This window comes from Pseudomonas sp. Q2-TVG4-2 (assembly GCF_013620795.1).
In the GTDB taxonomy this organism is placed as follows: domain Bacteria; phylum Pseudomonadota; class Gammaproteobacteria; order Pseudomonadales; family Pseudomonadaceae; genus Stutzerimonas.
In genome coordinates, this window is record NZ_LGLW01000015.1 from 1 (window position 1) to 47,630 (window position 47,630).

Sequence of the window (47,630 nt, forward strand, 5' to 3'; positions counted from 1 at the left end):
TCGAGTGTTCGAATCACTCCGTCCCGACCAACAAATCAACGACTTAGGCCGGTAGCGAAAGCTCCGGCCTTTTTCGTGTGGGGACTTTTGGGGGGACTTTTTTTCATCCTGCTTTTCTCCTCAATATGGTGAGCGCCGGACCTCGGGAATCCGTTGCAGATATCTTGTTTGCTTCATTGATCAGATGGCCGAGCTCGGCAGCTGAGTAGTGGCTTGTGACGCTGCCGTTCTTGTGTCCCAAAAGGACCTTTCTGTCTTCCTCTGTCACTCCGGCCGCCCGCAACCTCCTGCCGAACGTGTGCTTGAGGTCATGCACCCTGATCGAGGCGAAACCGGCTGGAGCCGGCCGCAGGATTTTCTCCTGATACCGCTTTGCTGCTCTGGCTCTGGCTTTCTTCCATGCTGAGTCGTTCATCCGGTGCATCGATGTCGGATTGCCGTTTTCGTCGGGTTGTCCGTACGGAAACACCCAGGTCGGATGCAGCCCCCGTTGACCTTCGATCACCGATTTGGCCACCGTATTCATTACCACCAGGCGCTCATCGCCATTCTTTACGCCCCTGCCCTCATGACGACCGCCAAAATCGGCGGGAATCAGGAAGACGCTGGTCTCGAGCTCCGGTACCGGTATCTCCCAATCCCAGCGCAGCTTGACCACTTCCTGTTCCCTGCAGCCGCTGTTGGCCTTGTATAGGGCCATTCTGCGCAAATGGTCCGGCAACTCCGCGAAAAGCAGGCTTTGCTCCTCCCAGGACAGCGGGTGTGGCTTACGCGTTGTTTTACGTATATCCAGCCGGGTGATCATCGGTACGGTATCGAGCCATGGCCGTCTCGACTCATCGCGCCATTTCCGGGCGCAGAGGTTGAGAATGCGAATGACGCGCTCAAGCGCGATGTTAATCGTCCTCGGCGCTACTGGACCCGAAGCTCGCGGTGAAGGGCCTCTCAACCTGCCAGCCAATCGGTCCCGAACATAGGGAGTGAGCGAGTCGTCATCGACATGGTCGACGGGCAAATCGCCAATGTAGGGATCGAGCTGCTCCAGATACAACGCGGTCAGTCCGATTGAGGGCTGATCTTTGAACTCGACGAGGTATCTCGTTGCCGCCTCCCTCCAGGAGCGCGTGCGACGCACGCCATAGATCCGTTGCTCGCGCAGCTTTTCCAGGCGGTGGATCAGGTACTGCTCCGCTTCCTTCCGGTCACTTGACCCAGTGCTTTCTCGAATGCGCTGACCTCGATAGACCTTGTCGACGTACCAGATCCCATTCCGTAGGTGCAGGCCCGCGATCGTTTTTCTTGCCATGGTTGTCCTCCATGGCGCTCGCTGCAGGGTCGATCTTCTCCCCACGCGCCGCGCTTATCAATGCTGGCTTTTTCGATATAGGCATCGGCCCAAGCGTCCAGATCATGGCGATCGAAGCCTATGCCCTGGGCCCCGATCGGAAATTCTCGAACATGGGGTCGGACTGATTTGTTGAACTCGTCGCGGCACATGCCCAGGTAGGCAGGGGCCGCCGCCGCTCGCAGGATGCGCGGCGGACAACAGGCTGCGACGCGCAATGGCGAGGCTGTTGGCATTTTTTTCACCTCCGGAAGACTCGACAGCTGCGACCTGAACGCAGCGGATGTGCTGACTTGATGCTGCAGGGCTCGATCATTAGTCTCAACCTGCCTGAGCTCAGTCAGGCGAGGCCGGTAGAACAGTTAAGCGAGAAGGAGCGAGAAGGTGGCGGAGCAGGAGAGGGCTGAACGGGTTTCGCGAGAGGAACTGTACGACCTGGTCTGGCGAAAACCCATGTTGCACGTAGCGGATCGTTACGGAGTGTCCTCGAGCTTCATGGCGCGGGTCTGCCAGAGCCTGGATGTCCCCAGACCGCCGAGGGGCCATTGGGCCAAGCTGAGTCATGGAAAGCCCAGTCCAAAACCTTCGCTGCCAGATGCGGGACCCGGCGTAGGGCTAACATGGAGACGAGGCGAGAAGATTGCCCCGCATGGGCCGTTGCCCAGGCCGCCGGCGAGTCGGCCGCGGCGCGTCCCGCCACGACGCACAGGCGATCTGCTCCATCCGGTGCTTGTCGGGGCGGCCGAGGCGTTTGGGAGCGGACGCAAGATCGAACAGGACTTCCTAAAGCCAGGTCAGCGTCGGCTAGCCGACGTCGTCGTCAGCGAGGGCATGCTCAAGGACGCCCTGGCCATGTTCAACGATCTGCTCCATGGGCTTGAGCAGGCGGGCGGTACGGTAATGCTGGCTCCCAGGGACTGGATCTACATGCCCAGGGCTATCGACGAGCGTGAGGTTCCGGCAAGCTTGTAAACAAGCGGTATCCATCGCTCTGGGCACCGTCGCGTCCGACCGTGGTGTTCTTCGGTACGGTGGCAATCGGCCTGATCCTGTTCGAGCTTACGGAGGCCAAGGAAGCCCGTTACGTGAACGGCGTTTACCTGCCTCTGGGCCAGGCGGAGAGGCATCGTCCTCGCGGTGGCTGGTCACAGTGGGCATGGACGACACAACATGCCTTTGTGACGGGACGTCTTTGCCTGCAGTTTTACTCGCCTTATCCGCTTGCGGATTGGAGTCAGCGCTGGATGGAGCGCAAGCCCGGCGAGATGCGCCTCCGAATGACCTCGATCATTGGCGACATTGCCAAGGCGGCACCGACTATCGCGACTTTAGTGGAAGCGGGCCAGCGCGCGGAGGAAAGCCGAAGGCGTGAATGGGAACAGGAGCGACAGCGGCTGGAGGAGCAGGAAGAGGTAAGGGGTCGGGAGAAAGCCAGGCTGGAGGCCCGGCAGCAAATGCTCGAGATCATCGATCGCTGGAATGAGTCCCAGCGCGTTCTAGCATTTTTCGAGGAGGCCGAGCGCCAGGCGGCTCTCCGAGGAGAAGATGAGAAGGCGCGCCTGCTCGACAGGCTAGACCAGGCCAGGGCACTCATCGCGGATGCCGATGCCTTGGAAGCGTTGTCAGAATGGAAGACTCCCGGCGAGCGCAGGCCGTTGCGTCGTTTGTAGACTCGACGACAAACCGAGCTTTCCCGCTCTTCGTAAGCCCGTGCGTAAAGCTTGTCGTCGCTTCAGATATAAGCTCAGTGAAATACGACTAGTCCGGTGACTGGATAGGACCCAGCGCCAAATCCCGATTCACGACGATGCGAAGGGGTAAGCCGGGGCGCAGGGTTAGGGTGGGCTTGATGTCAAGGTTGCGGCGGGTCATTTCCTGGCCGACCTGGTTCACCGTGTCCTGCAGACTGTCGCGTCCGGCAATGATGATTCGGTCGCCATCGGTGCGGCTGGACGGCGAAGCCAGTTCGGCTCCGACACCCAGCAGGCTGGTCATGGCGGCTCCGGCGACAAGGCGATCCCAGTGCCAGTCAACCCCATCCTCAAGCCCTGCATAGCCCGCCGCATCGCTCCCGACCAGATTATCCAGCTGGAATGATGACGTGTCGGGGAAGATGACGCGCTGCCAGACTATCTGCACTCGGCGTTGGCCGTAGCTGACCTGACTGTCGTAGCGGCCAAGCAGGCGCGAGCCCTGAGGAATCAGTACGTGCCGGCCAGTCGCACTGTCGTAGACCGGCTCGGTTACCGTGGCGATGACATCGCCGGGCAGGTCCGATTTGACACCCGTAACGAGTGCGGCTGCGATCACGGTGCCAGCCATTACGTGGAAGGGCGAATTTGGAAATTGCAGAAATCCGGAATTACATGTTTGTGGATCTGCGGATTTACTTGGAAGCGCTTGTCGCTTGTTAAAGGTGACTGTGCTGTACGTAGGCCTGCCCGCGTCCGCTGCGGCTCCCGCAACCACAGCAGCTGCCGGTTGCGAATGTTCAGACGGACCGCGAGCTAGGGTATTGGCGTTCACGGTTCGGCCTGTGCTCGAGCTAAAAAATATCGAGGACGTTGCTGCCTCCTCGGCCTCGACTGCATTGGGCCCTGCGCGATACCCCTGGTCTGAGGTCCTGGCACTGAGTATGGGACCGCCGAGATCGCCGGGCAGGGGTGGTCCTAACTCGGGCACCCTGGGTGATACCTGACGTGGCAGCTGAGAGTAGTCGACTGGCAATTGCTCCAGCCCTTCGGAGCGGGCCACGCGATCGACGTTGTACAGCTCGCTCTGCTCCGTGCCATTACGGCCCTTTTGGGGCTGCAGCGACCACAGCATGGCGCCGAGCACCGTGGTGGCCAACCCACCGGCGAGTACGGCTAGCGTCCTTGGATTGAGGCGGGTGACAGGGCGTGGTTGCGCACGCAGTTCGAGGGCTTCCGGTGCTACCTTGGGCGGCAGGTTCGAGGACTGGGTGACCTGGCTGGTGTCTATAGCGCTCATGCTCAGGGCTTCCGCAGCTTGCCATCGGTGCGTTCGATCCGCACCACGTCGCCCTTGGCTGCGCCGAGGCGCAGCTCGGCGGCACCGAACAGCCGATCCACGATGTAGTAGGGCGAGTGGAAGCGATAATTGACCAGTTGGCCGTCGCCCTCCGGGCCGATCACGAACAGCGGCGGTAGCTCCCCTGTCGCGATGGCGGCGGGAAACTGGATATACACCTTCCGGCCATCGTCGAAGGCACGCAACGGCTTCCAGGGCGGACTGCTGCCGCTGATGGCATAACGGAAGCGCAGCCGATCCAGATCCAGGCCGGCATCGATCGGTGCGGCGGCCTGTGCCGATTCTGCGCGGCGTTGCAGGGCGAGCATTCGGTCCCTGGGGTAGTCCCATGACACCGAGGCCATCCACGCCTGCTCAGTGGAGGTCAGCTCAATCAGGTAAGTGCGCCGTGTGGTAGAGATGACCAGGTTGGTTTTGAGGTCAGTACGAGTCGGCTTGAGCAGAATACTGACCCGCAGCTTGTCCCCGCTGCCGCTGGAGGTGTCGCCGAGGATCCAGCGCACGGTGTCCCCTGCGGCTACGGAGATCATTTGCTCGCCGGCCTGCAGGTTAATTGCCGTTACCCGGCCCGGGCTGGTGTACACCTGGTACAGCGCACCATCCGAGAAGGGCCAAATCTGGACGGCATTTATGTAGCCCTCTCGGGTCGGCGCTACTCGGGCTTCGCGGTTTGCACGAGAGACCCGTATACGCTCATCGGCGGGCTCCGCGGGTGATTCGGCGGCCTTGGCGCCCAAAAGCGGTTTCAGCTGCGCGGGCAAAGCCAGCGGTTGCGGCACCGCCACCACCTCAATGGGCTTGGGTGGCTCGGATAGGCGCTGGGCTTCCATTGGCTCGTCCAGAGCAATGACTGGCGGCGGCTCGCCCTGACTGGCACAGCCAGTCAGTAGGGTAAGCAAGATAGGACAGACGCAAAGATGTGCGGTGGTCTTCATGGCTTCTTGGCTTCTTCCGTAGTGTCCAGTTCACGGCTCCAGGAGAGGCCGTTGACGTAGATGCCCAGCGGGTTGCGCCGCAGCTTTTCCTCGGTACGGGGCGGCTGCAGCACTACCGAAATTACCGCCGTCCAGCGCTCCTGGCCGGCGGTAGTGCCGTTGACGTAACGGCGCTCGTTCCAGCGCACCTGAAAAGAGCGGTCACTGGCACGCACGACACTGGTCAGTTCAACCGTCACAGACTCCTTTCCAACACGGGTAAAGGGATCGTTCTCGCGGGCGTAGTCGTTTAGGCGGGCGGCGCCTCTATCGGTCGTGAACTGGTAGGCCTCTAGCCAGTTCTGACGTACCACTACCGGGTCGATGGACAGGGAACGCACCAAGTCGATGAAGCGCGCCAGGTGATGGGCGATCTGTGCGTCCTGAGGTTGGTACGCACTGGCCGCCTCACCGACTGCCCTCACTTGGCCGGCGCTGTCGACTTCCACCACGTAGGGCGTAACCAGAGACTGGGCTGAGCGCCAGACCAGCCCCGCAGCCATCAGCAGGGCCAGACTCAAACAGCCGAACGCCATCAGACGCCAGTTTTTTGCCTGAACCCGGCTGCTGCCCAAACGCTCGTCCCATGCCTGAGCGGCGGCCTGATATGGCGTGATGGGTTGCGGCGTCTCTGAATAGCGAACCCTGGCTCGCTTGAATCGCATGCTGGTCTCCTTAAGAGTCGGATGGGTCGCGAAATTGAGGCCCCGGGGCGGATCCACCGCCGTCACCGCCGCGTAGGGTATGGGCGACGGTCGAAGCCGCTTGCGCTAGCTGTTGCCGGCGCTGAAGCCGCTTGGCCCAGCCTGGCTGCGTCGAGGAAGTGTTGGGCGAGATGCTTTTAGAGGCGTCGTTGGATGAGGTGCTGAAAGCAGCGGCGTGCTGGGCCGTGTTCGATATAGATGTCGAAAGGCCCGAGCGAGCCAGGCCTGCAACCTGGGGCGCCATTCGCGCCCCGGCCACTGCGGCGCCGCCCGCGCCCGTGGCCAGGGCTGCGGCACCCGCGGCCATGCCGGCGACGCCCAGCGCTGTCCCGGCCGCGGCGCCCGCGCCCAGCTGCGGCGCGCCGGACACCAGCCCGGTGGCGATACCGGGGCCGAAGATACCCAGTCCGAGCATCGCGAGCGATGCAAGCATTGTGGCCAGGGCATGGTCGATCGATGGTTCCTCCGGTGCGGTTAGAAACTCACTGAACAGCCCGCTGCCTATGCCAACGATCACGGCGAGCACGAGGATCTTGATTCCGGACGACACCACGTTCCCGAGGACCTTCTCGGCGAGGAAGGCGGTTTTGTTCCAGAGCGCGAAGGGAACGAGAACAAAGCCGGCGAGGGTCGTTAGCTTGAATTCAATGAGCGTGACGAACAGTTGGATCGACAGGATGAAGAAACTGATCAGCACCATCAGCCAGGACAGGAACAGCACGATGATGCTGTCCAGGTTGATGACCGTCTTGGTGATACCTGTCAGGCCGCCGATGTGTTCGAGTAACGGCCGCCCCGCCTCGACGCCGATGGCGGCGAGCCGACCTGGCTGAAGAAACTGCTCCTGCGTCAATGACGAGCCCGAGGCCAGCAGGCCCAACCCGGCGAACGAGCTGAAGATTATTTCGGCGAGCCAATTGAAGTTACCGATGATGAATGCGAATGCGCCGACATAGAGCGTTTTCTTGAGCAGTTTGCCTATGACGTCATCGCCAGCGGTAGCCCAGAGCAATCCCGCCAGGGTCATATCAATGGCAACGAGCGTGGCCGACAAGAACGCGACTTCCGAGCCAAGCAAGCCGAAGCCCGAATCGATATAGAGCGAGAACACCTCTAGGAAGCGGTCGATTACACCGACGTCGTTCATTGTTCCGCTTCCTCGAAGCTCCCCGGTATCGGCGGCAGGCTTTGCAGCGTGAGAAATTCGCCGGGTGCGGCTTCTCCAGCGAAGAATTGCTGCGATAACCCCAATGGGCTGGGACGCTCGGCGTGTACCGATATGCGTCCCTCGTTCTGACCGCAGGCGCTCAGCGTCAGTAACGTCATGGCAGCCGAAATGGGGACGGTGAAAGGCAGCTTCATCTCGCAAAGAGCCTGACCGGGCGAGGGGTGTACTGGATGCCGTTGCCCATGAAACGACGGCGTTGTTCCCGTGCTTCATGCTCTGCGGCTACCTGGCGTGCATGCTCGAGGGCGACGGCACGGTTCTGGCTGAGATCCAGCTGCTGCGCCTGTATCGCCTGTTTTGCCTGTAGGGCCAGAAGTTGATTGGTAGCCTGGCTGGCCTGCAGCGACCCGACCGCCGACTGGCTCTGGGTCACCAGGTCGCTCAAGACGGCTTCATCCGTGCCGAGGTTCCGCGCGACCTGAGCCTGGATCCGAAGCGCCGTATGAAGGCCGTTGCGCTCGTGATTCCAGCGCTCCAGGGCCTGCTGCGCCAACTGAGCTCCCGTGGTGGTGGTGGCGTATTGGTCGGGATACAGGCGTGCAAATTCCTGGTCGAGCCGCGTGACCTCATAGGCCAGTCCCTGGGCTTCGGCTAGAAGACGTTCGCTGTTGGCAATGGACAGTCGTAGCCGGTTAATAACGTTGAAATCGAGCGTGGCGAGGTTTCGTGCCTGGTTCAGCAGCATCTGTGTCTCGTTCTGCAGCTGGCTAAGTTGGTTGCTGGTCATCTCCAGGGTGCGCACCGCAGTCAGCGTGTTCTGAATGAGGTTCGTCGGGTCGATTACCGTCAGTGCATTTGCGGATCCGGTGAGCGATACGAGAAGCGCGACCAGTGCCTGAGCCAGCGGTGCGTGCAGCGCTGGCTTCATGGCTGTATCGCCTCGGTCACTGGGTGGTAGGAAGAGAGAAGCTCGGCTGCCCACGCGAGCCCCCGACCTTCCAGCCAGGTGCTGGCGAATCCGGCGGTTCCGCGCTGCGCCAGGACCTGATCCATTTGAAGTTGGTCGGCCGGACTTGCCGCTGCCGCGAAGGACAGCGCGACGGGCCCCAGGTCCAGATCGAACAACCGGTTCCCCTGTCGGGATTGGTAGTAGTAATCCCGCTTGGGAGTGGCCCTGGCGATGGCTTCGATCTGGCGCGCGTTGAGGCCGAACGCTTCATAGATGCCACGAATCTGGGGCTCTTCTGCTTGCGGGTTCGGGAGAAAAATTCGGCTGGGGCAGCTTTCAATGACTGCGGCTGCGATGCTCGATGTTTGTATATCGGTGAGCGACTGGGTTGCGAAAATGACCGAAACGTTTTTCTTGCGAAGCGTCTTCAGCCACTGACGTATGCGCGCGGCAAATAGCGGATCGTCGAGGAACAGCCAGGCTTCGTCGAGAATAAGCAGCGTGGGCGAGCCGTCGAAACGCTCCTCGAACCGGTGAAATAGGTAACCGAGCACACCAGCCATCGCGGCCTTGCTATGCATGAGCTGCTCCATTTCGAAGCACTGCACATCGGCCAGACCAAGGCGTTCCTCATCAGCATCTAGCAGCCGTCCATGGGCGCCGCCCAGTATGTAGGGCTGTAGCGCCTGGCGCAGATGCGCATCCTGCACAAGCACCGAGAAGCCGGTCATGGTGCGTTGCGCCCTGGGCGCTCCAGCGAGGCTTTCGAGCGCGGTCCAGATTGCGGCTTTTTGCTCAGGACCCATGCCGACTCCTTCTTGCAGGAGCCGCGCCTGGACCCACTCGCTTGCCCAGGTGCGCTGAGTTTCGTCGTCGATGTCGGACAGTGGTTGGAAGGCGATGTCGCCATCCCGGCCTAGGTCGTAATACTCACCGCCAAGCCCGAGCGTTGTGGCACGCAACGATCGGCCCATGTCGAAAATCAACAGGCGAGAGCCGGAATAGCGTCGGAACTGCATGGCCAGATTGGCGAGCAGCACGGACTTGCCCATCCCCGTCGGCCCCGCGACGAGGGTATGTCCGACATCGCCGACATGCGTGACCAGTCGAAACGGGGTGGCACCCTCGGTGCGGGTGACCATCAATGGCGGTCCCTTGAGGTGTTCGTTGTTCGCAGGACCGGCCCATACCGCCGACACGGGTATCAGGTGGGCTAGGTTGAGGGTGGAAATGATCGGTTGGCGGACATTCGCATAGGCATTGCCGGGAATGGAGGACAGCCATGCTTCGACGGCATTCAGGTGTTCCGGGATCGTGACGAAGCCACGGCTCTGGATCGTCCGCTCCACCAGGCGCAGTTTGTCCTCTGCCCGTCGGGCATCGCCATCAAATACCGTGACGGTAGCCGTCACGTAGCCGAATGCGACCTGGTCGGCGCCGAGCTCTTGCAGAGCGGTATCGGCGTCCGTCGCCTTGTTGGCGGCGTCGCTGTCAACCAGTGGGCTCTCTTGTTGGAATACCGTCTCGCGTAGCAATGCCAGCACGCCCTTGCGTTTGGCAAACCATTGACGCCGCAATCGCATCAGCTCGCTCAGCGCAGCGTCCTTGTCCATGCAGATGAAACGGGTCGACCAGCGATAGGCGATACCCAGACGGTTCAATTCATCCAGGACGCCCGGCCAAGTAGAGGTCGGAAAACCACGAACCGACACAACCCGTAGCTGCTGGTCGCCGAGCATGGGAGAAAGCCCAGTCGTCAGCGGGCGGTCGGCCAGTAGCACGTCCAGATGGAAGGGAATGTCGGGGACCGCCACCGATTGCCAAACAGTCGAAACCGTACGGTGCAGGTAGGACAGGGTCCGCCCATCATCGAGCCAGCCGGACTCCGGCATTACGCCGTCGAGCAGATCCTGGAAGCGGTCGGTCTCGGCAATGAAGTCCGTCAGTTGCTGGTGCCAGTCCACGCCGTGGCGAGCCCTGTCTGCGTACAGGAGGTTGGCCGCTTTGGACTGTGCCTCTTCCCTTGGCAGGTAAACCAGCGTCAGGTGATAAGTACTCTCGAAGTGACTACCCGTCGCTTCGAATGTGCCGCGTCGCTCTTCGTCCACCAGCCAGGACAACGGATCGGGGAACGAGCTGGTTGGGTAGTGCGCAGCGGGTTGGCGATCGGCCTCGATGTGGAGCATCCAGCCTGTTCCAAGTCGTCGCAACGCATTGTTCAGGCGGGCAGTGGTAGCTACTAGCTCTCCATCGGTGGCACTGTCCAGATCGGGCCCGCGGTACCGCAGGGTGCGTTGGAACGAGCCATCCTTGTTGAGCACGACGCCAGGCGCAACGAGTCCGGCCCAGGGGAGCCAATCGGCGAGTCGTGCGGGGTGGTCGCGGTATTCGCGAAGGCTCAGCATCGTTGTCTTCCTAGACGTCGAGTAGCGCGGGGTATTTGATATGGCGAGCAAACACCTGCATGAACTGTGGATCCAGCCGTGCGCCCCAAACCGCCAAGGCATGCCCGGCCAGCCAGAGCGCCAGTCCGGGTATCCAAAGCTGCAGGCCCAGGCCGATCACGGCAGCCAGGGTCCCATTGAGGATGGCCACACTGCGCGGAGCGCCGCCGAGCAGGATGGGGTCGCTCAGCGACCGATGCAGTGGCTGTTCGAAGCCGGGCAGGTGTTCGCTTGGGCCGCTCATGCGATCACTGCCCCGCCAGCGAAGCTGAAGAAACTGAGGAAGAACGACGAAGCGGCGAAGGCAATCGACAGGCCAAACACGATCTGGATGAGCTTGCGAAACCCACCGCTGGTGTCGCCAAAAGCGAGGGCGAGCCCTGTAGCGATGATGATGATCACCGCGATGATCTTCGCGACGGGACCTTGCACCGAATCAAGGATCGATTGCAGCGGGCCTTCCCAGGGCATGCCGGATCCAGCCGCCAGCGCTGGCATCGCGACAGCCACCAGCGGGATGAGCACGAGGCCGCGCAGCGTTGAGGTTCGGATCGAAGGGCTGAAATAGGTGTGGGTCATGGCTGGTTTACCTTTGCACTGGGTTTAACGGGAGTGGGCAAGGGCCGATCGGCAGTAGCTGGTAGCCGTGATCGTCGTGGCCGGCGACCTTGACGATCTGCTGCACCCGTCGTCCGCGACCTCGACCCGAAAGAAACACGACGAGATCTACCGCCTCGGCTATCAGCGAGCGGGGCGCGGTAAAAGCGACTTCGAGGATCAACTGCTCCAGGCGCAATAGCGCGCCAAGGCAGGAGCCGGCATGAATGGTGGCGATACCGCCGGGGTGTCCGGTGCCCCATGCCTTGATGAGGTCCAGTGCCTCACCCCCGCGCACCTCCCCGACAATGATGCGGTCAGGTCGCAGTCGTAGCGTGCTACGGAGCAAGTCGGCCATGGTCACGACACCACTCAGCGATCTCAGGCAGACTTGGTCTTGGGCGGCACACTGCAACTCCACGGTATCCTCGAGAACCAGTACCCGGTCGCCGGTGTTAGCGACCTCGGCAAGCAGGGCATTGGCCAACGTCGTCTTGCCGCTGCTGGTGCCACCAGCGACGAGGATGTTCAGCCGTTCGTGTACGGCCTCCCGCAGGACCCGGGCTTGAAAGGGTGCGAGGATGCCGTCGCGCTCGTATTCCTCGAGCGAAATCACGCCTCTGGCTCGCTTTCGCAGCGCAAAGACAGGCGCGGACGCCGCCGGTGGCAACACCCCTTCGAAACGCTCGCCGGTTTCAGGAAGTTCGGCGCTCAGCAAGGGCTTGGCCCGATGCACTTCCGTACCGATGTGCGCGGCGACCAGGCGGATGAGGCGCTCACCGTCAGACGGGGCCAGCACCGCCTCCAAGGGCTTGCGTCCGGTTGAAAGCCTGTCGATCCAAAGTCTTCCGTCCGGGTTGAGCATGATCTCGAGGACATCGGGATCATCCAGCGCGTCGGCTATCTGCGCGCCCATGGCCGTTCGTAACATCAGGATGCGGCGGCCCAGAGCGGTGCTTGCGACCGACGACCGGTCAAAGGCACGCGCCATCACGACGCGCCTCGTCCGGGCCCCGTTTCAGGGGGCGACGTGTCGAGGGGGACATCCACCTGAACGTCAGCGAGTAGGCTGCGGCCTTTCTGCAACCGGCGGCCCAGTTGGTCGATGAACTGGGAGAATCGAAGCCGGCCCTGGGCCTTGGCGGCCTCCTGATGCGCTTCCGGTACCGGAGTGCTCACGGTGAGGTAGTAGCGCACGTATAGCGCCACGGTCTCGATCAGGATGTTCTGGTCCCGTTCCAGCCGTTCGAATTGTCTCGACAAGCGATCCAGGCGCTTGGCCATTGCCGTTTCGCGCTGGTCCCCCGATGTTGGAGACAGCCAGGCGGCCAATGCCGCTGCCACGATCGAGGACTTCGAGACGCCTTTCTTGATGGCCAGCTCGTTCAACCGCTTGGCGTGCTCGGGTTGTATAAAGAGGTTCAAGCGTGCACGGCTCATAAGGTGATTCCATCGTCAGGGTCAAGCGAGGCCATGCGTGCAGGACCACTCCTGCGCGGGCCGCACTGAGCGGGTAATGCGGTGGGTTCGTCGTCGTCATCCAGCAGGCCGAGGTCACTAGAGGCGTAAGGAGGCTCTGGCAGGTAGATCGCCTCATTCAGCTCCGGCTGGTGACTTGGTCCACCGTCCTCCGATAGATGACCCGGTACAGCGCCTGGTGGTGACCCTGACGCAGCTCCTGGCAATGCGAGGTCGCTCCAGTCATCGAGCCTGGCTGGCGGAGCGTCGAGGTATCGTCCCGGTACCAACGACGGGGCAGGGCATATCCGCTGCGTGAAATTGGTGTCTTCGTAGTAGCGGAGCTTGTCTGCACGGATTGGTGAATGCCCCGATAGCATCACGACTGACTTGTCCGAGGGCAGCTGCATCACTTCGCCCGGCGTCAGCAGTGCGCGGGCGGTTTCCTGGCGGGACACCATCAAGTGTCCGAGCCAGGGCGCCAGACGATGGCCCGCATAGTTGCGTTGTGCGCGAAGCTCGGTGGCCATGCCCAGCGTTTCGGAGATACGCTTGGCTGTGCGTTCATCATTAGTGGCGAAGGTGATTCGGACATGGCAGTTGTCCAGGATCGAGTGGTTCTGGCCGTAGGCCTTGTCGATCTGGTTGAGCGATTGCGAGATAAGAAAGGCGCGCAAGCCATAACCGGCCATGAACGCCAATGCCGATTCGAAAAAATCCAGGCGTCCCAGGGCTGGAAACTCATCGAGCATCAGCAACAGTTTGTGCTTGCGGTTTATCCCGTCCGCGCCATCCAGCGATTCGGTCAAGCGTCGCCCCACCTGGTTCAGGATCAGGCGGATCAGTGGCTTGGTCCGGCTGATATCCGAAGGCGGGACGACCAGGTACAGCGATACGGGAGTGGGGGCCGAGATCAGGTCCGCGATACGCCAGTCGCAGCGTGACGTCACACTCGCAACGGTCGGGTCGCGGTACAGGCCAAGGAAGGACATGGCGGTAGAAAGAACGCCCGAACGTTCGTTCTCGCTTTTGTTGAGTACTTCACGAGCCGCCGAGGCCACTACCGGGTGGGGCCCATCACCGAGATGGGCTGTTGCCATCATCCGATGCAGGGTCAGCTCGAAGGTGCACGTCGGGTCCGACAGAAAGTTAGCGACACCCCGCAGCGTCTTGTCTTCACTGGCGTAGAGCACATGAAGAATGGCGCCTACCAGTAGCGCATGGCTGGTTTTCTCCCAGTGGTTTCGCCGCTCAAGCGCGCCCTCGGGATCCACCAAGATGTCAGCTATGTTTTGGACGTCCCTGACCTCATGGGCACCGCGGCGCACCTCCAGCAGCGGGTTGTAGGCTGCCGAAGCCTGGTCGGTTGGGTTGAATAGCAAACAGTGTGAAAATCGTGAACGCCAACCGGCTGTCACGCTCCAGTTTTCCCCCTTGATGTCATGGATGACTGCAGAGGCCGGCCAGGAGAGGAGGGTGGGGATGACCAGCCCTACGCCCTTGCCCGAGCGTGTCGGGGCGAACGCCAGGACATGCTCGGGACCTTCGTGGCGAAGATAGCGATGCTGGAATAGCCCGAGGAAAACACCTGCGGCTGCCGTCAGCCCCGCTGTCTTCACTTCCGTGGCATCGGCCCAGCGCGCCGATCCGTAAGTGGTGACACGCTGGGATTGGCGGGCGCGCCAGAGCGCCATGGTGATCGCCGCCAGCACAGCCAAGCCGCTGCCGGACGCGGCGATCATCCCGCCGGTATCGAAGATCTGCGGTGCGTACGCGTCGAAGAAAAACCACCACTCGAACAGGCGCCAGGGGTGATAGACGGGCGTGCTGAACAATTCGAACCAGGGAGCCCCTAACCGCTGCTGGTAACCAAGGGCGGAGGCCGTCCACTGGGTAGCGGCCCAGATGCCGCAAAGAACGATGGATATGACCACCGTCACTTGCCCGTACAGCACGTTCGTTGCTTGTCTCACCGCGACAAAACCCCTTATCTGCGCGGCACGCCACTGTGCCGCGATTGAGAGGTTCGGTAATCAGCAAGAAGACATCAAAGACCGTTTGAGTGCGGATTATGTCCGGAAAAACAAGACGTCAAACTGTGGCGTGGGTGGGGACGCTGCAGCAGTCGAAGTGGGGGACAAGCCAATATTGCTGCTGGTAGGTGTTGGCAGCGTTCAAACAGCGCTGATGATATTAGCGCTTGAAATGCGACCGTTCCAGATCATCTCGTAATGCGCAGTTTGGATGACAGAGGCCACCTGCTTCGGGGTCATGAGCGCCCAGCAATCCTGCCCCGCCTTGCGTACGGAACGGTAACGCAGCCCGGGGTTTCCGGCGTCTTTTACCAAGCGTCCGAGGCGATGGGCATGCGAGTAATCGTCAGGGTCATAGATCGGATCAGTCGTCGGGACGGACGTCGCATCCAGCATTCCGGCTTCGTTGAATAGGCACGACAGGCCTCGGAAGACGAATCGCTCATAGCTGAGGCCCTCGACGTTCGACCAGTACCGGTCCTGGTGATGGCGAACTTCGGCAAGCGCCGTCTCCATTGTGCTAGCCAGGTACAACACGCCGTAGGTGCCGTCGCTAAACCGCGACCCTGCAGGGTTCACGTGAGTAAACGGGGCCGTGGCGTAGGAACAGCCAGGGATGCCGAAGGGGATTTCCGAACGAGGGATCAACTCGATGCGTCCGGTTTCATTCTGCAGCCTTGGGTTCGTCAGGGCTTGCAATTGATACAGCGTTTCAAACTCGGCGGCGTCTGCTACATCATCGAACAACGCAATGGGCGGAAACTTCGAATTGACCAGTCGATAGGCCTGCAGCTGCGCGCTGGATCGCTCCGATAAATGGCTCGGAGCTACCATTGAGCGCCTCGTAGGCTATCGATACGCCGAAACGATTCGTACAACGAAATCATGTCTCCCTGGGCCATGACCTCCAGCGGGGACCGCCCATTGAAAAATCCGTTATGGTTGGCCATCGTGGGAAACCCGTAGACATTCTCAGGGTTGTCAAAAACCATCCGCAGAGCGGCATGGATGTTGAGAACAAAGCTGACGCGTTGCATCTGGTCCGAATCGAGGCTCACGGACCACGCAGCGTCACGCAACTTGGCCCTGGCGTGCGTGCTGCGCGAGATTCGCAGGATGTTGCATGCCTGGTCAGTAGTCGCATGCCACTTCTCTAGGATGTTCACGGCAGCCTTCAGTCCCGTTGCGCATTGATCCTTCGTAAGCGCCTTTGTTTGCGGAATTGCTGTCATGGCAGGAACCTGTTTTGTGTCTGTAGAGACAAATCTAGCAGGTTTTGCGTCTGAAGAGAAAGGTGGCGTTATCAGGGGTGAGGTAGCCATCCGAACGCCAAGCCCAAATGTTCCAGGTGCCGTCTGGCTGTACTGCTCGCTCGGGTGTTTCGGTTCACTCATGTTTAATTCCCGGCGCGTCACGATTGGCGCTCTCTATTTTGCGCTGCCATCGCGCTGATAGGTTCGGTTGAGCAATTGTCATCGCCCGCCTGGATGACACGGCTCATAAACCGGTTGAGTGGCTCCGATGGCTGGATATCACGCCGGACTAGGAATGTGGTAAGCATCGTCGTTTTTCCCGCCAGGGGCCTAGTGACTACATCTGGGTTATTGAGCTCAGCAATCCGAGCCAGACTCGAGAACCCGAGGCCGTAGCCGGCAGCCACCAGGGCCATCATCAAGTCCAGCGTGGGTACCCGTTCCGCAATGGTGAGCCTTAATTCGACAGGCCTCAGCAGTGGTTGAAGTTGCTGCCAGAAGCCTTCGCACACCTGTGGATCGCACAGTATCAGCGGATGGCGCACAACCTCTTCCAGCGGAATCTGACGATGCGCGAGTAGCTGGTGCCGGGCAGGCAGGGCGACGACTAGCGGATCAAGCCACACGGGTGTTGCTACGAGGCCTTCGGCATGACGATCGCTCTGGGCTAGGCCAACATCGAACAGGTCTTCCTGCAGGCCTTTCACCTGAGCAGAGGACGGGACCTCGGAGAGGCATATTTCAACCTCCGGATCCTCCTCCCTGCACAAGGCAAGAAGGGCGGCCAGTCGTGACTGGGGAACGCCATCTGACAGCGCGACGCGCAACCGCCCTCGATAGCCCGCTGCGGCGCCCTTGACGCTGGCCTTGGCCTGATCGACCACGGCGAAGATGCGTTGCGCCTCGTCCAGCAGAACGGTACCGGCCCAGGTCAGACGGGTGCGACGTGTCGTTCGCTCGAAGAGCTGGACGCCCAGCTTGTACTCGAGGTCCTTGATGATCCTCGAAAGGGGTGACTGCTCAATGTGCAAGCGCGCCGCGGCGCGCGCGAAATGCAATTCCTCAGCAACCGCGACGAAACAGCGAAGATGACGAAGCTCCACCTCTCTACCTCCCGCATCGATCAGTGGTTGGGTTGTGTCACGCCGGGCCAGCCCGGCTGGCGGCGTAAATTGACGACTTGAAGCAGGGCTCCGGCCAGCGCAACCGCGCCCGCGCTGGCCGCGAGCGTCCAGGTAGGCATCTTCAGCAGCAGGACGAAACCACCTGCTGCTGCACCAATGGCGCTACCCAGGTACAACGCCGATTCATTGAGCGCGATGGCAAGATTTCCATCGCCATGTCGCTGCCTGGCCAGGATCAGCTCGTTGTTTTGAGGGACTTGCAGCGCCCAGCCGACTGCGCCCCACATCGCAATGGGCAGTACCGCTAGCCAAGCGCTCAGCGCAGTGGCAAACGGCAGCAGAAACAATGACGCAGCCAGGATCATCATGATTGCGAAGACAAGTACGGGGCCCCTTACACGATCCACGACGGGTCCAACGAAGAAGCTACCCAAAACGCCGCCAATGCCCCAGATCCAGAGATAGGGTGTCACTGAGCGGATCGCGCCATGGTCCGGATCGGCGAGCAAAGGCGCGATGAAGGTATACATGCCCAGGCTCGCAATCGCTGCCAACAGCGATACGAGCAGAATCGTTACTACATGCCCGTCGGCGAGAATCGCCAGCTTTTGACGCAACGAACTGGCAGGCGCTGCGGGTAAGGCGGGCAGCATGATCGACAGGCCTGCAAAGGCCAGCAGGCCAAGCAGCGTGACCAGCCAGAGTGCAGCCTGCCACCCCACCTGATCCGCGATCATCAGGCTGAGCGGAACACCCATCACCACGCCGCTAGCCATGCCGCCCATTATGATTGCGATGGATTTGCCGCGCCGCTCAGCCGTTGAGAGCGCGGCGGACGCAGCGATGCCCATGGCCAGATACACACCAGCGCCGATACCGGCCACGGCTCGCCAGATCATCAACGCATCGAAGCCCGTCGCCATCGCGCTTGCGGCGTTGGCGATAACAAACAGCCCCAGGGCGAGCAGAAGGCCGGTGCGCTGCCGATCGGGTGGTGTCAGTGCTACGAAAACAGGGGACCCGAGACCGTAGGCCAACGTAAAGGCCGTCACCAGTTGCGCGGCGACAGCGACCGAAACCGAAAACGAGGCCTCGATCATGGGTATAAGCCCGGCCGTGACATAGGACGCCATGCCAAGTGCGAATGCGCCCAGGGCTATCAGGTAGATGGGGAGCTGGTTGGGGGTGGGGTTGCTCATAAATGGCGCTCCACTAGAGGTCAGATGCAACGCGGCCCCATCGGGGACCGCGTCCGGATGGGTTAAAGGTCGAGGCTGACGTCCTGCTCGACGAGCCAGGTGTTGAGTCCCACGGCGAGTTCCATGCCCATGCGGTCGTACATGGGCGATATGTCGCCGATTGGCCTGTCGAGGGTTTGTCTCACGCGCGCGGTATCGAGCAGCACGCGCACAGGAGCGTCAGGGCTGGCCATGATTTCCTTCAACGAGGCGCGCAATGCTTGCTCGTATGCGGGATCTTGCGTCGACGGATAAGGGCTTTTGACCCGATCGGAGATCGACTGTGGCAGGAGATCGCGGGTCGCCGCGCGCAGGATACTTTTCTCGCGCCCGTCGAATGCCTTCATATCCCAAGGGATGTTGAAGGCATACTCGACCAGCCGGTGATCGCAGAACGGCACCCGGACCTCCAGGCCAACGGCCATGCTCATCCGGTCCTTACGATCAAGGAGCGTCTGGACGAAGCGGGTCAGGTTCAGGTAGCTCATCTGGCGCATACGCTGTTCTGCCGGACTTTCCGTGGCCAGGGTGGGGGTCTCGGCGATCGCCTGGCTGTAGCTGTCGCCCAGGAAGCCCGGCATGTCCAACTGACGCAGGAGACCATTGTCGAATAGCGTCTTGCCGTCGAAATACTTGCCCGTCACGGATGTCATCCATGGAAAGGTATCGGCCGCTATGGCTTCTGGATCATGGAACCAGCGATAGCCACCGAAGACCTCGTCAGCGCTCTCTCCGGATAGTGTGACGGTCGAGTGTTTACGCACCTCCTGGAACAACCGATAGAGCGATGGCCACATGTCGCCCCAATAGGCTGGTGGAAGGTCAAGCGCATGGATGACTTGCCTGCGCAGCGCTGGGTCGGCCAATTCGCGGCTGTCGAGGATGATCTCGTTGTGGCTGGAGTGGATCCGCTCGACCAAGTCCCGTACGAAGGGGGCATCGGGTGTGCCGCGAACGGCGTCGCTGGTAAAGCCATTACCATGGTCGAGGAAATCGAGCGAGAAGGACCGAATATTGTCCTTGCCGGAGGCGAGCAGCTTCTTGGAGGCAAGGGCGGTGATGATCGACGAGTCGAGTCCACCCGATAGCAGGCTGCACAAGGGGACGTCCGCGATAATTTGCCGCTCGACGATATCTTCCAGCAGGTCCCGGGTATGACGGACGGTTTGCTCCCGAGAATGGGTATGGTCTCGCGCCTCGAGCTGCCAGTAGCGTCGACGGACGAGACCCCGTCGATCAATCCGGATTGCCTCGCCAGGCAACACCTCGCGCATACCCTGAAAAACGGCATGCCCAGGCGTCTTCACCATCTCCAGGATCTCACGCAGCCCATCCGCCCGGACTTTGCGCGGCACGAGTGGGTTGGCCAGCAGCGCCTTGGGCTCAGATCCGAAGATCACGCCATCTGCCGTCTGGTAGTAATACAATGGCTTTACGCCCATGCGGTCTCGGATCAAGAGCAGTTGCTGGTTGCGCATATCCCACAGCGCAAATGCGAACATGCCGTTCAGATGATCAACGAAGCCCTCGCCCCATTCGAGATAGGCGCGCAGAACGACTTCTGTATCGCTGCGGCTTTCGAACCGGTGTCCTCGAACCCGAAGCTCCGCACGAAGCTCCCGAAAGTTGTAGACCTCACCGCTATAGGTGATGGCCGCAGTCTCCCGGCCATCAGCCTGGCGGACCAGCATCGGCTGCTTGCCGCCGTCCAGATCGATGATCGACAGCCGACGATGCCCTAAGCCGATTGGTCCGCTCGTCCAGACGCCTTCGGCATCCGGGCCCCGCAACGCCATGGTGTCTGTCATGCGCTGCAAGGTGTCTTGTTGCGTCTGCATGTTGAGGCTGTAAGACAGCCATCCTGCGATTCCACACATAGTGTTCTCCCAACGATTTCTGTTAGCCAAGGCTTTCCAAGTTGCTGTCCTCGGCTAGCAAGGTGCGTGTCTCGCCATGGTTGTAGCGAGCCGGGGGCGGGGTCTGGGCACGAGCTTCCAGCTCGTTGAGCATGCGCTGCAGATTGATGGCCGTGCGAAGGTCGGCAAATGGCTGGGCGGGTGGTTCCCGATGCCTGACCCACCGCAAGACCTGCCTGCACAGCTGAGAAAGCTTGTGTAGCGTTTCCAAGCCTGGCTGAGTGGGCGAGGTCACCAGTTCGTGCAGCACAAGCTCCGTACCGTCCGTATCGCGCATCCAGATACGAAGGTGATCGTGATCCCATCGAGGCGTGTCGAAGATCAGCCGCGCCTGGATCAACTGGTCCTCTCGATCGATGAAGGAAAAGTCCAACGTGCGCTGCCGAACGATGTTGACGAAGCTGCTGTAGCCGCTGACTGGAGCATTGCCGAGCGTTGCGGTCAGTTGTAGGGTGTCGAGTACCGCGTTGCCTGAAATGGAAAAGTCGGACCTGATGCCCAGCACGTCAGCCAGGCACAATGGGCCTGCGGTCGGGCAGATCCAGGTCAGCAGATCCAATGCGTGAATTGCCTCGCTAGTTACCCCGCAGGTGGGACGATAGTCGTTGATGCGGTCCTTGCCCCAATGAAAGCTGGCGCGCACCAGCCGCCAATCATGCCGAGCGACCCAGTCACGCAGCACTCTGCTCGCATCCGAATACCGCTCGACCAGATCCAGGGCGAATCCGTCTATGTTGGTAAGGGCTGCCTCCACCCTCATGAGGTTATCGGTTGGAGTCGTCAGAGGTTTCTCGCAAATGACGAAGCCTCGAAACTCCGCTAACTGCTCCAAAACGCTGGCGTGACTAATATCGTTGACGCTCACCACCACTATGTCGGGCAAGAAATCCTGGAGCGCGCCATCGATACGATCGAAATAACGCAGCGTCGTGGCTTTCTGCTGGCGATCGACATAGGCGAGCGAGACCGGGTTGCCGCAGGTGGCGCCAATGTGCTCGAAGGCGCGCTGGAAGCGCTGGCCGGCGTATCCGAGGCCGATAATCAGAACGTTCATCCGAGCACCTCCTGACGGATCAGCAGGCGTTCGTTGCTGGTCTTGAAACCAAGGGCTTCGTAAAGCCGGCCAGCATCCTCGGTGCTCTGCAGCACCACGGCGGCAACGTCTCGATTGGCGAACCAGCGAAGCAGCTGATGCATAAGTTGCGTTGCGATTCCCTTCGCTCGCCATTGGGGGGCCACCACGACCGACTGAATCCAGCCGGAGAGACCGTTGAGGCTGCCCGGGGCGGGCGCACGAACATCGATGATGCCGGTCGCGCAACCGATAATCTGTCCCGAGTCGCGGTGTTCGACCGCAAGAATCTGCACGGCGTCGTTTATGCCGAGCGTACTCATCAACCACCCACGGTAGGCCGCGCGCCAACGCGCGCAATCTTCCGGGGTGCGGCTGGAATAACTGGCCGAGGTCCCATCGAGCAAATACGCGCGCAGTTCTATCAGGCTGCCCACGTCGGTAGGCGTCGCGTTTCGAACGAGGAACAATAGATCGCTCATCACGCTACCTCCATGCCGAACGCCTTTGAGGCAAGCGGTATGGAGAAATGCTCGAAGGTCTCGCGCAGCGAGGCGGCGAGATGCTCGATTTGCCCGTGACCGTGGTTCGGAGTGGCATTGATCCGGAACCGCTCGGTGCCCACGGGTACTGATGGATAATTGATCGGCTGCAGGTACACGCCATGGGTATGCAGCAGGCGCTGCGCGGCCGCCTTGCACCGCTCCGCTTCGCCAACCAACACCGGTAGGACGTGCGTTTGCGAGCAGGGCATGACGGGGATGTCGTAGCGCTTCAAGTACTCGCGCAGGTACGCCGTGTTGCAGTGAAGCCGGTCGCGCTCCTCGTTACTGACCTTAAGGTGCTCTACGCTCGCCAGGCAGCCTGCTGTGACGGCAGGGGGCAGGGATGTAGTGAAGATGAAGCCGGTCGCAAAGGAGCGCACGGCATCGACGATGATCTGCGTTGAGGCGATGTAGCCCCCGATTACGCCGATGGCTTTGGCCATGGTGCCCTGAATGATATCGACCTGCTCGGCAATGCCGCGCTCAGCGGCTATGCCGGCACCGCGAGGTCCGTACATGCCGACCGCATGAACTTCGTCTAGGTAGGTCAGGGCGTTGAATCGCTTTGCGACCTCGATGATCTCGTCGATGGGTGCAATGTCGCCATCCATGGAATAGATCGACTCGAACACGACGAGCTTCGGTTGGCCGAGCGGATAGCTCGCCAGGATCTGCTCCAGATGACGCACGTCATTGTGCCGAAAGACCTTGCGCTCGTTCGGCGTCGCACGGATGCCGCTGACGATCGAGGCGTGGTTCAACGCATCACTGGCGACTACACAATCAGGTATCTGTCGCAGCAGGCATTGAAGTGTCGCGTCGTTGGAGCCAAACCCGGTGGGGAAAACCAGTGCCGCTTCCTTGCCATGCCAGTCCGCCAGGCTGCCTTCGAGACAGGCGTACAGCTCATGGGACCCACCAATGTTGCGTGAACCACCGGAGCCAGCTCCATAGGTTTCCAGAGCTTGATGCATCCGCTCACGTACCAATGGGTGCTGCGACATACCGAGATAGTCGTTGCTGCACCAGACCACTACCGGATCCTGGTGTTTGCCCTCCACCTTCGCCAGCGGATACTGCCCGCATATCCGACTCAAGGTGGTAAAGGTGCGGTATTGGTTGGATGACTTCAGCAGCTCCAACTGTTCGCGAAGTAAAGATTGGTACATCCGTATATCTCCTGAGTGAGCGAATTGGCTCGGTCCGTGTGGCTCTGGCCCGGACCTTCTAAACGACAGGGCGCTATTCTTAGTACCGGTTTGATGGGGTTACAATTTGACAACTTATGCTATTACTGGAGGTAACCGGATGAGTGCGCCACGCAGCCTTGAGCGAAACCGAGCAGAGCTGGCCGACTTCCTGCGTAACCGACGCGAGCGGATCACACCGCAGGAGGTTGGGCTTCCCGCAGGCGGGCGTCGCCGTACCCCTGGGTTACGGCGCGAGGAAGTGGCGGCGTTGGCGGGGGTCGGATTGTCCTGGTACACCTGGCTCGAGCAGGGCCGAGAGATCAGCGTCTCGGCTTCTTTCCTGGAAAATCTGTCCCGCACGTTGAAGCTGGATGCGACAGAGCGCCGCTACCTGTTTCTCCTGGCTCACCAGCGCTTGCCACCTGAGCCGGGCAAGACTTGGTGTGTCGTGCCATCATTGGTGCACCGGCTGATTAGCGACCTGCCGTTGCGGCCGGCCTATGTATTGAATCTGCGATGGGACGTGCTGGCCTGGAACGCGGCAGCGGACAAGGTATTTGGTTTCTCAAGCTATCCGGTTGAGCGGCGCAACTTGCTCTGGCTGCTTTTCACCGCGCCGGCGATGCGAGCGCTGCTGGACCCCTGGGATGATCAAGCTCTTCAGATACTGTCGAGCTTTCGCCGTGACTTCGTCAGAGCGCCTCAGGACCCCGAGATCGGTGCGCTGGTAAGGGACCTGGAGAAAGTGGACCCGGACTTCAAGAGCTGGTGGCAACAACAGGACATCCATGGGCCATGCCAGGGCATTCGCCATTTCCACATCGGCGATGTTGGTCCGGTGGTGTTCGATCACACCTCGCTGACCATCGACGTCGATCGGCATCTGCGCTTGGTCTACTACGCAGCCAAGCAGGGCCAAGTTCAGAGCGAGGTCTTCGAACAATGGCTGCAAGAGGAGGCGGAGCAGGCCAACATTGACGCCGCGGCGCTTAGCTGACGGCGGGGCCGCGCGGCCGTCCGATGTGCCAGGAAACACTGTTTCCCTGGATGACGGCCGTCACGCTTTGTCCGAGTTTGGGCTCGATCACTGGTTTCCAAGGTACAAGGCTGAAGCCCATGCGATCCTCGAGCAGGGCGTAGCGTCCACTGGCCAGTTGCAGGCTACGTTGGTAGATGCCGGTAATGGGCGCTCCGTCGGCTGCAGGCCGATAGCGCAAACCGGTCTTCGCTTCCAAGTTCCGCCCAATCGCCTCTAGCTCACGCCCACGGAGCGTCGCCAGCAAATTCCGTGAAAGGATTACCTGCATTCCCTGGCGCGTAGCTAGCCCTTGCTCGACCAGATAAACCGTACGCTGGCGAAGTGCGTCTCTTACCTGCGCGCCGAATCCAGATCCTGCAATGGCCCGAGCATTCCCAACGAGCTGTTGGTCCAGCCAGGTGGCTCCCATTGCCCGGGCTTGCCGCTCGACGGAAAGCGGGGTGCAAACCTTGAGCGACAATCCATCGCAGCGTTGCGCATCATATTCCCAGCCACGCTCGACGAGATCGCTGGGCACACGCCACAGCCCATGACCTGTCCGCTCCACGATACCCGCTCGGCGCAATGCTTCCAGCCGCCGTTCATGGGCATCCAGCAATACCTGCGGGTCGAACCCCGAAGCCTGATCTGTTACCAGTACCGCGCGGTGGCGCTCTCTTTGGTACAGGCCATCAATGGCAAGCGCGGCGATGCGCCGGTCAATCTCTCGCGGCTTGGGCGATACACTGGCCTCAATCACCGCACCCAGCGGGTATTGGGTCAGGTCCGTGCGCTCAGGCAAGGTCAGGTAGTGTGCTTTTCCATCGGTGCCATCCAGCACCAGATAAACGCGGTCATGTGACTCGCCGGCAAGACCCTTGGCAAGCAGCCGTCCCGTGACGCAATGGCCTTTGCCTGGCTGGAACACTACCTGCTCCCGCTGTATCCCGCTCATGGCCCGTTGCATCGTCCGCACGATGTCGCCACGTTCTCCCAAGGCGCGCAGTGTGCGCTCTGTATTGTCGTTGATGTGCCACTGGCCAGCCTTGCCTTGCCGCGCAAGTCCCAAGCGCTCCAAATGCTGCAGGCGACCGATGAGCTGCTGGCGCCGGGGGTGCCGAGCGAGATCCTCCAGCCGCACGACATTGGCCTGATCCCGTTGCAAAAGTGTACGGTCCAGGCTGGTCATTCGGTCCTGATCGACCTCTCGCTGCAGGCTGCGTTGAATCTCGATTTCAGTGCGGGGGCCGAGCCATTCGGTGGCCAGCTCCGAGGCACGATCACGCATGCCTTGGGCAATGTAGCCGCGCGCGATGACGAGATCCCGGCCAGTGTCGTCCTTGCCGCGCAGCGCGATGTGTGTGTGCGGGTTATCGGTGTTCCAATGGTCCACGGCGACCCAATCGAGGCGAGTACCCAGGTCGGTCTCGACGCGGTCCATCAGATGGCGCGTGAAGGTGCGCAGCTCATCCAGCGATTCCGCATCCTCGGGCGAAACGATGAAGCGAAACTGGTGGCGATCGTCACGACCGCGCGCCTCGAACGCTTCCAGATCTGCCCGGTCGGTCATGGGGCCATAGGCCTGACCGGGCTCGCCGTCACGCCCAACACCCTCGCGCTCGATATAGCGCAGATGTGATGCGGTGGAACGCTGCCCAGCCTTTCGAAGATTCACGAGCCGGGTCTTGATCGTCACCCGTCGAGCATAAGCCGAATTGCCGCGGTCGTTGAATCGTGCGGCGACGTGGCCGCGGCCGAGGCGGGCGCCTGGCTGATGGCCCGCTTTGCGACCGACAGCGCCGGCTTTGCTTGCTTGCCGAAGGATTCGCGTCACGAACGACTGGCCGCGTTGCTTGGGAGATCCAACCTTGGGCTGGAGTCGGTCATCACGCGTCCTGTCTCGCCGATTGTTCATTTCAAGGCTCCCATGCCCGCGTGATGCAGCATGTCTGCATCGCTTTGATTTATAGGCGGCGTGGCTTTGCAGCAAACAGGCACATCTCCATCGCCTATCCGTGCCGCTTTACCCAACGTGCAGAGGGGCTTCGCACAGCAAGAAGTGCCGTCCCCTTTTATCTTGCCCTCTGCCTTACCCCGGCTTTTCATCTGTGCTCGTTGCGGATAAATCCAATCCATTGCACCAACTGCACAGAGGATCTCGCTAGTCCAGCAGCATCGGATGCGCCTTACCCAGCACCGAGCCGAGCGATACCGGGCCGAAGTAGCGACCGTCGAACGACTCGGCGTTGTCGACACCGAGCAGGAGAATTTCATCGCCGGCCAACCTTTGACAGCCGCCCCATCGCGGCATCGGGCGTCCCAGCCGGTCGTGCTCCAATACGTTGGCGACGTCCATGCCATCAACGGACACTCTCGGTCCGACTGCGCACACCTTCTGTGGCGCCGTAGCGACCACGGGTTTGAGCAGGGGGACCGCTCGTGGCAGGTAGCCGCGCGACGCAGCCAACGCGGCCGCTGCAGGCGGTAGTTCGACGAGCACTACATCGCCCACCGCGATCGAGCCTGCCGGAGTGATGCGGTACCAGCCGGAGGGTACGCTGTCGGACGCGTTGTAGACGACTCGCACCGGGCAATCGCCCAACGTCGACCAACCCATTGCACAAACGCTGACGATGGCGAGCACTGTGGTGAGTCGACTGGCGGTTCGAGACTTGCCAGTCGGTCGTCCGCTGGGTCGGTTGTCCGCAGGGCCGGATCGAAGCGTCATGTCTCGTCCTCCAGAAACCGACACTCCAGCAAATTACGCAGCATCTCGGCCACGGTGACGCCTTCCTCGAAGGCCGCAACCTTGATACGGGCGCGTAGCGCCGGGGTGATGTCGAGTGTCAGGCGCGCGGTGTACCGACTGCCTTTGCCGAGCGCTCCTTTCGTGCTCTGGCGGATCCAGGCTTCGGCCTGCGGATCCGCCAATGGCCGTGCACCGATTCCGACCCGCTTCCCGCTCATGACGTCCACCCGAGGAGTTCATCGACCAGACTGCTGACCTCGCGTGCAGCGGCACTGTCCGGTGAGAGCTCGCGCGCCAGGCGGCCGGCCGCCGCGCTGTCGGCAAAGATAATGCGCTGGCGTACCTCCGATCGCAGCGCCGGCAGCGGCTGCTCGGCAAGCGCTTGGCGAGCCTCACGGCCAATCAGCGTAGTGCTGACTCGCCGGTTGATGGCAAATGCGGCGCGAAGCGAAGGCCTGAATACCTGAGCCTCCTGGATAAGACTGACCATCTCCGCGCTGGCCCAGAAGTCATAGGGACTGGGTTGCACCGGGACCAGCACCCGGTCGGCAGCCATTAAGGCGGATCGGGCCAGGGCGGCAATTCTAGGTGGCCCATCGATAATCACATGATCGGCTCGCTTGGCCAGCTGCGGCGCTTCCTGATGGAGCGTCTCGCGTGCCAGTCCCACCGCGCTGAACAGCCTGGGAAGACCTTGCTGGGCTCGCCGCTGTGTCCAGTCCAACGTCGAGCCTTGCGGGTCCGCATCGAGCAGGACGACGGCGTGTCCGCGCAAGGCAAGTTCACCGGCGATATGGATGGCCAACGTGGTTTTGCCGACACCGCCTTTCTGGTTGAGCAGGGCAACAATCATGAGCCTGCTCCGGCTCGTATTGCGCAGCCGCTACGAGTTTCCTTCCACGCGGCAGCGCGCCAATAACAAGTTAGAGCTTTTCGGTTAGTTAAGTTAAGGGGCGCTGCAAGACGCGCCACCTCTGGGCTCGCGGGGTTTTGGTGCTCCCGATAGCACGACAGCCGTACTCCTGATAGCACGAGTTCGTTTGCGCCTGATAGCACGAGAGGTTTCACAGCTTGTCCGCGACTTATCCCCGTGCCGTATACGGCACGGGTCGGAACGCCAGCAGTTCCGTCGATGGAGGGATGCGCACGGTGTTCAGGCGGTACCCCGGGAGCGATTGACGGACAACCAGCGCACGCAGGTCGTAGGCAAAGTCGGAGTAACGTGCCGAGCTGCCGGATTTGCGATACAGGTGTCGGAAGTCGAACTGCCAGCCATCCACCTGATGTCCGCCATGCTTGCGCACCAATCGATAGAGCCATCGCTCGATGCCGCCGGTGAGGCGAAAATAGGCCGGGTCGATGGTAAGGATCAGCGCCTGGTCCAGCACGCCGGTGTAGAACCAGTCGGGCAAGATCATCTCGATGCCGAGCGGCTTTCCATCGAGCGCCGCGAGCTCTTTCCATTCGTTGATCCAGGAGAAACGATGCAGGCGGCGCCCTGTGGTCTCGCGTATCGAGGTGGCCACACTCGTAGTTTGAAGCCTGTCCAGGGCCGCCTTCAGGCGGTGGTAGTCGCGAACCGAGGTTCCGCGACCGATAAAGCGCAGGATCTCGTAGGGAGTTGCCTGAATCAGTCGGGACGTAGGGATACCGGCGTCTCTGGCCTCGACGAGCTGGCTCGCGGCCCAAATTAGGACGTCGGCATCCCAGATCGTCGCAATGCCATGCTCGAGCGTCCCTTCCACGCGCACGGTGACCGCACCAGAACGGAAATCGATCGGTACGGTGCGGCGGGACTTGCCAAGGGCGAAGAAGGGATGTGCCATAAGGTCCTGGGCATCGCGCGGTGCCATGTCGCCCGGCAGGGCACGAAACAGCGGAAGCTGCTCCGCTCGGCAGGTTGTCGGTCGCTTCATGCGCATCGGGGTGGCCGAACTCAAAGGTCATCGCGAGCCCCTCCTTGGTGGCGTTCCAAGTACTCCGGATCGAATGTCGTCTCGAAGCAGCGTTCGTCGGCCCAGGCCTGGAGATCGGCGAGGGCATACATCACGCGTCTGCCAAACTTGCGAAACCGTGGGCCGCCCCCGATCACCCGCTGCTTTTCCAACGTGCGCGGGGAGAGGCGCAAATAATCGGCCGCTTCGTCGTTGTTCAGGTATTGCGAAGTCTTCGGCGTGATCGATACGCCAGTAATACCGGTGTCAGTCGGGGTTGGCGACGATCGACCCAAGCGCCGATGGGCCGGAACCGAGCCAGGCAGGAGAAGGCGGGAGTTACGATGGGTTGGATGCGACATGGTCTGACCTCCAGTGGGTGGAGGCCTACCCTGTGCCGTTTCGGTGCGCTTGATCATGTCGCCTTGGGTCTGAAACGAGGCGGTTCCAAGCCTGGATCAGATTGCAGCGCAGCCGGTCAGGCTCGTGAGTGATCGATCAATGCTCGCGTCGGTGAAGATGCCTGCGGACGCTGGAGTAACGTTCGAGCGCTTACCCTCGAGCGATGGAGCCGTTTTCGGGAATCGTCCAAATGAGCCTTTCTGTAGAACCGTAAATGCGCAAAAACTCGAAAGCACAAAAGCGTATTTGCGCTAAAGCGGATTGTTCAGCTCTACGTAAATAAACAGGGTGGAATCGGTCTGAATACTTCGAATTGGCGTCGTCATTTAAAAGCGTAGAAATTATATGATGGGGCCGAACTGCGATGAATTATGAGTTCGGTACGAACTGTCGCCGCTAAAGTGTTTTCACGACTGACGAGATTTAAGATGAGCAAGATTGCCGAATACAAACGCCTTGAAGCCCAACTCGCCGAGCAGCTCGCCGCCTTGGATAAACTCAAGACCGATGACAAGTTGCAACAGGAGATCGAATTCGAAACCAAGTTAAAGGCGCTTCTGAAAGAGTACGGCTTCAGCCTGAAAACCGTCCTGGATATCCTTGACCCAGAGCCTGTAGCAAACAGGACGGTTCAGCAGGGTGTTCGCCGTCCACGCGCCCTGAAGGTATATACGAATCCGCATACGGGCGAAGTCGTCGAGACCAAGGGCGGCAACCACAAGGTGATCAATGCTTGGAAGGCAGAATACGGCGCCGAGCAGGTGAGGTCTTGGGGCGTTTGAGCCGGCGACTGCCGCAGGTCGCTGCATGCCCTGGAAAGTACTACCCGGGCCGGTGACTGTGACCGATTGCGCAATGCCGCGATCGCGCGCTTCAAGACGAGGCAAGGTACGTTAAGGTCGACGCAGCGCCGCTGCGGCGCATAACCCGCAAAGGAGTGCGTATGGGTAGGTTGATGCTGACAAGGCGAGCCGGCGAACAGGTGCGGCTCACTGTAAAACCAGGCGCTTCAGTTAATGCTCTGATCGATCAACTCGAGGACGAAGGCATCTGGATCACCGTGGTAGAGACTGAGGCAGGCAGGGCTCGCTTGGCGATCGAGGCGCCAGACGGGTTGTTGATCCTGCGAGATGAACTAGTTGAACACTACGAGCCGTCGGATTAACCGGACTAGCATCTGTAATGGGCCGGTCTAGACCAAACTACCTTGCAGGTGCGAGCCCCTTGATGAACATCAGCGACTAAGCAAACGCTGGATGGGATGGATTCCTTTGAGTTTCAATCAACGGTTCGATATGAGAGGCGATAGTGACCAAATGAAGAGGCGGACTCGGACTCGACAAACTGCGCCGAGCGCACAGTAGCCGATCCCGTTTGGAGCCGCAGCCCGATCATCCCGCGCAACCTGCTGGCGCGGCATCGCTGTACGCGAAGGATACCTGGCACTGCAGGCACCTTACATAGCGCCCGCATTGGGCGGTGTACGCGTTGGTCTTGGCAGTTGCATTTCGCCATCACCTATAACCAATCGGGCTAACTTGTCCAGCGCTATAGCAGCGAATTTATCTTAAAAAACCGTTGACAAGAATTCTTATGCACATTCGTACAGGTCGGCGACGTGCCACTCCTATACGCTGTCACGAGTGTTCCGCGCGATTAACTTAAGTGATTGATTTTAAAACAATTGTAGCTACTGACTAAAAACTCGTCGATCTGTTCGGAGCCCGCGCCAAATGGGCGTTTGGACAAGCCATCCAAGATATGTGCACAGTGTTATCCACAGGTTCTGTGGATAACACTCGGGACCCAAGTACACCGGGCCTTAGCGGGCACCGGCCACCCTATACTCTCGAATTGTTACCGTTTGCCAGCCTCTCAGGGCGCGTCAGACCAAGAGCATAGGTAAGGGCGGAAAACGATCTTTCTGCGCAGGCATAGATCGCTACAACGAGGGTGGTCCTGACGCTGATAAAGTTGGGGCTGAGCCCAAACGTCAGTGGGTCAGCTAGCCTTTTTCTGCCAAGCGGCAGCGGTGCGTCTCACGGGCAATGGGCCAAATCAACTGATCCCACATAAGCGTTGCCATGGCCCATCACGCAAGCGACGCGCTGGTTGCGGGCCAGCTCCCAGGGCTGGGGCGGGTAGGTTTTGCTCCAGGCAGTAAAGAGTTGTCGGTCCTGCTTGGATAACCGCAACTTGTATCGGTCGGCCATGTAAAAGTAGGTGCGAGCAATCACGTCCTTGGCGGCAGAGAAGACTGTACAAATATACAGTTTCCTAGTCCGGAGGGCCATTCCTGATGCTTACCAAAAAAAACCGCGCCATGCAGCGCGGGGAAAAGATCGGTCGGTTTTGAAGAGAGGTAGACCGTTCGCGTCCCATCATAGGCAGTGCGATCGCCATGCGCCCGCATAACAATGTGAGTTGAATCAGAAATTTAGGGCCCAGCGTCCCCGGCTAAACGCGTCATGCGGACGGCGCACACCGAAGCAGTGCCTCCGGCTGCGCGTCGTGCTCCAGCAGGAGCTCGAACAGATAGCGCGCAGCTTTACCCTGTCGCGTTAAAAAGTCTCGGTAGACCTCGTCCCGGATTGCCGGAGATTGCAGCACGGCACGCGCAGCCGTGAGCGTAGGGCCATGATCGACCCGCTGCCGTGCTGCCAGCAGGATGAGAGGCTTAAGCGCCGAAAGCAGGGCGGGGGCCTGGGAGGGAGTTAGATATAGCTTAAGCCCAGCCGCTGCGAGATCGCGCACCTGTGGCACCCAATCGTTAAGCCGATCGATCAGCGCCACCAGCGCGTCAGGAGAAGACGTGCGGCTCAACTCCCTCACGGCAATTTCTCGCACGAAGCCGTTGTAATGGCGTGTCAGGTCGACCCATGTGACTCCGTTACCAACCTGGCTCACCAGTTCCAGTGCTTCGGCTCGTCGACTGTCGGTCCAGGGGTCCACAGGCCCCTGTTTTGTCGTCAACCTATCGAGCCAGTCTCGTATTCCAATCACGTCTATTCTTCCAAACGCAGCTGCCGAAGATTATCCGCCTATTTGTCACCATGACCGTGTTTTTGAGCTCATTCCGAGCGTGCGGCATCGGGCCAGCGGCTTCATCCGTACTCACCCACGCTACCGCCACAGCACCCGGCCGCCTTTGGGGCCACACCTAGATAAAAGACCTTCCCGCACCTTGGCTTACCTTCAAGACGCGGACACAGCCGACAGGCAAATGCCGGGCGAGCGGCTGGGATACCGGAACTACACAACCTATGATTGGGGGCTTTCGTAAGGTTGCTCAGCCGATGGGAAGGCTTGCTATCCTCGGACAGAACACTGCCATTGCCGATGCTATTTGATTCTCCAGGAGATCCCGTGTGGCTCGCGTTGAGCTAGACGTTCCGTTTTCCGAAAAGGACGAGGCGAAAGCACTCGGTGCCCGCTGGGATCCGCAAGCGAAGGTCTGGTACGTCCCCGAAGGTAGAGATTCAACACCATTGGCGAGATGGCTCCCCCAGCACGGCGAGTCGGATTTTGAGCCCGAGCCTGAATACCCCCTCCGGTCGCCGTATTACTTTCTTGTCGAGTCGAAATCCGATTGTTGGAAATGCGGCAGCTCAACGCGGTACATGCGTTTATGTTGCCCGAGGGGCACGAGCAGTTCGAATACGCAGACGAGGAGGATGAGGGCTTCACCCTAGGCAGCCCCCGCGGTTACTGGCAGCGCTACGGTGAGAGAGGAAAGGTGTCAAACGTCTATGGCTTGTCTCCCTCGGTATTAGCGCAGCTTCGATCCCATACAAGCCGCTACAAGCCCGCCTACAGCCAGCAGGCTGGCGAAACCTACTACATGAATCATTGCGAGCACTGCGGGGCGAAGCTCGGCGACTTCTATATGCATTCAGAGCGGGTGGTGCTTTTTTTCCGACGTCGCCTGCCCAAGCAAGCACCATGGTCCTGCACAAGGTCGACGCACCGTTCGAGGCCAACGGCAAAATGGGATATACGCTGTTCGGTTTAGGCCAGCTTGAACGAAGTTCACGCCCTATCGTTTTTCAGGTTAGATCCGGGGGACTATCAAGTATGTTCTTCGTAGTGTAGATGATCGCAGCTGAGCTAATTATGACTAGAAGGATTTGGGGGTAATTGCTATCGATAAAAGCCATATACAGCCCAAGCAGGTTCAGCAGCGCTAGCAAGGTCGCTAACACAACTGTGACGACGAGCTTGCCGGACGGTGCGATCAGAGCCGAGACGTACATTAGAACGAAGATCGCTGAGCTAGATACTATCGACTCACCAAAGGCGCTCCAGAAACTCATCTGCCCTGGCGGTTCGGCCCAGATTCCGTTAAATAGCCTAATAACGAATATGGACAGCATTGCAGCAATCACGGCGGCAGGGAAGAAGACTATCCACCTCACTACAGGTTTCTTTAGAAACTCCATTTCACTCACTCTCTTCAGCGACGCTGGCCGGTGCGGCCCTTCGCTTTAGCCAATAATGCCATATGGCTACTACAGCAAGCTAACGTCCCCGAAGAGATGCGCGTAACGAGGCGGTAACCTAGGCACACCGGCGCGCCTAGGCGCGCAAGTCAGAAGACAAGCCGGCGGAACAATCCAGCGGAACTCAACGAAAGACTGAGGAGACGGGCCGTCCAAGGAACGACCCGACCCAAACAGCTCAGACTGTAGCCGCGCAGGATACTGAGCGCCTATACAGCACAACCATCTCGTCGAGCAGCGCCTCTGCGGCATATAGCGTCATCTTCAGCCGCAGGTCGTGGGGATAGAAGCCATCAGGCCCGCCGATCTGCTGCAGCAGATCCTTGACCATATCGGCACGCAGCTCGGCCTCAGCCAGCACAGGCTGTCGTGCAGACACGGCCGCAGACAACGAGGGCGACGAAGGTGATCTTGAACGGTGAGGGAAGGGGAGAAGCCTGGATTCAACGTCAGCCATGGCACACCTCCAAAGAGGCGACACAAAACAAAGTTGATGAATCAAGGTGGAGCGCGGGCGTAAAAAGGATGTATCGCATGCTGATGGTGCTCCTTGGTTCGATTAAGGAGCCACAACCACCCGTTGTCACGCGGAATGGAGGTGGACCGCACGGGGGTGACAACCGGGAACCAAGGGAACCGGCCAGGCCGAAGCCTGCCCCGCACGGCCCACCATAGACAAGCGATAGCCGACACTGAAGTGCTGGCTAGCCGCTATGGCGCTACCGCGCCTAGTTCCCGAGTTGTCACGCCCGGTCGTGGGATTTACCACGACGGGCGCAGTCTAGCGCGGGGGTTGGAGAAGGGCAAACATGCTGGGGAGCAGTGGGGAGGAGGCCTGGTGAATCTCGTCGAGGTCGGATTCGCATGGCGGCTCTCGGCCAGTAGCTGCCCTTCAGGCAAGGTTGCTTCCGGCCAGAAGCGGACACTCGAATTTATCTAGGATATGTGGGCCGCTTCATACTGCTAGCTGTATCTTAAGCTCGATAGCTAAACCGTACCGGTCGCCGGGTTTCCTGCTGCATTACAATGGCTCATGCTGACAGTTGAGTTCCGTGGACGATGTCGCGAACCCGGAGCTTCGTTAGATCATAAGCCCGAATCCTGCTTTCGATGGCAAGATCAAACAGAGCGAGATCCCGAGTTTCTCTCCGATCTGGAGCCTGATTCGGATAGCCCAAATTCTCTGAGCCGAAGTGGTACTTGTCTGCCCGATTAGCTTTCCTTGTTTTAAGGTTCGTGGCGACGGTAGCTAACCGACCCACAGCCGCCAGCCACGACCAGCGGGCTGCGGTCACCCAGGTGACCAACTGTATTAGGTCGCGTCATTCAACGACGGGTTGCCGCCTACGGTGACCGAAGAAAATTTAACGCAGTGTCCGGAATTAGTTGACCACTACATCAGGCTTATCAGCAAGTCACAAATCTTTCCACCATGCGGCGCAACTGCAATGCTAAGGAATGGCTTCCATCGGAGGCGAACTATCATGTTTTGCATATGTGTCAACGAAAGGGTTTAACGACAAAACCATGCGTACACGTCTGTAGGGATTATATCTGGTTGCCGACCGGAAGTGCGCAGAGCTATTTGTCGACTCATTCGCCAATAAACAAGCTCGGTGACATCACGAATAATCGGCAAGGGGTAAGTCGGATCGCCATACTTTATAGCAAGACAATCGAATTGATTTTTTACGTCTTGCTCCAAATACAGGTACTCGAAAATCTGCTCAACGCTAATTGGGCGAAAGGCTCTGTACTGAAAGCTACCAATAAGGCGTACTAGCTCATTCAGAGCCGTATCGTCTTCATAGGCCAAATAGGCCAGAACAGATTGCATGATATCGACTGCATGCTCGGCACAGTCATTCTGTATGCGATGAAGGAAGTGATCTTTCCGGCTCTCCAGCCAGAGACTGAGCCTAGAGAACTTAGGGCTAGCCAAGCCCTTTGAGAGAATCCCTGAACATAATTTTTTTAGCTGGTTCACTATAAGTGGCTCCTTATTCGATGTGCCATAAGTGTGTCGCTCCTCCAGCGCTACACTGAGGTTCTGAATAACAGTCTTCCGCACTGCCAAGTTTACGCAGGCGACACTGCGGTGCTGCCATATTTCATGACCAACGCCTCTAGCGTGATTCCGTCCCCAGAAGCGCTACCACCGTATTCCGCCCGCTGATGCCTACAAGGGGGGCGATTGTCGTTATCTCCATAACTGCGGGGGCTCCTATGGGTCGGAAGTGGTTGCAGTGAGCGACTGCTTTTGGCCGGAAGCAGCCACTGGTAACGACACTACAGGGCCGGTTCTCTATTTCCTCTTAGCCATAGCATCTGAGTAATAACGTGTTTGGCAGGTAGTTCATAAAACATCGGCGCTGCCTTTCCCAGGGTGTGGAGATTTCATTTCTAATTGATGAATGGCATGCACGTCTAGCCATACTCGCTCTATTTCGAGTACCTTATACCAATCAAGTCCATGATGATCGTGCAGGTCGTGAAATGACCAGCAGATGCGCTCTTCATTGAGGCGAGGAATGTCTTCTACCCCATCGCGCCAGTTGTAATGGAATAGCGCGAATATTTCTAACGCTTGCTCTGGCGTCGGGTTGAGATAGTAAAATTTGAGCGGCGGCATAAAGATAAAGTCGGCTTGAAGTATCAGTTCTTCTTGCCCTTGTTCCGAGTACTCAGCACGGTAGTAGCCGATTTTGCTTTCAAGCTCGAAGTCTTCCTCTGCAGCCCAGTCAGAGAGGGTAGGTCTGTTTCGGAAGTCTTCGACAAGCTTTTTTGCACGCTGAATGCACCAATATTCCAATTGAGTGAGTTGCCTATTTAGGGAAATAAGGCGTTCAATTTGCGCATGAGAGAATGCTGGAACGTTGCGGCGCATAATGAAATGCTCCTCTGCTTTCCGTCATTTTTCACTACCGCCACGACAACATGCGTCGCACCTCCATGCGACACATTTCGTCGCAGCTTGATGCACAATCACGCCACGCCAATCTCACACCTAGATGCAAGGGTCGCTATCGTGCCGTCCAATAAGAGCAGGGATACTCTCAGCCGCCAGTGGGAGCTGTTGAAACTACTACCCACCACGGGCAGTGGAGAAACTGCGAGCTCACTCCAACGCCGTCTAGCCGAGATGGGCTTTCCTACCACCAAACGCACGGTTGAGCGCGACCTGGTGGACTTGTCGAGCGTCTTTCCCTTGCGTATCAACGACAAGAGCAAGCCATATGGCTTTAGCTGGTCACCACCAACCAGCCTGCAACTGTCAGCTATCAGTGTTTATGAGGCGTTGACCTTGCAACTGGTGCAGGAAATGCTTCGGCCACTGATGCCCACCGCAATGCTTACTGCGCTGCAGCCGCATTTCGAGCAGGCAAACAAAAAGCTAAAGGCACTAGCCCGAATATCGCCAATTGCGGATTGGCCTAGCAAGGTCGCGAGCGTACCGGCCTATCTGCCGTTGATACCTCCTCAGATTGATACCGCCACGCTTGCGCTCGTTCAGCAGGCACTGCTCGAAGAGAAGGCTTTCAAATGCCGCTATTACTCCGCTCATCGAGATCTGGTTAGCGCACTGACACTTTCGCCGCTGGGCTTGGTTCAACGAGGAAACATTACGTATCTCATTGCGACAGCGCCCCCTCATGTAGATGTGCGGCAGTTTGCGTTGCACCGAATCTGCAATCCCGAACTGCTGGATATCCCTAGCGAGCCCTCCAACGGGTTCGATTTGCATGACTACGCCACGTCCGGAGCGATGCAATTTGGCGACAATGTTGGCCGTACCATCACCCTTGAGGCATGGGTGAATACCGGCCTCCTAGGGCTACTTCGGGAGACACCTCTTTCCGAGGATATGCAAGCGATGTCCGATGAGGACGGAGGCTGGATACGTGCGACTGTGGCGGACAGCTGGGAACTGGAATGGTGGTTGTTATCGCACACTGGATCGATTGCCGTAACAGCGCCTGAGACACTCAGGCAGCGCCTGCTGCAGCGTTTGCGCCGTGGTCTGGAGCTTTACGACGAGTAACGTCGATGTGCTTTCTTAAGGCAGCTGGGCAGCTCCGGAGTGCTACCCGTGTAGTGTCAGCCGTGCTGCTTTGCGGCTCCTCGCCTCTATGGTAGCGTTAAGCCACCAGCACTGATGGCAACTAACTTTTAGCAGGTGCCACTTCAATAATGTTCATCTAGCAGCTGCGCTTCCCGGCGATGCAAGGGAAAAGTGGCGACCAGCATATTCACATTAGCTCCGAAGCATCTGCACAGGGTCGACATGTACCTGCATAAGGGGCTCAGGAGAATGGCTAAATAGCTGTGTTGAACATACTTGAATATTTAATTAACCATCTAAGCATCTCCATAAATTAGACACACACAAAAAACAGGACTAAAATGACAACACCTGAATGGATTAAACTTTTTGATAATGCATTTCAATGCATGGGGGAGAGACTCGAGCAAGTACTTCAGCTAAATAGCTGCCGAGAGCATTGGATTCAAGCCGAGATTAGCCTCCATGCCTGGTTCAAGGATGAAGTAGAGATCTGGACGGATTTCCCTATTGGAGGCAACCGCAAAGCCGATTTATATGCAGAAGATGGTGAGGGATCGATCTCAATGGTTGCTGAGGTTAAATGTCTCAGCGACTTCTCACAAGCCAAGTGCCTAGAAGGAGATTGGTCAGTGCGCTCCGACATTGATCGTCTTCACTCTATTCAGAGCCCCACTCGGCTCTTTGTTCTTGTGATCGAAAAAAATGAGGTGGAGACAAACATAGGACGAGCCTTGCGTACGGAGGCATGGGTAGGGGGAAAGTCCCCACACGAGCTTGACTTGGGATTTTGTCTAATTCGTATATGGGCTATTTGATTCTATTCTTGATCCCCTGCCCGTACTTCCTGCAGGGGCTTCAAAAAATTAAAGCTATAAGCTTTTTATGTAATCTGGCGAAGACAACGAATAATCTCTAGTGTGTCTAGAGCTGCTCGCGTGTGAATGCCTGACGCTGCGCCTTATAACAATACCTCTCTAGTCCCGTAAGCAATCTCAGCGCAGCCAAATTCTCCACATCCCCTTAGCACCCTCTTCAGTCCAGCCACCCTCGAGTAGCGCTGACCCATCGAATGTATGCAGGGTTGCCCTGCCATCGAAACCCACTGCATGCAGTTCATAATGCCCAGGGCCTTTTTCATGTCCTTTGTAAATGACCGGTTCGCCGTCACTCATGTATTCGACAATGATCATGCCGGCCTCAACCCTGACTTGGCATGGGTCATCTAAGGTGACATGAGTGGATCTATAGGTTTCCATGCGTGAGTCGGGGTAAAGCATGGAGGGGTTCTTCCTCAATGTTTTGATAAAGGCCTTGAGTCCGAGCGGCAGCTTGGTGAATCGGCCCTTGTCGTAGACTGCTTGACCAGCATTCCGAGCGCCGTAGCAAGAGCGCTCTCACGTCGCTTCGATGCCATAATACACTTGCGATAACAGCGTTGCGCTAGTACTAAGGCGGGAGCTGTCGCAGTAATGCTGACGATGCTTTCAGTGAGGTTTTCTTGCAACGGTGGGTACCACCAACCCAGGGATAGCAATGCAAAAGCCCACTGCCGACTGATGCACTCAATTTCCGGAGCGTCCTTCATAGGCAAAAGCTTCGCGGATCTGGCAGGTGCATGGCACAGCGCACCAGGGTGCCGAAGTGATTTTCGGGGAAGCCGCATACTTCGCGTACACGAGCACTCATCGTAATACTCGGTTCGCAACCGGCAGCAACAGCAACAGTTTGAGCAGTTATACCAAGCTGAAGGGCGCCGAACTTCTCCTTGGACATTCGTATTTTTGTAGCGGGACGGTGTGCCAGTTCCGCCTGGCGAGCCAACTGCTCGCCCAGCGCATCCAAGATACCGAACCAGCCATCGCCGCACTTAGTACGCAAAGTGCTTCCATAAATGGCGGGATGACACATGCGTAGGGCCTGAATCGCATCCGGATGCATTACTATTCTCAGAGAACGGTTTCGAAACTGTCGGCGATAGCTGGAGATGGCGTTCCGCATCAATGTAAACAGTGACAGCTTAGGCTCGGGACTGAATTGCTTCTATTGACGGTTAGCGACCACTGCTCTAGCTAGCCATCCTTGTCTTCCCACACCTGGAGGACTTGCCATGAACATCATCGCTACCTGCAGCCGTCAGCCCTGGAATAAAGGAAAATTGGCCGGGCAGACAAGCCCGCGGTGCCGGACGCTCTACTCGAACATCCTCTGTGGCATCGAGTTATCCCTTCCCTTATACAACGACGTGGAGAAGGCGCTGGAAAGCCGATCGCCGCACCTGATGGTGCATAAATTCGGCATGAGATCGCCAGTGTTCCCTGGCCGCATCTCGTGCTGTTGGGTGAACCGGTTCTGAACTCAACGCCATTCAGAAATTTTTAGCCCATTTATCCCAGAAGCCGGGCTCATCGTGCTCGGCATTCTTCATCGCAACATCCAACGGAAGGTAGCAAAATTGCACCTTGTCGAACCGCACCGTGCGGTCTGGATGCTCCAAAAAGGCTTCGAGCTTTCTATACTCTGGCAAGGTGTTGTCGAGGGGAAGGTCAATGTAGATTTGCCCGGAGTACGGCAGCAGTGCATTGACGCATGCAATACCAGCGCATTCCGACCAGGCGATCCGGGTTTCGTCTAGCCACTTTATGATGTCGATTCGACCAAGATGCTCTTCGAAGTCAGGCACATGAAAAAGCTCTGAACTTTTATCTTCGAAAGTAAGGAAAAGAACGCCACGTCCCTTCGATCGCGCAATAGCGTCAATGTGCTGCAACAGGCCCGGCATAGTGCCCCCCTTTACCCAGCAACTTTTGGAAGCGCCAAGCTTAACGAACGTAGAGGATTTGGTGGAGGCTCTAGAGGCGGATTTGAGAAAGATTTGTTAGCGCCAGCATGCGGAAAGAGGGGTGAGGTTCCTCTCAATCAGATGAGCGCAAGTCCAGCCTCGGATCGGCCGCTATTGGCCGGTTCCTGCCTGTCGCCAACAAGCAGGAACCGGCTAATAGCTGCAGTGGCGATGAAGTTTCAGTGCGGCTCTTGGCACTTAGGTGTGGGCTTGGAGCCCAGCTACTTTGATCAAGTGTCGAGCCTCCGGGGACTGGCTGATCGGCCACCTCAACTCCAGCACACTTCAACCCTGTGTGATCGCCGTTTGCGCTGAGGGGTACTACGGTCAATTCGACGCATTTTAGCCTGCCGTTCGTACGCGCTTTGCCGTTTTTGGTGCATTTATCCGCGTTATCAGAGCACGTGTTGGGCTTGAGGAATCTATAGGTAATATTCGCCTGGTTCGACGTCATCAGTTTTTGGCGGCTGAGAGGCACTTGATTGGTGTTGTCCACGAAATGGCAGGAGGGAGAATGGGTTCGTACGGCGGGTACATCGAGAGACTGGCCAGGAAAGTAGAGGCTCGTCTGCAGGATATTGAAGCGATCTACAACTTCGACTTAGGGGACGAGTTTGAACTCGCAATCTGCGCCCTGTTGGAGGATCTGCTGCCCGCGAAATATGGCTTATGTCGAGGTTTTGTCGTTGCTGAGGACGGCTCAACCGCTGGGGATGACGTCATCATCTACGACAGGATGGCTAGCCCCATTTTGCGTCCTGGCATGAGCCGTCAGTTTCCAGTCAAGGAGCAGATTCCGGTTGATGCGGTGTATGCCTACATCGAGTGCAAGCATTCCATATCGGATGCAGCTGTATTAGAAAAAGCCATCAGCCAAACCGAAGCCGTGAAGAGACTGGTGCTGACCCGGCGATCTCTATCCAATCCTGACTACGAGGCAGAAGGGCCAAGATACGGCAATAAGGTACGTGACTGGCCGAGAGAGTTTCCGCCGCTCAAGAATCAACCGTTCTGCGCAGTGTTTTCTCGCAAATACTCTTCTGACGTTGTCCTTCCGTGCGCAGTTGGGGATGAGTACACGCCAGATTTGCTGATTCTTGGGAATGACTACATCGCGACTCAGACCATTAATCTAGGCCCAGACGGCATCAAGTCCTCGCTCTTCTATGACACCAAATATTGGTCGGGGCTTCGTGTGGAGCCCGCCGTCGGTAATGCGTACGGCCTGGGGCTTGTAGTGCTCCTTCAAGCGCTGAGTTGGATTGATTTGCTTCCGATTGATTGGTCTGGAACTCTGAACACGTCATTCCTGCACAATTTGCTCAATCGCAAGGCCTGACACCAAGCAATTTGGATTTTAATCGCCATGGCTGAAGTCGCAGGTGATTACCTTGACTATTTTGGGGGGCAAGTCGTTCCGGCGCTTCGGGTTAACAGTCTTCGGATTGATCCACATGACCGTGGTGGCCCAACAAAATAAGGCAATGTGCCATCTGTAATCTGGACGCAGAGAGGCTATTGCCATAAATTCCATGGCCAAAGCTGCCATGGATGTCGAGATGGAACCTAATGACGCTGGCGGAGTCGCTGCCAAGCACGGCTTCATCTTCCAGGATTGTGTCGCCGCCTATTACGTCACTCAAATGCTGCGTGACAAAAAAATTCAACGTATTCGATGTGAAGTCGCAGACGATATTGATGTCGTCTGTGACGACTTCGTCGAATTCGTGCAGGTGAAAACGACCACGAAGGCCCATTGGGCAAGAAACGATCTTTTAGTCCTCAGCAAAGGTGCCGACAAAAAGAAGATTCCAGGCAGCTCAATCATGCATAAGTCCATGAAGAGCGAACCCTCACTTACCGTGCCTAGAAAATTCAGGATCGTCACAGAGCATCCGGTCAACGTCACTCTTGAGTACCTGCTCATCAACCATGACGAGCGCGCCGGAAAACCTGGGCGCGAAGATCTAGTCGACTACCTGAATGGTAAGACCAACAGCTATGTCGCCCCCAGTGGAGTGAACGTAGCGGCCTGGGTAGACGCTACGCTCTGGGAAGTGTTCCGAACCATGCGCGAGATCGAGCTGCTGGGGATCAGCAACATTCGAAGAGCGGCGTATGACCTTCACGGTGTGATATTGAGCACAGAGGCCTCGGCAGAGGACATCTGGCGAGACATTCTGGACACGGTTACCCGCAAAGGAGCTTTGTCGCGCAGAATCCACTCCGTCGACAGCAAATCCTACCTTCGCGCAGATTTGAATAAGTGGTTCGAAGTTCTGGTCGAGGAGGATCAGAAGCGAGCAGGTCGTAAGGTCTACGTCAAACGCCAGCTACCTCACATCCTGGTTCCGTTTCGCAATCCGCTGGCTACCTCGTGCGCCAGGCGGAATGGTCGTGTTCTGCACCAGCAGTACAGTCTCACGCGCTACCGCTACAAACACATCGTCGACAACGTGTGTAAATGGCTGGATGAGGTGTTCCTTCGCCCCAATGAACTCGCAGACATCAATAAGTTGTCGCTTGTCGAGCAAGGTCAACGTTTAAGGAGCACTGTGTTCGCCTCCTTGGCAGACGTTCGTTCATTCCTGGGGCGAGTGCTTCTTCATGCCACGATACGGCAGATGCACGCGAGCCAGCCCATTCCGTGCTTGCTTTATCTTGAAGGCCAGAACGAAGCAAAAGTCCTTGAGAACGTCCATATCGTTCGGCGAGACCCGGAAGGCGATCAGCTATGGGTTGGCTTCAGTGAGCTCGTGACTGCTGCCAATATCACCACGCGCCTGCCTGAGATCCGCGAGGAACTCTATGAGGAGATCAGCGGGTGTTTCAGTAACGCTCGGGGCAAGATTCTAGATATCAAGGATGATAGCTACCTGCTGCGTCATGACATCGACGTCATCCTCGACGAGAGCACCCCGTTCGATGCACACCTGGATCGATTCAGATTTGTCGTGTTCGTCGGATACGATTCTTCGCTGCTGACCGATCCCGAAACTCCTGGGCATGAAGATAACTTGGAGCGGGAGACGGCTGCTCTGTTCGAAGCATTTGCCGACGATCTTAAACACAATCCGACGTTCGCAAAGCTCACGATCGATGTGTTCATCTATCCCGCGCCAAGCCTGGAGATTTTGACCCAGTTAGTGGACGAACAGGTCAGGAAGGCCGTATGAAAGACGTTTACGATGTAGCCAAACAGAGCTTGGATGGGGATGGGTTCTCAGCGTTCCGGTACCTGGCTACGGTCAACTCCCTATTGTCTAACCCAGTCTCCACCTCCCTCGGCAGAGACCTGACGATTAGGGCGCTCGATGCCCGTGAAAAGTTTATCGACCATGCTGCAATTTTGCGCAACATGGTCAGGAAGGCTGGGCTGTTCCCTTACCTGAAGAAAGAGTTTTCTGACCTTTCCCAAGGGGATCGGATCGCTCTGGATGTGTACCGAACGCCGTTCTCTGAAGACTACGTCTTCCACTCGATGCAGTTTCGAATTTTCGACTTACTCAAGGATGGCCGCAACGTCGTGCTCAGTGCTCCAACCAGCATGGGTAAGAGCGCTATCGTCGACTCGCTGCTAGGGCTCGGACGCCTTAAACGTGTCGTACTAGTGGTACCTACCGTTGCGTTAGCTGACGAGACGCGCAGGCGTTTTCAAGAACGCTTTGGTGAGGTCTATCAGATTATCCACCACAGCTCGCAAGAGTGCCGTAGTGAGTGGGTCGTGTACGTCCTGACCCAAGAGCGGGTCAACGAGCGAGAGGACATCAAGGCCATCGATCTTTTTGTCATCGACGAGTTTTACAAACTGGCTTTTCAGCAGCTCAAAAATGGCAGCACGGACTTCAAGGACGAGCGGGTCATTGAGCTGAATATTGCTCTTAGCAAGCTGCTGAAGGTGTCCAAGCAGTTCTACCTCACCGGGCCCTTCGTAAACAGTATTCGGGGCTTGACGGAGCTAGGCCACGACCACACGTTCATCTCCGCTGATTTCAACACCGTGGCCGTCGATGTACAGACGTTCGGTGTAAGTCCCGATGACGATGCGGGCAAGCTGAAAATGCTGGCGACTATCGCACCTCAGTGCAAAGGAGCCACGATCATCTACTGCAAGTCATCTAAAGTAGCAGGGAAGGTTGCCCGCGAGCTCGTCCGGCTTGGGTACGGCCAGCCATTCCAGAGTGAGCATATTGACTGGGTTGCCGAGGAATTTGACCCCGAATGGGACTACACCTATGCCCTAAGGAACGGTATTGGCCTGCATTTCGGCGGCCTCCCTCGTGCTCTTCAGCAGTACACCGCTGACCGGTTCAATGCCGGCGACCTGCGCTTTCTACTGTGCACTTCCACCATCATTGAGGGGGTGAATACGATTGCGAAAAATGTCGTCATCTACGACAACCGAAACGGAACACGCGCAATCGACAAGTTCACTCATGGCAATATCAAAGGCCGTGCAGGCCGGATGGGCATCCATTTCGTAGGCAAGGTGTTTTGCTTGGAAGATGTTCCGCAAGACAACCTGAATCAGGAGGTCGATGTGCCTCTGGGGATTCAGGATGCAGATACTCCTCTGAACCTGCTCGCGAGTGCGCAGCCCGATCACCTGACTGAATATTCCCAAGGAAGGTTCGAAGCCGCATTTTCCCAGGATCGGTTTTCTATCGATCTGGTCAAGAAGCACTCCTACTTCCGTATGGAGCAGTTCGAGCAGTTATACAGCATGGTCGAAATGCTCAGTGAGGACGAGTTCGAGTCGCTCGTGTTCCACTGGTCACCAGCGACTGGTTTTTTGAAAACCCTGGCCAATATCAGCAGCAAGCTTGTGCCCAAGGCGTTCACCGCTAATGGGCTGACGACCAAATACCCAGATACCATTCTGGCCAAACTGACGAGCTATCAGAAAGCAGAAAGTTACTCGGCATATCTGAAAGGTCAGATTGATTACACCAAGCTGCGGCTCAAGGCAGGTGAGGAGGTAAACCTTTCCACGACGCTCAACAATGATCTGAAGCTGGTGAGCAATACCTTCGGCTATACCATCCCTAAGGTATTGGGGCTGCTGGAAGACGTAGTTCGCTTGCACGCGATCAAGAAAGGCGTTCGCGCTAAAGTTGACTACAGCCACGTCAGAATGACTTTTGAGAACCTCCATCTCCCTTCAGGGGTGAATGCGCTTGAGGAAATAGGCATTCCCATTCAGACGCTGCACCGTATGTCTGAGCTGCTGGACTTCCCAGAAGGGGCAGGGGTAGATGAGTTGGCAGATTATCTTCGGCAGAACGAGCAAGCCTGGGAGTTTATGGGAGAGGTCGACCAGAGCTTCGTCAGACGCGCTTTGGGAGCGGCATGAAGGTAGGGGAGTGTTTCAATTTGGTGAGCGATCTGGGCTTAAACGACTCTAGGCTGGGCGCTCACGCATGGCGCACTTGGCTGGGCGATGTGGTTGCTTGATCGCCATTGTGCCAGTAAGCAATCCATGGCGATCAAGGCCCCTTTTCAGAGGCATTGCGTTCGAATGTCGCGCAGTCAGAGCCAGCGGCGTTGTAGCCGCGTGACTTCCTCCATAAACCGGTTATAGAAGCGGCCTTTGGGGGCAAGGCGTAGTGCTCGATCGATACACTCCTGAGCCTTAATCACGTTCTGGGGCTCACTATTGATATAGGCATAAGTCTTTTGCAGCTCACATAGGTGCTTCGGCTTGCCTAGCTCCTCTGCTGTGTTGAGGTGTTCAAGAGCATTGGCCTCATCACCAATCCGGCTCTCGATCATGCCCAAGGTAAAGTACACCTCCGCTTCACCAGGAAGGAGATCCTTCGCTTTACGCGACTGCTCCAGCGCAGCAGGCAAATGGCGCTTGCGCATTAGAGTGTATGCATACCGATCAAAGAGCCAGCCATTCTTGGGGTCTTCGAGCACTGCCGTCTCGTAGTACTCACAAGCGGCGGTGTAGTTGCCTTCGTTGTAGCTTTTCCAGGCAGCGCGCGCAGCGGGGGTGCGGAATGCTTCAATCGCACGGTCAGATACTTTGGCTTCGGCGCTGTTTAGAAACTCTTGGTAGCGGCGCTTAACCCAGTTGACGTCATCATCGGTCGGCTCCCGCTTGCCGTCTGTAACTTCGTAGCGCTCCACGCAGTAGTTGTAAAACTCGGAACTTAGGCTGACCTGCAAGGTCCCCTCAACCCTAGAGAAGCTACCGATGCCACGGCTCTCTTCAATCGCTTCACTCGCAGCGGCAACTGTCACACCAGTTCGCTGACAGCAAAGTTGGAAAAGGTACTGGTCGTGGTTGTCCCCAAGTCGGCTCATAAGCAGAAGGACGCGTCGAAGATCTGAAGTGAGACGGCTCCATGCGTCGTCATACAAAAACTGCCCAAGATCTTGGCGCTGCATCTTCTGCACACGTTGAAATGCTGCTTCAAGCCCTGTTCCTTGGGTGGCGGCAGCTTGGGCAAAGACTTCCAAGGCGATCGGTTTGTTGATTAAAGCCCGAGAATATCTTTTAAGCGTTGCAGGGCCGGCCTGCGCAATAGCATTGCATCCAAGGGTTACGCCCCGTTTCAGGAATTCTGCCCCCTCGTCGTCATTCCAGTTCTCGGTTTGAACCGGAAGAGCCTCAATCAACTCACGACGACGTGATGTCAGAATGACCCTGCCGACTCGTCTGGTCAGTTCGTTGATTTGAGCTGCGAGTGCCCTCACGTCGGCATCGCTGTTGGCCATGGTCTCAGTGTTGTCGAGAATGATCAGGTGGTTGTCTCGTGACACTTCGAATTCGGCTTGAAGTGTCGCAAGTTTTTGCACCACCTCTTTGGGCGCTTTCTCAAACCACGAGCGGTCGAGCTTTGGTGTCGTGAGCATTCGAGCAACATCCAGCACGACATCAGCGACGCCGATTTCCTGGACAGAGATCTGCTCCAAGCCGCTGAGTCCCCACCGGGTTTTTTTAGCCGTATAAAAAGTAATTATCTCAGGCTTCCACTGAATTCGCGTTTTACCGTCGAGCCAGCGGTGGAGGAACTCTACTGCCCGGGCACTGGGAAGGTGATTTGTTGTGTGGCA

At 58.3% G+C, this 47,630-nt stretch carries 49 protein-coding genes and 2 pseudogenes; 13 read left to right on the forward strand and 38 right to left on the reverse strand.

What is annotated here, in order from left to right:
- Positions 1 to 103: 103 nt before the first annotated feature.
- On the reverse strand, positions 104 to 1,306 hold the full coding sequence (locus tag H3028_RS20070) for a tyrosine-type recombinase/integrase (protein WP_181298973.1): 1,203 nt from the start codon (positions 1,304 to 1,306) through the stop codon (positions 104 to 106).
- Between the two features lie 11 nt (positions 1,307 to 1,317).
- Between H3028_RS20070 and H3028_RS21485 the strand changes: the two genes are divergently transcribed.
- The 3 genes from H3028_RS21485 (at position 1,318) to H3028_RS20080 (ending at position 3,015) form a co-directional block, all read left to right on the forward strand.
- Complete coding sequence (locus tag H3028_RS21485) at positions 1,318 to 1,473, forward strand: hypothetical protein (protein WP_181298974.1); 156 nt, start codon at positions 1,318 to 1,320, stop codon at positions 1,471 to 1,473.
- Between the two features lie 598 nt (positions 1,474 to 2,071).
- Complete coding sequence (locus tag H3028_RS21395) at positions 2,072 to 2,317, forward strand: hypothetical protein (protein ID WP_258237861.1); 246 nt, start codon at positions 2,072 to 2,074, stop codon at positions 2,315 to 2,317.
- Positions 2,318 to 2,358: 41 nt separating this feature from the next.
- Positions 2,359 to 3,015, forward strand: coding sequence for a hypothetical protein (locus H3028_RS20080; RefSeq protein WP_258237862.1), 657 nt, complete (start codon positions 2,359 to 2,361; stop codon positions 3,013 to 3,015).
- A gap of 88 nt (positions 3,016 to 3,103) precedes the next feature.
- On the opposite strand, the gene H3028_RS20085 is transcribed toward H3028_RS20080, so the two are convergent.
- From H3028_RS20085 to hemA, 20 genes are all read right to left on the reverse strand, one after another.
- Positions 3,104 to 4,336, reverse strand: coding sequence for a TrbI/VirB10 family protein (locus H3028_RS20085; protein WP_181298975.1), 1,233 nt, complete (start codon positions 4,334 to 4,336; stop codon positions 3,104 to 3,106).
- 2 nt (positions 4,337 to 4,338) lie between these two features.
- Complete coding sequence (gene trbG / locus H3028_RS20090) at positions 4,339 to 5,331, reverse strand: P-type conjugative transfer protein TrbG (RefSeq protein ID WP_181298976.1); 993 nt, start codon at positions 5,329 to 5,331, stop codon at positions 4,339 to 4,341.
- Positions 5,328 to 6,035, reverse strand: coding sequence for a conjugal transfer protein TrbF (trbF, locus tag H3028_RS20095; RefSeq protein WP_181298977.1), 708 nt, complete (start codon positions 6,033 to 6,035; stop codon positions 5,328 to 5,330). The genes trbG and trbF overlap by 4 nt, the downstream gene beginning before the upstream one ends.
- A 10-nt stretch (positions 6,036 to 6,045) precedes the next feature.
- Positions 6,046 to 7,221, reverse strand: coding sequence for a P-type conjugative transfer protein TrbL (gene trbL, locus H3028_RS20100; RefSeq protein WP_181298978.1), 1,176 nt, complete (start codon positions 7,219 to 7,221; stop codon positions 6,046 to 6,048).
- Complete coding sequence (locus tag H3028_RS20105) at positions 7,218 to 7,436, reverse strand: hypothetical protein (protein WP_258237863.1); 219 nt, start codon at positions 7,434 to 7,436, stop codon at positions 7,218 to 7,220. The genes trbL and H3028_RS20105 overlap by 4 nt, the downstream gene beginning before the upstream one ends.
- Positions 7,433 to 8,170 carry a P-type conjugative transfer protein TrbJ gene (gene trbJ, locus H3028_RS20110; RefSeq protein WP_181298979.1) on the reverse strand — a complete coding sequence of 246 codons (738 nt, stop codon included), beginning with the start codon at positions 8,168 to 8,170 and terminating at the stop codon, positions 7,433 to 7,435. The genes H3028_RS20105 and trbJ overlap by 4 nt, the downstream gene beginning before the upstream one ends.
- The gene (gene trbE, locus H3028_RS20115) at positions 8,167 to 10,596 is read right to left on the reverse strand and encodes a conjugal transfer protein TrbE (RefSeq protein WP_181298980.1); all 2,430 of its coding nucleotides are present in this window, start codon (positions 10,594 to 10,596) and stop codon (positions 8,167 to 8,169) included. Before trbE ends, trbJ begins: the two co-directional genes overlap by 4 nt.
- A gap of 10 nt (positions 10,597 to 10,606) precedes the next feature.
- Positions 10,607 to 10,879, reverse strand: coding sequence for a VirB3 family type IV secretion system protein (locus H3028_RS20120; RefSeq protein WP_181298981.1), 273 nt, complete (start codon positions 10,877 to 10,879; stop codon positions 10,607 to 10,609).
- Positions 10,876 to 11,214: a TrbC/VirB2 family protein gene (locus H3028_RS20125; RefSeq protein ID WP_181298982.1), complete on the reverse strand. Its 339-nt coding sequence runs from the start codon at positions 11,212 to 11,214 to the stop codon at positions 10,876 to 10,878. Before H3028_RS20125 ends, H3028_RS20120 begins: the two co-directional genes overlap by 4 nt.
- 7 nt (positions 11,215 to 11,221) lie before the next feature.
- Entirely contained in the window at positions 11,222 to 12,163 is a 942-nt protein-coding gene (gene trbB, locus H3028_RS20130; protein WP_181299014.1) for a P-type conjugative transfer ATPase TrbB, read from the reverse strand.
- A 59-nt stretch (positions 12,164 to 12,222) separates the two neighbouring features.
- Entirely contained in the window at positions 12,223 to 12,672 is a 450-nt protein-coding gene (locus H3028_RS20135) for a CopG family transcriptional regulator (RefSeq protein WP_181298983.1), read from the reverse strand.
- On the reverse strand, positions 12,669 to 14,663 hold the full coding sequence (locus H3028_RS20140) for a conjugal transfer protein TraG (RefSeq protein ID WP_181298984.1): 1,995 nt from the start codon (positions 14,661 to 14,663) through the stop codon (positions 12,669 to 12,671). Before H3028_RS20140 ends, H3028_RS20135 begins: the two co-directional genes overlap by 4 nt.
- Positions 14,664 to 14,864: 201 nt before the next feature.
- Positions 14,865 to 15,557, reverse strand: coding sequence for an RES family NAD+ phosphorylase (locus H3028_RS20145; protein WP_181298985.1), 693 nt, complete (start codon positions 15,555 to 15,557; stop codon positions 14,865 to 14,867).
- A complete protein-coding gene (locus tag H3028_RS20150) occupies positions 15,551 to 15,955 on the reverse strand; it encodes a hypothetical protein (protein ID WP_181299015.1) in 405 nt (134 codons plus the stop codon). The genes H3028_RS20145 and H3028_RS20150 overlap by 7 nt, the downstream gene beginning before the upstream one ends.
- Positions 15,956 to 16,134: 179 nt before the next feature.
- Complete coding sequence (locus tag H3028_RS20155; protein ID WP_181298986.1) at positions 16,135 to 17,079, reverse strand: LysR family transcriptional regulator; 945 nt, start codon at positions 17,077 to 17,079, stop codon at positions 16,135 to 16,137.
- Positions 17,080 to 17,099: 20 nt separating this feature from the next.
- Positions 17,100 to 18,299 carry an MFS transporter gene (locus tag H3028_RS20160; RefSeq protein ID WP_181298987.1) on the reverse strand — a complete coding sequence of 400 codons (1,200 nt, stop codon included), beginning with the start codon at positions 18,297 to 18,299 and terminating at the stop codon, positions 17,100 to 17,102.
- Positions 18,300 to 18,361: 62 nt separating this feature from the next.
- Complete coding sequence (asnB, locus tag H3028_RS20165) at positions 18,362 to 20,215, reverse strand: asparagine synthase (glutamine-hydrolyzing) (RefSeq protein WP_181298988.1); 1,854 nt, start codon at positions 20,213 to 20,215, stop codon at positions 18,362 to 18,364.
- A gap of 22 nt (positions 20,216 to 20,237) precedes the next feature.
- Entirely contained in the window at positions 20,238 to 21,308 is a 1,071-nt protein-coding gene (locus H3028_RS20170; protein WP_181298989.1) for a Gfo/Idh/MocA family oxidoreductase, read from the reverse strand.
- Positions 21,305 to 21,808 (reverse strand): GNAT family N-acetyltransferase, encoded by a 504-nt coding sequence (locus H3028_RS20175; protein WP_181298990.1) that lies wholly within the window; start codon positions 21,806 to 21,808, stop codon positions 21,305 to 21,307. The genes H3028_RS20170 and H3028_RS20175 overlap by 4 nt, the downstream gene beginning before the upstream one ends.
- Entirely contained in the window at positions 21,808 to 23,040 is a 1,233-nt protein-coding gene (hemA, locus tag H3028_RS20180) for a 5-aminolevulinate synthase (RefSeq protein WP_181298991.1), read from the reverse strand. Before hemA ends, H3028_RS20175 begins: the two co-directional genes overlap by 1 nt.
- A 139-nt stretch (positions 23,041 to 23,179) precedes the next feature.
- Here hemA and H3028_RS20185 point away from each other — a divergent pair, with 139 nt between their 5' ends.
- The gene (locus tag H3028_RS20185; RefSeq protein ID WP_181298992.1) at positions 23,180 to 24,058 is read left to right on the forward strand and encodes a helix-turn-helix transcriptional regulator; all 879 of its coding nucleotides are present in this window, start codon (positions 23,180 to 23,182) and stop codon (positions 24,056 to 24,058) included.
- Here H3028_RS20185 and H3028_RS20190 read toward each other — a convergent pair.
- From H3028_RS20190 to H3028_RS20215, 6 genes are all read right to left on the reverse strand, one after another.
- Complete coding sequence (locus tag H3028_RS20190) at positions 24,051 to 25,994, reverse strand: relaxase/mobilization nuclease and DUF3363 domain-containing protein (RefSeq protein ID WP_181298993.1); 1,944 nt, start codon at positions 25,992 to 25,994, stop codon at positions 24,051 to 24,053. The two genes, H3028_RS20185 and H3028_RS20190, sit on opposite strands and share 8 nt — an antisense overlap.
- Positions 25,995 to 26,240: 246 nt before the next feature.
- A complete protein-coding gene (locus H3028_RS20195) occupies positions 26,241 to 26,807 on the reverse strand; it encodes a S26 family signal peptidase (protein WP_181298994.1) in 567 nt (188 codons plus the stop codon).
- Complete coding sequence (locus H3028_RS20200; RefSeq protein WP_181298995.1) at positions 26,804 to 27,046, reverse strand: hypothetical protein; 243 nt, start codon at positions 27,044 to 27,046, stop codon at positions 26,804 to 26,806. Before H3028_RS20200 ends, H3028_RS20195 begins: the two co-directional genes overlap by 4 nt.
- On the reverse strand, positions 27,043 to 27,681 hold the full coding sequence (gene parA, locus H3028_RS20205; RefSeq protein ID WP_181298996.1) for a ParA family partition ATPase: 639 nt from the start codon (positions 27,679 to 27,681) through the stop codon (positions 27,043 to 27,045). The genes H3028_RS20200 and parA overlap by 4 nt, the downstream gene beginning before the upstream one ends.
- Before the next feature lie 229 nt (positions 27,682 to 27,910).
- Positions 27,911 to 28,750, reverse strand: a complete 840-nt coding sequence (locus tag H3028_RS20210; RefSeq protein ID WP_181299016.1) for a replication initiator protein A — start codon at positions 28,748 to 28,750, stop codon at positions 27,911 to 27,913.
- A gap of 14 nt (positions 28,751 to 28,764) precedes the next feature.
- On the reverse strand, positions 28,765 to 29,124 hold the full coding sequence (locus H3028_RS20215; RefSeq protein ID WP_181298997.1) for an AlpA family transcriptional regulator: 360 nt from the start codon (positions 29,122 to 29,124) through the stop codon (positions 28,765 to 28,767).
- 468 nt (positions 29,125 to 29,592) lie between these two features.
- Here H3028_RS20215 and H3028_RS20220 point away from each other — a divergent pair, with 468 nt between their 5' ends.
- Both H3028_RS20220 and H3028_RS20225 read left to right on the forward strand, forming a co-directional pair.
- Positions 29,593 to 29,946: a histone-like nucleoid-structuring protein, MvaT/MvaU family gene (locus H3028_RS20220; RefSeq protein WP_181298998.1), complete on the forward strand. Its 354-nt coding sequence runs from the start codon at positions 29,593 to 29,595 to the stop codon at positions 29,944 to 29,946.
- 161 nt (positions 29,947 to 30,107) lie between these two features.
- On the forward strand, positions 30,108 to 30,329 hold the full coding sequence (locus H3028_RS20225) for a carbon storage regulator (RefSeq protein ID WP_181298999.1): 222 nt from the start codon (positions 30,108 to 30,110) through the stop codon (positions 30,327 to 30,329).
- Between the two features lie 874 nt (positions 30,330 to 31,203).
- Here H3028_RS20225 and H3028_RS20230 read toward each other — a convergent pair.
- Positions 31,204 to 31,407: pseudogene (locus tag H3028_RS20230) on the reverse strand (endonuclease); the annotation flags it as partial.
- Between the two features lie 223 nt (positions 31,408 to 31,630).
- On the reverse strand, positions 31,631 to 32,116 hold the full coding sequence (locus H3028_RS20235) for a hypothetical protein (protein ID WP_258237864.1): 486 nt from the start codon (positions 32,114 to 32,116) through the stop codon (positions 31,631 to 31,633).
- A gap of 416 nt (positions 32,117 to 32,532) precedes the next feature.
- Between H3028_RS20235 and H3028_RS21400 the strand changes: the two genes are divergently transcribed.
- The gene (locus tag H3028_RS21400) at positions 32,533 to 32,856 is read left to right on the forward strand and encodes a DUF5710 domain-containing protein (RefSeq protein ID WP_309109574.1); all 324 of its coding nucleotides are present in this window, start codon (positions 32,533 to 32,535) and stop codon (positions 32,854 to 32,856) included.
- A 354-nt stretch (positions 32,857 to 33,210) separates the two neighbouring features.
- On the opposite strand, the gene H3028_RS20240 is transcribed toward H3028_RS21400, so the two are convergent.
- The 5 genes and pseudogenes from H3028_RS20240 to H3028_RS20255 form a co-directional block, all read right to left on the reverse strand.
- Positions 33,211 to 33,603 (reverse strand): hypothetical protein, encoded by a 393-nt coding sequence (locus H3028_RS20240; protein WP_181299001.1) that lies wholly within the window; start codon positions 33,601 to 33,603, stop codon positions 33,211 to 33,213.
- A gap of 238 nt (positions 33,604 to 33,841) precedes the next feature.
- Positions 33,842 to 34,042: a hypothetical protein gene (locus H3028_RS20245; RefSeq protein WP_258237869.1), complete on the reverse strand. Its 201-nt coding sequence runs from the start codon at positions 34,040 to 34,042 to the stop codon at positions 33,842 to 33,844.
- Positions 34,043 to 34,697: 655 nt separating this feature from the next.
- Positions 34,698 to 34,938: pseudogene (locus tag H3028_RS21685) on the reverse strand (integrase); the annotation flags it as partial.
- 238 nt (positions 34,939 to 35,176) lie between these two features.
- Entirely contained in the window at positions 35,177 to 35,650 is a 474-nt protein-coding gene (locus tag H3028_RS20250) for a hypothetical protein (protein ID WP_181299003.1), read from the reverse strand.
- A 369-nt stretch (positions 35,651 to 36,019) separates the two neighbouring features.
- Positions 36,020 to 36,550, reverse strand: coding sequence for a hypothetical protein (locus H3028_RS20255; RefSeq protein WP_181299004.1), 531 nt, complete (start codon positions 36,548 to 36,550; stop codon positions 36,020 to 36,022).
- Between the two features lie 321 nt (positions 36,551 to 36,871).
- Between H3028_RS20255 and H3028_RS20260 the strand changes: the two genes are divergently transcribed.
- Together H3028_RS20260 and H3028_RS20265 are read left to right on the forward strand one after the other, a co-directional pair.
- On the forward strand, positions 36,872 to 37,705 hold the full coding sequence (locus H3028_RS20260) for a YafY family protein (protein WP_258237865.1): 834 nt from the start codon (positions 36,872 to 36,874) through the stop codon (positions 37,703 to 37,705).
- Between the two features lie 362 nt (positions 37,706 to 38,067).
- Positions 38,068 to 38,544, forward strand: coding sequence for a hypothetical protein (locus H3028_RS20265; protein WP_181299006.1), 477 nt, complete (start codon positions 38,068 to 38,070; stop codon positions 38,542 to 38,544).
- A 177-nt stretch (positions 38,545 to 38,721) separates the two neighbouring features.
- Here the strand turns inward: H3028_RS20265 and H3028_RS20270 are convergent, their stop codons facing one another.
- Together H3028_RS20270 and H3028_RS20275 are read right to left on the reverse strand one after the other, a co-directional pair.
- A complete protein-coding gene (locus H3028_RS20270) occupies positions 38,722 to 38,919 on the reverse strand; it encodes a hypothetical protein (RefSeq protein WP_258237866.1) in 198 nt (65 codons plus the stop codon).
- Positions 38,920 to 39,310: 391 nt separating this feature from the next.
- Positions 39,311 to 39,667, reverse strand: a complete 357-nt coding sequence (locus H3028_RS20275; RefSeq protein ID WP_181299008.1) for a hypothetical protein — start codon at positions 39,665 to 39,667, stop codon at positions 39,311 to 39,313.
- Positions 39,668 to 39,836: 169 nt separating this feature from the next.
- Here H3028_RS20275 and H3028_RS20280 point away from each other — a divergent pair, with 169 nt between their 5' ends.
- Entirely contained in the window at positions 39,837 to 40,082 is a 246-nt protein-coding gene (locus tag H3028_RS20280; RefSeq protein WP_181299009.1) for a hypothetical protein, read from the forward strand.
- Positions 40,083 to 40,094: 12 nt separating this feature from the next.
- Here the strand turns inward: H3028_RS20280 and H3028_RS21125 are convergent, their stop codons facing one another.
- Positions 40,095 to 40,508: a hypothetical protein gene (locus H3028_RS21125; protein WP_219920305.1), complete on the reverse strand. Its 414-nt coding sequence runs from the start codon at positions 40,506 to 40,508 to the stop codon at positions 40,095 to 40,097.
- Between the two features lie 574 nt (positions 40,509 to 41,082).
- On the opposite strand from H3028_RS21125, the gene H3028_RS20290 reads away from it, so the two are divergent.
- The 3 genes from H3028_RS20290 to H3028_RS20300 all read left to right on the forward strand — a co-directional run bounded on the left by H3028_RS20290 (position 41,083) and on the right by H3028_RS20300 (position 45,921).
- A complete protein-coding gene (locus H3028_RS20290) occupies positions 41,083 to 41,907 on the forward strand; it encodes a DUF6602 domain-containing protein (RefSeq protein ID WP_181299010.1) in 825 nt (274 codons plus the stop codon).
- A 193-nt stretch (positions 41,908 to 42,100) separates the two neighbouring features.
- Positions 42,101 to 43,744, forward strand: coding sequence for a dsDNA nuclease domain-containing protein (locus H3028_RS20295; protein WP_309109575.1), 1,644 nt, complete (start codon positions 42,101 to 42,103; stop codon positions 43,742 to 43,744).
- Positions 43,741 to 45,921 carry a DEAD/DEAH box helicase gene (locus tag H3028_RS20300; protein ID WP_181299011.1) on the forward strand — a complete coding sequence of 727 codons (2,181 nt, stop codon included), beginning with the start codon at positions 43,741 to 43,743 and terminating at the stop codon, positions 45,919 to 45,921. The genes H3028_RS20295 and H3028_RS20300 overlap by 4 nt, the downstream gene beginning before the upstream one ends.
- A 176-nt stretch (positions 45,922 to 46,097) precedes the next feature.
- Here H3028_RS20300 and H3028_RS20305 read toward each other — a convergent pair.
- Positions 46,098 to 47,630, reverse strand: a 1,533-nt coding sequence (locus H3028_RS20305; RefSeq protein WP_219920307.1) for a M48 family metallopeptidase, incomplete at its 5' end; no start/stop codon positions are given.

Bases quoted from the DNA above. Each gene is read 5' to 3' on its own strand.
- H3028_RS20070 (WP_181298973.1), bottom strand. From the start codon at position 1,306: ATGGCAAGAAAAACGATCGCGGGCCTGCACCTACGGAATGGGATCTGG.
- H3028_RS21485 (WP_181298974.1), top strand. From the start codon at position 1,318: ATGGCGCTCGCTGCAGGGTCGATCTTCTCCCCACGCGCCGCGCTTATC.
- H3028_RS20085 (WP_181298975.1), bottom strand. From the start codon at position 4,336: ATGAGCGCTATAGACACCAGCCAGGTCACCCAGTCCTCGAACCTGCCG.
- trbG (WP_181298976.1), bottom strand. From the start codon at position 5,331: ATGAAGACCACCGCACATCTTTGCGTCTGTCCTATCTTGCTTACCCTA.
- trbF (WP_181298977.1), bottom strand. From the start codon at position 6,035: ATGCGATTCAAGCGAGCCAGGGTTCGCTATTCAGAGACGCCGCAACCC.
- trbL (WP_181298978.1), bottom strand. From the start codon at position 7,221: ATGAACGACGTCGGTGTAATCGACCGCTTCCTAGAGGTGTTCTCGCTC.
- H3028_RS20105 (WP_258237863.1), bottom strand. From the start codon at position 7,436: ATGAAGCTGCCTTTCACCGTCCCCATTTCGGCTGCCATGACGTTACTG.
- trbJ (WP_181298979.1), bottom strand. From the start codon at position 8,170: ATGAAGCCAGCGCTGCACGCACCGCTGGCTCAGGCACTGGTCGCGCTT.
- trbE (WP_181298980.1), bottom strand. From the start codon at position 10,596: ATGCTGAGCCTTCGCGAATACCGCGACCACCCCGCACGACTCGCCGAT.
- H3028_RS20120 (WP_181298981.1), bottom strand. From the start codon at position 10,879: ATGAGCGGCCCAAGCGAACACCTGCCCGGCTTCGAACAGCCACTGCAT.
- H3028_RS20125 (WP_181298982.1), bottom strand. From the start codon at position 11,214: ATGACCCACACCTATTTCAGCCCTTCGATCCGAACCTCAACGCTGCGC.
- trbB (WP_181299014.1), bottom strand. From the start codon at position 12,163: ATGTTACGAACGGCCATGGGCGCGCAGATAGCCGACGCGCTGGATGAT.
- H3028_RS20135 (WP_181298983.1), bottom strand. From the start codon at position 12,672: ATGAGCCGTGCACGCTTGAACCTCTTTATACAACCCGAGCACGCCAAG.
- H3028_RS20145 (WP_181298985.1), bottom strand. From the start codon at position 15,557: ATGGTAGCTCCGAGCCATTTATCGGAGCGATCCAGCGCGCAGCTGCAG.
- H3028_RS20150 (WP_181299015.1), bottom strand. From the start codon at position 15,955: ATGACAGCAATTCCGCAAACAAAGGCGCTTACGAAGGATCAATGCGCA.
- H3028_RS20160 (WP_181298987.1), bottom strand. From the start codon at position 18,299: ATGAGCAACCCCACCCCCAACCAGCTCCCCATCTACCTGATAGCCCTG.
- asnB (WP_181298988.1), bottom strand. From the start codon at position 20,215: ATGTGTGGAATCGCAGGATGGCTGTCTTACAGCCTCAACATGCAGACG.
- H3028_RS20170 (WP_181298989.1), bottom strand. From the start codon at position 21,308: ATGAACGTTCTGATTATCGGCCTCGGATACGCCGGCCAGCGCTTCCAG.
- H3028_RS20175 (WP_181298990.1), bottom strand. From the start codon at position 21,808: ATGAGCGATCTATTGTTCCTCGTTCGAAACGCGACGCCTACCGACGTG.
- hemA (WP_181298991.1), bottom strand. From the start codon at position 23,040: ATGTACCAATCTTTACTTCGCGAACAGTTGGAGCTGCTGAAGTCATCC.
- H3028_RS20185 (WP_181298992.1), top strand. From the start codon at position 23,180: ATGAGTGCGCCACGCAGCCTTGAGCGAAACCGAGCAGAGCTGGCCGAC.
- H3028_RS20190 (WP_181298993.1), bottom strand. From the start codon at position 25,994: ATGAACAATCGGCGAGACAGGACGCGTGATGACCGACTCCAGCCCAAG.
- H3028_RS20195 (WP_181298994.1), bottom strand. From the start codon at position 26,807: ATGACGCTTCGATCCGGCCCTGCGGACAACCGACCCAGCGGACGACCG.
- H3028_RS20200 (WP_181298995.1), bottom strand. From the start codon at position 27,046: ATGAGCGGGAAGCGGGTCGGAATCGGTGCACGGCCATTGGCGGATCCG.
- parA (WP_181298996.1), bottom strand. From the start codon at position 27,681: ATGATTGTTGCCCTGCTCAACCAGAAAGGCGGTGTCGGCAAAACCACG.
- H3028_RS20210 (WP_181299016.1), bottom strand. From the start codon at position 28,750: ATGCGCATGAAGCGACCGACAACCTGCCGAGCGGAGCAGCTTCCGCTG.
- H3028_RS20215 (WP_181298997.1), bottom strand. From the start codon at position 29,124: ATGTCGCATCCAACCCATCGTAACTCCCGCCTTCTCCTGCCTGGCTCG.
- H3028_RS20220 (WP_181298998.1), top strand. From the start codon at position 29,593: ATGAGCAAGATTGCCGAATACAAACGCCTTGAAGCCCAACTCGCCGAG.
- H3028_RS20225 (WP_181298999.1), top strand. From the start codon at position 30,108: ATGGGTAGGTTGATGCTGACAAGGCGAGCCGGCGAACAGGTGCGGCTC.
- H3028_RS20240 (WP_181299001.1), bottom strand. From the start codon at position 33,603: ATGGAGTTTCTAAAGAAACCTGTAGTGAGGTGGATAGTCTTCTTCCCT.
- H3028_RS20255 (WP_181299004.1), bottom strand. From the start codon at position 36,550: ATGCGCCGCAACGTTCCAGCATTCTCTCATGCGCAAATTGAACGCCTT.
- H3028_RS20265 (WP_181299006.1), top strand. From the start codon at position 38,068: ATGACAACACCTGAATGGATTAAACTTTTTGATAATGCATTTCAATGC.
- H3028_RS20270 (WP_258237866.1), bottom strand. From the start codon at position 38,919: ATGATCATTGTCGAATACATGAGTGACGGCGAACCGGTCATTTACAAA.
- H3028_RS20275 (WP_181299008.1), bottom strand. From the start codon at position 39,667: ATGCATCCGGATGCGATTCAGGCCCTACGCATGTGTCATCCCGCCATT.
- H3028_RS20280 (WP_181299009.1), top strand. From the start codon at position 39,837: ATGAACATCATCGCTACCTGCAGCCGTCAGCCCTGGAATAAAGGAAAA.
- H3028_RS21125 (WP_219920305.1), bottom strand. From the start codon at position 40,508: ATGCCGGGCCTGTTGCAGCACATTGACGCTATTGCGCGATCGAAGGGA.
- H3028_RS20290 (WP_181299010.1), top strand. From the start codon at position 41,083: ATGGGTTCGTACGGCGGGTACATCGAGAGACTGGCCAGGAAAGTAGAG.
- H3028_RS20295 (WP_309109575.1), top strand. From the start codon at position 42,101: ATGGCCAAAGCTGCCATGGATGTCGAGATGGAACCTAATGACGCTGGC.
- H3028_RS20300 (WP_181299011.1), top strand. From the start codon at position 43,741: ATGAAAGACGTTTACGATGTAGCCAAACAGAGCTTGGATGGGGATGGG.